This window comes from Chryseobacterium sp. UNC8MFCol, from assembly GCF_000482305.1.
Lineage (GTDB): Bacteria > Bacteroidota > Bacteroidia > Flavobacteriales > Weeksellaceae > Chryseobacterium > Chryseobacterium indologenes.
The window spans coordinates 671,249-728,919 of sequence record NZ_KI535290.1; the positions used below are offsets into that span (position 1 = coordinate 671,249).

The 57,671-nt window shown below is 37.3% G+C and carries 58 protein-coding genes (1 of these 58 cut by a window edge); 17 read left to right on the forward strand and 41 right to left on the reverse strand.

Going from position 1 to position 57,671, the window contains the following annotated elements:
- Positions 1 to 325, reverse strand: partial view of a hypothetical protein gene (locus M030_RS0117420; protein ID WP_027374673.1) — the 5' portion only. 44 nt of this gene lie to the left of the window's left edge; the window shows 325 of its 369 coding nt (coding positions 1-325); its start codon is at positions 323 to 325; its stop codon lies beyond the left edge, outside the window.
- Positions 325 to 459: a hypothetical protein gene (locus tag M030_RS25990; protein ID WP_262483298.1), complete on the reverse strand. Its 135-nt coding sequence runs from the start codon at positions 457 to 459 to the stop codon at positions 325 to 327. The genes M030_RS0117420 and M030_RS25990 overlap by 1 nt, the downstream gene beginning before the upstream one ends.
- Positions 460 to 560: 101 nt before the next feature.
- Between M030_RS25990 and M030_RS0117430 the strand changes: the two genes are divergently transcribed.
- The 3 genes from M030_RS0117430 to M030_RS0117440 are packed head-to-tail and all read left to right on the forward strand — an operon-like array spanning position 561 to position 2,490.
- A complete protein-coding gene (locus M030_RS0117430) occupies positions 561 to 1,202 on the forward strand; it encodes a TetR/AcrR family transcriptional regulator (protein ID WP_027374674.1) in 642 nt (213 codons plus the stop codon).
- Complete coding sequence (locus M030_RS0117435) at positions 1,199 to 1,660, forward strand: GNAT family N-acetyltransferase (protein WP_027374675.1); 462 nt, start codon at positions 1,199 to 1,201, stop codon at positions 1,658 to 1,660. Before M030_RS0117430 ends, M030_RS0117435 begins: the two co-directional genes overlap by 4 nt.
- 5 nt (positions 1,661 to 1,665) lie before the next feature.
- The gene (locus M030_RS0117440; protein ID WP_027374676.1) at positions 1,666 to 2,490 is read left to right on the forward strand and encodes a helix-turn-helix domain-containing protein; all 825 of its coding nucleotides are present in this window, start codon (positions 1,666 to 1,668) and stop codon (positions 2,488 to 2,490) included.
- 266 nt (positions 2,491 to 2,756) lie between these two features.
- Here M030_RS0117440 and M030_RS0117445 read toward each other — a convergent pair whose 3' ends face one another.
- A complete protein-coding gene (locus M030_RS0117445) occupies positions 2,757 to 5,747 on the reverse strand; it encodes a reprolysin-like metallopeptidase (protein WP_027374677.1) in 2,991 nt (996 codons plus the stop codon).
- A gap of 333 nt (positions 5,748 to 6,080) precedes the next feature.
- Here M030_RS0117445 and M030_RS0117450 point away from each other — a divergent pair, with 333 nt between their 5' ends.
- The 3 genes from M030_RS0117450 (at position 6,081) to M030_RS0117460 (ending at position 9,021) form a co-directional block, all read left to right on the forward strand.
- Positions 6,081 to 6,674, forward strand: coding sequence for an NAD(P)H-dependent oxidoreductase (locus M030_RS0117450; protein ID WP_027374678.1), 594 nt, complete (start codon positions 6,081 to 6,083; stop codon positions 6,672 to 6,674).
- A 442-nt stretch (positions 6,675 to 7,116) separates the two neighbouring features.
- Complete coding sequence (gene tyrS, locus M030_RS0117455; RefSeq protein WP_027374679.1) at positions 7,117 to 8,316, forward strand: tyrosine--tRNA ligase; 1,200 nt, start codon at positions 7,117 to 7,119, stop codon at positions 8,314 to 8,316.
- Positions 8,317 to 8,580: 264 nt separating this feature from the next.
- Positions 8,581 to 9,021 (forward strand): GNAT family N-acetyltransferase, encoded by a 441-nt coding sequence (locus tag M030_RS0117460; protein WP_027374680.1) that lies wholly within the window; start codon positions 8,581 to 8,583, stop codon positions 9,019 to 9,021.
- A gap of 70 nt (positions 9,022 to 9,091) precedes the next feature.
- On the opposite strand, the gene M030_RS0117465 is transcribed toward M030_RS0117460, so the two are convergent.
- The 8 genes from M030_RS0117465 to panD all read right to left on the reverse strand — a co-directional run bounded on the left by M030_RS0117465 (position 9,092) and on the right by panD (position 16,504).
- Positions 9,092 to 10,612, reverse strand: a complete 1,521-nt coding sequence (locus M030_RS0117465; RefSeq protein ID WP_027374681.1) for a helix-hairpin-helix domain-containing protein — start codon at positions 10,610 to 10,612, stop codon at positions 9,092 to 9,094.
- Between the two features lie 4 nt (positions 10,613 to 10,616).
- Positions 10,617 to 11,843, reverse strand: coding sequence for a PP2C family serine/threonine-protein phosphatase (locus tag M030_RS24410; RefSeq protein WP_165446391.1), 1,227 nt, complete (start codon positions 11,841 to 11,843; stop codon positions 10,617 to 10,619).
- Between the two features lie 47 nt (positions 11,844 to 11,890).
- A complete protein-coding gene (locus M030_RS0117475) occupies positions 11,891 to 12,934 on the reverse strand; it encodes a TerY-C metal binding domain-containing protein (RefSeq protein WP_027374682.1) in 1,044 nt (347 codons plus the stop codon).
- A gap of 18 nt (positions 12,935 to 12,952) precedes the next feature.
- A complete protein-coding gene (locus M030_RS0117480; protein WP_027374683.1) occupies positions 12,953 to 13,591 on the reverse strand; it encodes a vWA domain-containing protein in 639 nt (212 codons plus the stop codon).
- Positions 13,592 to 13,677: 86 nt separating this feature from the next.
- Positions 13,678 to 14,355: a TerD family protein gene (locus M030_RS0117485; RefSeq protein ID WP_027374684.1), complete on the reverse strand. Its 678-nt coding sequence runs from the start codon at positions 14,353 to 14,355 to the stop codon at positions 13,678 to 13,680.
- A 27-nt stretch (positions 14,356 to 14,382) separates the two neighbouring features.
- Complete coding sequence (locus M030_RS0117490) at positions 14,383 to 14,958, reverse strand: TerD family protein (RefSeq protein WP_027374685.1); 576 nt, start codon at positions 14,956 to 14,958, stop codon at positions 14,383 to 14,385.
- A 169-nt stretch (positions 14,959 to 15,127) separates the two neighbouring features.
- Complete coding sequence (locus M030_RS0117495) at positions 15,128 to 16,150, reverse strand: lysylphosphatidylglycerol synthase transmembrane domain-containing protein (RefSeq protein WP_027374686.1); 1,023 nt, start codon at positions 16,148 to 16,150, stop codon at positions 15,128 to 15,130.
- 3 nt (positions 16,151 to 16,153) lie between these two features.
- Complete coding sequence (gene panD / locus M030_RS0117500; protein ID WP_002976902.1) at positions 16,154 to 16,504, reverse strand: aspartate 1-decarboxylase; 351 nt, start codon at positions 16,502 to 16,504, stop codon at positions 16,154 to 16,156.
- A gap of 399 nt (positions 16,505 to 16,903) precedes the next feature.
- Here panD and M030_RS0117505 point away from each other — a divergent pair, with 399 nt between their 5' ends.
- Positions 16,904 to 17,194, forward strand: a complete 291-nt coding sequence (locus M030_RS0117505; protein WP_002976900.1) for an HU family DNA-binding protein — start codon at positions 16,904 to 16,906, stop codon at positions 17,192 to 17,194.
- Between the two features lie 242 nt (positions 17,195 to 17,436).
- On the opposite strand, the gene pdxH is transcribed toward M030_RS0117505, so the two are convergent.
- A complete protein-coding gene (gene pdxH, locus M030_RS0117510; protein ID WP_027374687.1) occupies positions 17,437 to 18,078 on the reverse strand; it encodes a pyridoxamine 5'-phosphate oxidase in 642 nt (213 codons plus the stop codon).
- A 24-nt stretch (positions 18,079 to 18,102) separates the two neighbouring features.
- Between pdxH and M030_RS0117515 the strand changes: the two genes are divergently transcribed.
- Together M030_RS0117515 and M030_RS0117520 are read left to right on the forward strand one after the other, a co-directional pair.
- On the forward strand, positions 18,103 to 18,654 hold the full coding sequence (locus M030_RS0117515; RefSeq protein ID WP_027374688.1) for a YqgE/AlgH family protein: 552 nt from the start codon (positions 18,103 to 18,105) through the stop codon (positions 18,652 to 18,654).
- A 105-nt stretch (positions 18,655 to 18,759) separates the two neighbouring features.
- On the forward strand, positions 18,760 to 19,338 hold the full coding sequence (locus M030_RS0117520) for an N-acetylmuramoyl-L-alanine amidase (RefSeq protein ID WP_027374689.1): 579 nt from the start codon (positions 18,760 to 18,762) through the stop codon (positions 19,336 to 19,338).
- A 78-nt stretch (positions 19,339 to 19,416) separates the two neighbouring features.
- Here M030_RS0117520 and M030_RS0117525 read toward each other — a convergent pair whose 3' ends face one another.
- The 9 genes from M030_RS0117525 to M030_RS0117565 form a co-directional block, all read right to left on the reverse strand.
- Complete coding sequence (locus M030_RS0117525) at positions 19,417 to 20,232, reverse strand: aminotransferase class IV (RefSeq protein WP_027374690.1); 816 nt, start codon at positions 20,230 to 20,232, stop codon at positions 19,417 to 19,419.
- A gap of 79 nt (positions 20,233 to 20,311) precedes the next feature.
- Positions 20,312 to 20,698, reverse strand: a complete 387-nt coding sequence (locus tag M030_RS0117530; protein ID WP_027374691.1) for an START-like domain-containing protein — start codon at positions 20,696 to 20,698, stop codon at positions 20,312 to 20,314.
- Positions 20,699 to 20,887: 189 nt separating this feature from the next.
- Positions 20,888 to 22,063, reverse strand: a complete 1,176-nt coding sequence (locus M030_RS0117535) for an aspartate aminotransferase family protein (protein ID WP_027374692.1) — start codon at positions 22,061 to 22,063, stop codon at positions 20,888 to 20,890.
- 239 nt (positions 22,064 to 22,302) lie between these two features.
- A complete protein-coding gene (locus M030_RS0117540; RefSeq protein ID WP_027374693.1) occupies positions 22,303 to 24,045 on the reverse strand; it encodes an OstA-like protein in 1,743 nt (580 codons plus the stop codon).
- 3 nt (positions 24,046 to 24,048) lie between these two features.
- Positions 24,049 to 24,522 (reverse strand): Fur family transcriptional regulator, encoded by a 474-nt coding sequence (locus tag M030_RS0117545; protein ID WP_027374694.1) that lies wholly within the window; start codon positions 24,520 to 24,522, stop codon positions 24,049 to 24,051.
- A 67-nt stretch (positions 24,523 to 24,589) separates the two neighbouring features.
- Positions 24,590 to 26,584: a KUP/HAK/KT family potassium transporter gene (locus tag M030_RS0117550; RefSeq protein WP_027374695.1), complete on the reverse strand. Its 1,995-nt coding sequence runs from the start codon at positions 26,582 to 26,584 to the stop codon at positions 24,590 to 24,592.
- A gap of 117 nt (positions 26,585 to 26,701) precedes the next feature.
- Positions 26,702 to 27,682, reverse strand: a complete 981-nt coding sequence (locus M030_RS0117555) for a pyruvate dehydrogenase complex E1 component subunit beta (protein ID WP_027374696.1) — start codon at positions 27,680 to 27,682, stop codon at positions 26,702 to 26,704.
- A gap of 273 nt (positions 27,683 to 27,955) precedes the next feature.
- Positions 27,956 to 28,375: a DUF2147 domain-containing protein gene (locus M030_RS0117560; RefSeq protein ID WP_027374697.1), complete on the reverse strand. Its 420-nt coding sequence runs from the start codon at positions 28,373 to 28,375 to the stop codon at positions 27,956 to 27,958.
- A 154-nt stretch (positions 28,376 to 28,529) separates the two neighbouring features.
- Complete coding sequence (locus tag M030_RS0117565; RefSeq protein WP_027374698.1) at positions 28,530 to 30,458, reverse strand: LTA synthase family protein; 1,929 nt, start codon at positions 30,456 to 30,458, stop codon at positions 28,530 to 28,532.
- A gap of 89 nt (positions 30,459 to 30,547) precedes the next feature.
- On the opposite strand from M030_RS0117565, the gene M030_RS0117570 reads away from it, so the two are divergent.
- The 5 genes from M030_RS0117570 to M030_RS0117590 all read left to right on the forward strand — a co-directional run bounded on the left by M030_RS0117570 (position 30,548) and on the right by M030_RS0117590 (position 33,676).
- Positions 30,548 to 31,261 (forward strand): CDP-alcohol phosphatidyltransferase family protein, encoded by a 714-nt coding sequence (locus M030_RS0117570; RefSeq protein ID WP_027374699.1) that lies wholly within the window; start codon positions 30,548 to 30,550, stop codon positions 31,259 to 31,261.
- A gap of 61 nt (positions 31,262 to 31,322) precedes the next feature.
- Positions 31,323 to 32,087, forward strand: a complete 765-nt coding sequence (locus M030_RS0117575; protein WP_027374700.1) for a 3'-5' exonuclease — start codon at positions 31,323 to 31,325, stop codon at positions 32,085 to 32,087.
- A gap of 3 nt (positions 32,088 to 32,090) precedes the next feature.
- Positions 32,091 to 32,492 (forward strand): putative signal transducing protein, encoded by a 402-nt coding sequence (locus tag M030_RS0117580; protein ID WP_027374701.1) that lies wholly within the window; start codon positions 32,091 to 32,093, stop codon positions 32,490 to 32,492.
- An 81-nt stretch (positions 32,493 to 32,573) separates the two neighbouring features.
- Positions 32,574 to 33,179, forward strand: a complete 606-nt coding sequence (locus M030_RS0117585) for a fumarylacetoacetate hydrolase family protein (RefSeq protein WP_027374702.1) — start codon at positions 32,574 to 32,576, stop codon at positions 33,177 to 33,179.
- Between the two features lie 59 nt (positions 33,180 to 33,238).
- Positions 33,239 to 33,676: a universal stress protein gene (locus tag M030_RS0117590; protein WP_027374703.1), complete on the forward strand. Its 438-nt coding sequence runs from the start codon at positions 33,239 to 33,241 to the stop codon at positions 33,674 to 33,676.
- Between the two features lie 82 nt (positions 33,677 to 33,758).
- Here the strand turns inward: M030_RS0117590 and M030_RS0117595 are convergent, their stop codons facing one another.
- Positions 33,759 to 33,992: a DUF6341 family protein gene (locus tag M030_RS0117595; protein ID WP_002976854.1), complete on the reverse strand. Its 234-nt coding sequence runs from the start codon at positions 33,990 to 33,992 to the stop codon at positions 33,759 to 33,761.
- Between the two features lie 42 nt (positions 33,993 to 34,034).
- On the opposite strand from M030_RS0117595, the gene M030_RS0117600 reads away from it, so the two are divergent.
- Both M030_RS0117600 and M030_RS0117605 read left to right on the forward strand, forming a co-directional pair.
- Entirely contained in the window at positions 34,035 to 34,940 is a 906-nt protein-coding gene (locus M030_RS0117600) for a DUF6427 family protein (RefSeq protein WP_027374704.1), read from the forward strand.
- Positions 34,941 to 34,946: 6 nt separating this feature from the next.
- Positions 34,947 to 35,531: a DUF3109 family protein gene (locus M030_RS0117605; RefSeq protein WP_027374705.1), complete on the forward strand. Its 585-nt coding sequence runs from the start codon at positions 34,947 to 34,949 to the stop codon at positions 35,529 to 35,531.
- A gap of 76 nt (positions 35,532 to 35,607) precedes the next feature.
- Here M030_RS0117605 and M030_RS0117610 read toward each other — a convergent pair whose 3' ends face one another.
- The 17 genes from M030_RS0117610 to M030_RS0117690 form a co-directional block, all read right to left on the reverse strand.
- On the reverse strand, positions 35,608 to 38,466 hold the full coding sequence (locus M030_RS0117610) for a M16 family metallopeptidase (protein WP_027374706.1): 2,859 nt from the start codon (positions 38,464 to 38,466) through the stop codon (positions 35,608 to 35,610).
- Between the two features lie 133 nt (positions 38,467 to 38,599).
- Positions 38,600 to 39,286 (reverse strand): hypothetical protein, encoded by a 687-nt coding sequence (locus M030_RS0117615; protein WP_027374707.1) that lies wholly within the window; start codon positions 39,284 to 39,286, stop codon positions 38,600 to 38,602.
- Between the two features lie 168 nt (positions 39,287 to 39,454).
- The gene (locus M030_RS0117620; protein WP_027374708.1) at positions 39,455 to 40,789 is read right to left on the reverse strand and encodes a trigger factor; all 1,335 of its coding nucleotides are present in this window, start codon (positions 40,787 to 40,789) and stop codon (positions 39,455 to 39,457) included.
- 344 nt (positions 40,790 to 41,133) lie between these two features.
- On the reverse strand, positions 41,134 to 41,706 hold the full coding sequence (locus M030_RS0117625) for a hypothetical protein (RefSeq protein ID WP_027374709.1): 573 nt from the start codon (positions 41,704 to 41,706) through the stop codon (positions 41,134 to 41,136).
- Between the two features lie 50 nt (positions 41,707 to 41,756).
- The gene (locus M030_RS0117630; RefSeq protein ID WP_027374710.1) at positions 41,757 to 44,141 is read right to left on the reverse strand and encodes a TonB-dependent receptor; all 2,385 of its coding nucleotides are present in this window, start codon (positions 44,139 to 44,141) and stop codon (positions 41,757 to 41,759) included.
- Positions 44,142 to 44,385: 244 nt separating this feature from the next.
- Positions 44,386 to 44,742, reverse strand: coding sequence for a hypothetical protein (locus M030_RS0117635; RefSeq protein WP_034722759.1), 357 nt, complete (start codon positions 44,740 to 44,742; stop codon positions 44,386 to 44,388).
- A 146-nt stretch (positions 44,743 to 44,888) separates the two neighbouring features.
- The gene (locus tag M030_RS0117640; RefSeq protein ID WP_027374712.1) at positions 44,889 to 46,820 is read right to left on the reverse strand and encodes an ABC-F family ATP-binding cassette domain-containing protein; all 1,932 of its coding nucleotides are present in this window, start codon (positions 46,818 to 46,820) and stop codon (positions 44,889 to 44,891) included.
- Positions 46,821 to 46,958: 138 nt separating this feature from the next.
- On the reverse strand, positions 46,959 to 47,207 hold the full coding sequence (locus M030_RS0117645) for a hypothetical protein (protein ID WP_027374713.1): 249 nt from the start codon (positions 47,205 to 47,207) through the stop codon (positions 46,959 to 46,961).
- Positions 47,208 to 47,279: 72 nt separating this feature from the next.
- Entirely contained in the window at positions 47,280 to 48,305 is a 1,026-nt protein-coding gene (locus M030_RS0117650) for a hypothetical protein (RefSeq protein ID WP_027374714.1), read from the reverse strand.
- 6 nt (positions 48,306 to 48,311) lie between these two features.
- Complete coding sequence (locus M030_RS0117655; RefSeq protein ID WP_027374715.1) at positions 48,312 to 48,953, reverse strand: hypothetical protein; 642 nt, start codon at positions 48,951 to 48,953, stop codon at positions 48,312 to 48,314.
- A 44-nt stretch (positions 48,954 to 48,997) separates the two neighbouring features.
- Positions 48,998 to 49,735 (reverse strand): hypothetical protein, encoded by a 738-nt coding sequence (locus M030_RS0117660; protein ID WP_027374716.1) that lies wholly within the window; start codon positions 49,733 to 49,735, stop codon positions 48,998 to 49,000.
- A gap of 249 nt (positions 49,736 to 49,984) precedes the next feature.
- Positions 49,985 to 51,337: a T6SS phospholipase effector Tle1-like catalytic domain-containing protein gene (locus M030_RS0117665; RefSeq protein WP_027374717.1), complete on the reverse strand. Its 1,353-nt coding sequence runs from the start codon at positions 51,335 to 51,337 to the stop codon at positions 49,985 to 49,987.
- Positions 51,338 to 51,485: 148 nt separating this feature from the next.
- Positions 51,486 to 52,163 (reverse strand): response regulator transcription factor, encoded by a 678-nt coding sequence (locus tag M030_RS0117670; protein ID WP_027374718.1) that lies wholly within the window; start codon positions 52,161 to 52,163, stop codon positions 51,486 to 51,488.
- Positions 52,132 to 52,851 (reverse strand): sensor histidine kinase, encoded by a 720-nt coding sequence (locus M030_RS0117675; RefSeq protein WP_027374719.1) that lies wholly within the window; start codon positions 52,849 to 52,851, stop codon positions 52,132 to 52,134. The genes M030_RS0117670 and M030_RS0117675 overlap by 32 nt, the downstream gene beginning before the upstream one ends.
- Before the next feature lie 62 nt (positions 52,852 to 52,913).
- A complete protein-coding gene (locus M030_RS0117680; protein WP_027374720.1) occupies positions 52,914 to 53,537 on the reverse strand; it encodes a hypothetical protein in 624 nt (207 codons plus the stop codon).
- 10 nt (positions 53,538 to 53,547) lie between these two features.
- The gene (locus M030_RS0117685; protein ID WP_227533314.1) at positions 53,548 to 54,315 is read right to left on the reverse strand and encodes a hypothetical protein; all 768 of its coding nucleotides are present in this window, start codon (positions 54,313 to 54,315) and stop codon (positions 53,548 to 53,550) included.
- 65 nt (positions 54,316 to 54,380) lie between these two features.
- A complete protein-coding gene (locus M030_RS0117690) occupies positions 54,381 to 55,001 on the reverse strand; it encodes a DUF5715 family protein (RefSeq protein ID WP_027374722.1) in 621 nt (206 codons plus the stop codon).
- Positions 55,002 to 55,221: 220 nt separating this feature from the next.
- Between M030_RS0117690 and aqpZ the strand changes: the two genes are divergently transcribed.
- Positions 55,222 to 55,938 carry an aquaporin Z gene (aqpZ, locus tag M030_RS0117695; protein WP_027374723.1) on the forward strand — a complete coding sequence of 239 codons (717 nt, stop codon included), beginning with the start codon at positions 55,222 to 55,224 and terminating at the stop codon, positions 55,936 to 55,938.
- A gap of 49 nt (positions 55,939 to 55,987) precedes the next feature.
- Here aqpZ and M030_RS0117700 read toward each other — a convergent pair whose 3' ends face one another.
- Together M030_RS0117700 and M030_RS0117705 are read right to left on the reverse strand one after the other, a co-directional pair.
- The gene (locus M030_RS0117700; protein ID WP_027374724.1) at positions 55,988 to 56,536 is read right to left on the reverse strand and encodes a hypothetical protein; all 549 of its coding nucleotides are present in this window, start codon (positions 56,534 to 56,536) and stop codon (positions 55,988 to 55,990) included.
- Between the two features lie 44 nt (positions 56,537 to 56,580).
- Positions 56,581 to 57,573 carry an acyl transferase gene (locus tag M030_RS0117705; RefSeq protein WP_171032602.1) on the reverse strand — a complete coding sequence of 331 codons (993 nt, stop codon included), beginning with the start codon at positions 57,571 to 57,573 and terminating at the stop codon, positions 56,581 to 56,583.
- Positions 57,574 to 57,671: the final 98 nt, after the last annotated feature.

Sequence of the window (57,671 nt, forward strand, 5' to 3'; positions counted from 1 at the left end):
AAAGATAATATAATATTCCTCCGGAAAAATACGCCATCACATCGAAAAAATCTGCAGTAAAGACATTGGAAAGCCGGGGGCAAAGTACTTCAAACAAAAAAGACAGATAAATGGCTGAAGTGAGCACAAACTTTACATCAGGTTTCCATGTATATCCCAAAAAGTTCATGATCATTTCTATCAGATAGCAATACATCGGAACCGTGATAAGATCCGTAAAATACTCATTGATAACCGGGAGATAAATACTGTTTTTTCTCAATCCTATGATAACAGCCCATAGAATCAGGCCAAGACAAAACCAATATGATATTTTCCCTTTCATCACATATGTAAAACAGCCATAATAATCCCGATGATGACCTGCAGAATTTTGGCTGTAATATCCTGCATTGCAGGTTCATTCTTCTTTTCGTTTTGGGCAGCTGATTCATAATCAAATTTTCTTTTACCTTCCATTGTGACAAGATTTGATAGTGCAAATATAACAAATTAGAACAATTGTTCTAATTATTGAAATATGACTTTTATCCGCTCTTATATTTTTTTATCTTTGATGGATGAACACAAAAGAAAAGATTCTGTCAAAAGCTCTGGAATTATTTAATGAGAAGGGCTACAATACCATTACCACAAGATCTATTGCGGCAGAACTTGGGATCAGTGCAGGAAATCTTCACTATCACTTCAAACATTCTGAAGACATTCTGAAGATTCTTTTTTCTGAAATGACTCAAAAAATGGACGGGCTCATGGACGGGATGAAGAAAATGGAAAACAAAACCCTGGAAGATCTTTATCAGCTTACTCTTTCAAGCTGTGAGGTTTTTTATTCTTACCGTTTTATCTTTATCAATTTTGTAGATATATTACATAAAATCCCTGAAATAGAAGCACAGTACGAAGGTATCAACTTCAGCAGAAAAGAAGAGTTTCAACAGATATTCTCCGGTTTTCAGAAAAATAATATTTTCAAAAAAGATATTCCTGATTTTCTCATGAAGAGCTTTACGGAACAGATTTTTATTATTGCAGATAACTGGCTCACCCACAACAGATTAATTTTAAAACTTGAAAATGAAGCAGCAGTACAACATTATGCATTGCTTCAGATGAACCTGTTTTATCCGCTTTTGAATGAAAAACAGCAGAAAATTTACGAACAAAAATATATTGACGGAAAGAAAACGATATCAAAATGATCATAAGAAAGGGAAATGAAAATGACCTTGCTGAAATGAAACAGCTTTTTGCAGAAACGATCACCAGTATCTGCAAAGATGATTACACTGAAGAACAACTTGAAGCATGGAGATCAGGCGCTGAAAATAATGAACGTTGGCTCAAAGTCATCCACGAACAGTTTGTCTTGGTAGCCATATCAGAACATACAATCGTTGGTTTTGCTACACTTGATCAAGGAAATTACCTGGATCTTTTCTTTGTTCACAAAAATTATCAGCATCAGGGTATTGCCTCCCAGCTTTACGAGCAGATTGAAAATGCTGCCAGAAAACAGACTGAAAGATATATACGTTCGGACGTAAGTAAAACCGCGAAATCATTTTTTGAAAAGCTGGGATTTTACGTTCTTAAAGAGCAAATTGTACCTATAAAAGGAATTGCTCTTACCAATTTTAAAATGCAGAAAAATCTTTAATGAGTATGCAGAATGTAAAACAGGAATATCGTGAACACAGAATTCCCGCAACGCAGGAATTTGAAAATGTGTTTACCCATTTTTACTTCGCCGAAAACGGTTCTGAACATCCTGTGACCAAAACCCTGCTTCCTACTTATCAGACGATTCTCTTGTTCTGTTTCGGAGAAAAGGTTTCTATGTCTACCCATGAAAAAACAATAATCACAGTAGACGAATGTATGGTTTTCGGACCTGTGAGACAGTCTTTTGACTATACCCTGCCTTCAAAAACATCTATTCTGGTGGCCAATTTTAAAGACGACGCTTTCTATCGTTTTTTTGGCAAAGGGGCAATTGAATCCCATGTTGTACAACATCCTGATGATTTACTGAAAGAAAATTGTTTCGCCAACCTCTGGTATCAGCTTACTACCCTACAATCACCTGAAGAACAGGTTAACTTTATTTTGAATTTCTGCAGGCCTTACTTACGTGCTCGGGACCAGACAAGCCTGTTACTGAGTAATTTTGAACAGGACCACCTTAATCCTGTGAAAACGATTGCTGAACAAACCCAGCAGACAGAAAGGAATATTCAGCACAAGCAGAAAAAACAGTTCGGATATTCTTTGAAAGAAATCAATCGCTACCTCAGGTTTCTGAAAGCTATCCGACTGATAGAAGAGGAAAGTGCCGGACCAACCAAAATAAGCTGGTTCAATATTATAGACCAGTGTGGATACTATGACCAGAGCCAGCTCATCCACGATTTTAAGCACTTTTTACACATCTCGCCGGCCCAGTATCTGAAGTTCCAACAGGATATATGCAACCCGAAATCTGAATAACCCATTTCGATTTTTACTATTTTCAAACATTCCTGATGCTGTACATTTGTTTTATCCACTTAAAAGCAGCACAGTGAGACATGTAATGATCTCTCCGGGTTTTTGCAAAATCACGTTCATAATTCCTCTAAAACCATTCCCTGGATTTCCCATGAGTTAGGAAAAAACAAAAACAGTAGAAATATTAAAATTTCTACTGTCTTATTATAAAATTGTATTTGTTTTACTGTCGGAAGTATTTATCGAAATCTTTCCAAAGCCTCATTTTATTTCTTGATGAATTTAGATTTAAATACATCTTTTCCTTTGTCATCAATTGTAATTACATATCCCCCTTTTATCAAAGAAGAAATATTAATTTTTCCGTCATTGATACTTCCGGTATTCAGTAGCTGACCAGCTGCACTATAAATCTTATAGGTTGCTTTATCAGAAACTTTCGTAATATTTAATACATCACTTGCCGGGTTAGGATATAATTGGATAGTATTATTTTTAACCAAGTCTGATGTTCCTAAATTAGATGAAGCGGCCACAACACTATAGTCTTCCACCTCCCCATAGCTAACTGTTCCACAAGCATTTATCAGCGAACCACCTACATTAGACTGCCCTCCATACGTTAACTTAATTCTCATTCTCAAAGGCAGACCGGTCACAGCGGATTGAGGAACAGTAAATGAGCCGGTAACAGGGCCTGTTATCGCGCCAACTGGAAAGTTAAGAATTTTTTCAGAGTCATCAAATATACCGTTTCTATTAAAATCGATCCAGGCAGCCACTGCATCAAGATCCGGATTTCCTACGGTTACTGAAATTGGATATGTTGTACCTCTTACTACATTAATCTGAAGAGCAGGATTGTTTGTATAATTAGTATAAGCACTTCCGGTAGAGGTATTATTGATATTTGCAACTGTAACGTTAGCAATATACTCATCATTTATATTATTTGCCTGAGATGTACAATAAGTTAAAGTTAGTGTTGTAAAGTTTGCAGATGGAGAATAAGTTCCGGTTGTTCCACTACATACCGTAGCGACCTGTACTTCATACGTAGCACCGTCCTCTAAAGTATTTAATGTGGCATTAGGTGAAGTTAAACTTATTTCAGTCCAGGTAACATCGCTAGCTTTTTTGTAACGAAGTTTATATGTTGCTCCTGTAACCGGCTGCCAGGTAACATCAGCTGAATGCGTTGTAATATTTGTCACAACCAAATTGGTAGGTGCATTCCCGTCACAAGGAGCAAGCGTAGTAACCATTACTGATTTAACTGCGTAAAATATATTTCCTATTGCAGAAATTCTTAGTTTAATGGTCTGTCCGTTCAAAGAAGATGGAAAAGTATAGTTTTCAGAACCGTCATTTGGTGTGGAATCTGATAATACAGTCCATGTTGTTCCGTTATCTGTTGTATAATCTATCTTTACATTGGCTACATTATACGGAGCTGCTGCAGTATTGGCTACATCCCATTCTATTGCAGTAGGAACACTGTTATTAGCATATAAAGTATTGATTTTAAATGGTCCGTCACTTCCGACAATAACTGTTTGCTCTGCAAACTGAGTCTGCTGCTGATCGGGTGCGGGATTATTATCTCGTACTGTTACAGAGAATTTTGTGGTTCTCGGTACCATAGAAACGGACTCCCATTGGTTATTTGAATTATTTAAAACTCCGGACATTACTGATGACAACTTCGGGAAATATCTGGTTGGGCTGGCAGAAGGGGCAACAGATCTAAACGAACCTCCTGTAGAAGTTGTCCCTATATTACCACTGTTAATCCTTGTACCCGCATTATCTATCTCCTCCCAGGTATATGTTAACGGATCATTCTCCGCATCAGTAGCAGAAGCTGTTAATACAAATGCAGTTCCTAAAGGAATATTATAGGTTGGTAATGCAGCTATAACAGGTGGATTATTTGTTATTGCAGTTTCTACATCACAATTTTTTGCAATTAAGTTGGCCTGAACCTGCTTAATACTTGCAATATGGAAATAAGGATCCGAATGAAGCTGTACATCTGTTGTGGTACCTGCAGGAGCACTTTGGTTTGTAATACCTGCATATCCCATAATTGTAGATCCGGAACCGGGCTCCATGTTAACACTATAACCTTCTAAATTATGTGAAAAAGTATGGTTTGCCCCTAACTGATGCCCCATTTCATGGGCTACATAATCGATATCAAAAGTATCTCCTGAAGGAGGGAATGTAGAAGAGGAATTTACTGTTCCTGTAGCAGGAGAAGTAATTCCAGCCCCTTTTCCGATATCATTAGGTCCCAAATTTGGATTGCCGGGTTCTAAACATACACACCCGATACATCCTGCATTTCCTCCTCCTCCGGAAGCTCCAAACAGGTGACCTATATCATAATTATCATTTCCTACGTTCGCTGTAAGCTGGCTTTGTAGTGATGTATTCCATGAACCAGGAGGAGACAGGGGATTAGTAACCGTTGCATACGGATCCGTAGCAGGATTATCAAAAATAAGAGCAGGATAGCTCAAAACATTTAAATGGAGTGCAAAATCTTTTTCAAAAACAGCATTTACTCTGGTTATTGTTGCATTAATTTGTGCAATAGCATTAGCAACTCCTCCAAAATACTGCGTATATTCTCCCGTAACAGACATTGCCAGTCTCATGGTTCTGTATTTTTTATCAGACGACCTGGAAAACGAATTTGACTGGTTAGCAAATGATTGTCCGTCTTTCAACAATTCTTTAATCTGGCTTTGTGATATTGCATTCTCTTCTGTTGAGCATAAAAATCCGTTTTCATTCTTTTTTGTTTTGGGATGCAGTCCATACACTGTTTTATCAGCATTTACCGGATCAATAAATTCATACTTCCCATCCTGAATAATCATCGATTGAAAATCATTAGGAGCAACAGAAAATCTCAAATATTTGGTAGGATCGTCCAAACTAGCTCCGACATAAGATCCTAACTGATATTGATCAGCAAATTCTTTTGTCATAACTGGAAAACTGTACACTGCAAACCTTTCTATCTTTCCGCCCATAGTTGGGAGCAAAATTTCCACAGGTTTTGCATTCGGACCCATTTCCTGGGCATTTTTCAACTGTGATTTTATTTTATCCAAATCCAGTTTGTAATAATTTCGGATATTATTCGATCCTAATTTGTCTCCTCTTCTATAATCAGTAGGAGTCCACTGTGAAAAAACAGTGATTCCTAGTAAACTACAGAATAAGACAGTAAATAATTTTTTCATTTTTTGTAAAATTTAATAGAACAAATGTAAACAATATACCCCAACAAAGTGAAAAAAATTTATTATGTTAAACGCTGCAAACCAATACAATATACATGTAAGTTATTTAATTTTAATTAATCATCCTTTACTATTATGCGTTTATTTTATTATAAAAAAAGAAAATACAAGTAAAATATTCACATTTGTTTTTATAATATCTTTTTAAGATTTTCCGGAAAGCCGGCTGTTGCATATACGATAGTTACATCCTGATGTTGAGATTTCGTTTTCTTACAATTTTTGAAACATCAGCTGCTCTAAATTTGTCTCATAATGTAAAACAACAGAGCAATGAAACACTTAATCATCTACGTACACCCGAATGAAAACAGCCTAAATCACAGTTTATTAAGCCATGTCAAAGAAATCCTCGATTCAGGAAATAATGAGGTAAAGATCAGGGATTTGTATGCCCTTCATTTTGACCCTGTTCTTTCTCTGCAGGATATGCAGGGCTGGCATGCAAGAGAAGTTTCGGAGGATGTACAACTGGAACAGGAACATATTTTATGGGCAGATCAGATTACATTTATTTACCCTATCTGGTGGACGGGTTTACCGGCTGTGATGAAGGGCTATTTTGACCGTGTCTTCAGTTATGGTTTTGCCTATCGGTACGACCAGGGAATACAAAAAGGACTTTTAAAAGGGAAAAAAGCGGTTATTATCAATACTCACGGGAAATCCCATGAGGAATATCAGCAATCAGGTATGGATAATGCTTTGGCACTGACTTCAGATCTTGGAATTTTTAAATATTCGGGGCTGGAAATCATCCGTCACTTCTTTTTCGACAAAGCAGATAAAGCATCATCTGAAAATATCAAACATTGGAAAATGCAGATTTCAAATGCTTATTATCCCTCTTTACTGAACGCTGAATAAATTGATTACCATAAGAGCACTTTAAAAATATTATCCTTATAGTGCCCTCACCCAAACATCAGATACCTGGGTTTATATCATGTTTTTTATTTTATTATGGCATGGTATTAGCTTCAAAGGATGTAAGTAAAATTGTTTTGAACCATTATTTTAAACCATTAAGATTCGAAAATGGTTAAGTTTTAAACTAATCTTGTTATAACCTTTCACTTATATCTTAATGGTTTAAATATTGGAATTTTCAAAAAAACTTTATATTTGTCATATAGTTCATGAAACATTTAAACAGCATATTGCGTCTTCCGTTTTTCAGTGAGTATTACATCCCGTTCTATCGTTCGGGAAGACTTTCTATAGCTGTAATTCAATAAAAATAACCTAAAATTATATACAGAGCCCGGACAGAATTTGTCCGGGCTTTTTCATTTTAAAACCATTCAATATGATCAACACATTACAGGAAAACGTGGCCATTATCCTGCCTGAAAACGGCTTGGAAGAAAAATTACTGCAGGCCCAGTCAGAAAACAGAAAATTATCTATCAAACTTGGCTTTGACCCGACTGCCCCTGATTTGCACCTCGGGCACGCAGTCGTACTCAAAAAGCTAAAACAGTTCCAGGACCTGGGACATCAGATCATTATCGTCGTAGGAAGCTTTACCGCCAGAATTGGTGATCCTACAGGAAAAAATAAAGCCAGAAAACCCTTAAGCCCCGAAGATGTACAGCATAATGCCCAAACTTATATCAACCAGCTTTCCAAGGTTATAGACGTAGAAAAAACAAAAATTGTATTTAACTCTGAATGGCTGGATGCTCTTGATTTTTCGGAAGTTATCCAGCTTTTATCGAAAGTAACGGTGGCACAGCTGATGCACCGTAATGATTTTAATAAAAGATTTACCGAAAACACTCCTATCGGAATGCACGAACTTGTTTATCCTATCCTGCAGGGCTTTGACTCTGTAAAAATTGAATGTGATATTGAGATGGGAGGCACCGATCAGTTATTTAACTGTACCATGGGAAGACAACTGCAGGAAGTTCACCGCATGCCCGCTCAGATCGTTATGTGCATGCCCCTGTTGCGAGGTCTTGACGGAAAGGAAAAAATGAGTAAATCACTTAATAATATCATCGGACTGACTGATGAACCCAATAAAATGTTTGGAAAAACAATGTCTATTCCCGATGCATTAATTGATGAATTCATTGATCTTACCACCGACTTTCCCTTGGAAGAAAAAGCAGCATTGAAGTCAAAAATAGAAAATGGGGAAAACCCGATGGCTATCAAAAAACTCATTGCTAAAAATATTGTCCGACAATACCACGACGAAACTTCAGCAGAAGATGCAGAGGCATTTTTCATGAATCAGTTTCAGAATAAAAATTTTGAAAATAAGGCTTATGAAGCTATTTCAATCCACAATTTATCCCATGTCGGAAATAAAATGATTGCTGTCGACCTTTGTCATCAATTAAAAAGTGACCTCAGCAAATCTGCCGTTAGACGACTCATCGAAAGTGGAGGAATTCAGATCAATACTATAAAAATAACAGATCCGAATGAAGAAATAGAGCTTTTTCCCCACATGAAAATAAAAATCGGGAAAAGAGCGTTTTTTGAACTTGTATAAAAAGGATGAAAGCAGGAAGTTGGAAGCGAGAAGTGTGGTTGACTTATTTCCGGCTTATTTGCATGTGTCAACATTGATAAGGTAATTCTTCCAACTTCTTAGTCCTGGCCGCTGGGTTGTCATTTTTTTATGCCTGAACCATCATAATTCAATATCTTCGTTCCATTAAACTGATACCAGTGAGCTATATCATAGCTGATATTAAACCGGATGGACTGATTCCCGGAGATTTTTGTATGGTATAAAATTAGATTTTGAAAAAATATGGATATTGAACTTACTTACAAAAAAGCAACAGAAAACGATATTGATTATCTTTTTGATCTGAGAACAAAAACGATGGTTCCGCATTATGAAGAATCTAATCTTCCGACTGACCGTGAAACTACCCTTCAGAGAATTCTTTATGAGTTTGATAAAGCATACATTATCTTCATGGATCATCATCGTGTCGGATTATTAAAAGTCAATGAAACTGCTGAAAAGACAGAAGTTCTGCAGCTTCAGATAGGTCCGGAATTTCAGGGCCGTGGATTGGGTGGAAAAATACTAAAAAATATCCTTGATGATGCTGCCCAAAAAGGCAAGATCGTATGGCTGAGTGTTTTAAAAACAAACAAAGCACAACATCTTTATACCAGCCTTGGCTTTAAGGTCGTAGGTGAAGATGAGCACTCTTTTTTTATGGAAGCTAAAAAGCGTTGATCTTAAGGTGAAAACGGAAAAGTGAAAATGAAGAAACGACGGTCAACTTAATAATCTTCATTTCGCGATGCTATCCATTCATTCCGTTTACCATCGTCACATACATCAGCCTTCCTCCTTCTTCAGCGGAAAGTAATATTTTTTTACCATCGGTGAGCTCTACCATGGAACCCGGAAGGATTTCCTTCTGTTCTGTGATATCTTTCATTCCCTGTAAGCTTTGATTAACGAGTACCCATTTTCCCTGATGGAATGTGAAATATCCCACCGGCATTTTATCCTGCATGGTCAGGTTCTCATTGCGGATTATTTTCCTGGAAACATGCCACTTGAATACATATTGATTGTGATACACCATCAGCCTGTGATTTTCCGGTTTCCATACCTCATCATCAAATTTAAAATAGAGATCCAGCACCGGAAGTGTTCCCTGATGAGGAGTACCACAGAAAGGGCACTTAGGATGAGCCGTATTATCGAAGACATACCATTTTTCCGTACAAGCGGGATTCCTGCAAGGCTGTATGAGATCTACGGTTTTCAGCAAGGCGGTCTCCCATTCATTAGCCGTGGGGCGTCGGATCGGATCATGTAAACCGTCTACAAATGCTTTCCTGAATAAATCGGAAATATAAGGACCTGTAACCGAATGGGGAATCTTTTCAGGATCTCCCCAGAAAGCATCCCATTTCCTCAAATGATCAGCTTTTACCTGATTGGTGGTATTTTCCGGATCTTCTACAAACTGGGCTTTTTCGCCCATAGAGAGAAGTTCGTCTTTTTCCGGATCAAGATCCCATATTTTACCGCCACGCAAAGGATGTCGTCTCAGCAGATACATGTAAATCAGCACTGCAAGGGCGTGCAGGTCTGTTTTTTGGTTGGGATGAAACCGTTGAGGGTCCTGTAATCCCAGGTGTTTTGTTTTTAAAACTTCAGGAGCGATAAAATCAGCTGTCCCGATGACTTCGGGAGGAAATAATTTTGGAACAACGAGGCCGTCAATATCAATGATACATGCAGATTTGGTAACCGGATCCACCAAAATATTATTGTATGACAAATCGGAATGGGCCAATCCCATCTGATGGAGTTTTTTAACGCCGCGACTGATGTTGATGGAAATCTGAAAATAGCTGAGCCAGTCCCCCAGCTCAGAAGGATCAAGCCTCAACGGATATTGCTGATTTCTGAACATTGGAGCCGTAAACCACTTTCCTACTTTATCTTCTCCCCGGATATTATCTGAACCGATGTATCCTTTGGCAAAGAAAAATTTCTGAGGATAAATAGGAACGACAATTCCCGTGAGCTTATTTTTTTCCACAATATCATAAGGCCATCTGAAAATTTCATTGAGAAAATAGCCTGAAGCGTTGCCGTTTTGAATGCTTTGCAGGTAAGTGGAAACAATTCTTCTGATCCGCTCCTTCTGGCCTTCCTCCAGAGGATTCCGGTAAAAAGCGACTACATAATCTCTTTCCGGAGAAAAATAGACATCCTTCACACCTCCCTGAATGGGCTTTTCATCTACATACTCATAGGATTGGGTTGCATCCAGGATAGAGACAACTCGTATGGTCTTTTTCATGTTATTAATAAATTATTGCCAGGGTACGGTCATCATGATTTCCTCTGCTCCAGAAATCCCCCCAATGGAGAAGTTCCTGAGCTATTTCTTTATCGTTGGTAAAGTCGACTTTCCGGCGGTCATCATTATTTCCGTTCAGATCATTGAAAAATGCCTTCCAGCTTTCCGGATCTTCGAGTTTATTTTCTGTGGCAAATTTAGGATCGTAAATACCGTCTGTCATGAGTACAAGATAGGCAAAATCATCAACACGGGTCATTTCGAAACGGGAAACAATCTGATCATTAAAAATTTCTTTCATGGTAATAAAGCGGGTTCCACCACTGAATTCCCCTACATCCATGGGGTTCAGAAGTTTTACATCGGAAAAATCAGAATCAATAAGATTAACCGGGCAGTCTCCTACTCCAAAGCTCATAATCACATATCCAAAGCTGAATTTTTTAACCAAAGCAAAAATAAGGGTAGTATTCAGATCACTTAAAGAAAAATCATGCTCTGAGCTCCATGTTTCTAAGGTATTGTGGGTATTTAAAACACCTTCATACAAAATTCTGATAATATTCTGATGAGCTTCATGCTGTACTTGCGGAGAATAATCTGTGGAATAATGAAGCCGGATATTTTCCTCAATCTTATGCAAAATTGTCGTTGAGTCAAAAAACCGGTTTATTGATTCCGTAGCTATTTCTGAGCCTTTTCTTGCCAGTTTTGCGGATCCGGCACCGTCTGCAATAGAAATAATATTCCAGTCCGCAGGAAGGTTCCTGACAGCAAAATCATCTTCCCGGAAATTGCCCTCATGGGCATGGGAACGGCCTCTTTTTGAAACCACTACAATTCTCTTATCTGAAAACTTCCCTTTGTAAGAATCTTCATCCGGCTTGTAGAATTCATCATGGATATCAGAAGGAATATTTTTCCACAAATCTTTAGGATTGGCATTAATGAGCAACTGTACTTTTTTTATTTCAACAGTATGAGGGTCTGCAGTATGAAAAAATTGAATGTCAAGATGATGGACATTGGCAGCAGCCGGAACCCCGGACAGTCTATCATTTTCAAAAAGAAGTCCCGTTTCTTTGAGGTTATCTATATTTTTAATCCTGATATCCGGAAAGTCCTCCATGTCGAAAATGAACTCATAAAATTGATCTGAATTCGCATTTTTCAAGACCCAATATACTTCTTTAAACTCTTCTTTCTTCCTATCAATAACAGATTTCTCCATAGGCTTTGATTGAATTTTAGAAATCAGCTGCTGAAACTTTCCCATGGTTATCCCAATGTTCTGTTAATGTCAAATCCCTCACTGGAAAAGCCATAATAGTCTGAAGTACCACACCATGGACACTTATTGTATCCTTCGCCCTTTAAACAATGGATGCCTCCACACGAACAGGTAGCCAATGCCACAGGATTGGCACAATGCGGGCACGAAGTTCCTCCCTGCAGTTCTTCTATGGAAATTTTTAAATGCGTCCTTTGGGAAGAAGAAAGCCTGTAATATGATTTTTCATCAATTTTATAAGCCCCGTCTAACCGGTAATACCTTGTAGACATGCCCGGAATTCCGGATGCTGCAAAAGTTTTTTTAAACTTCATCAGGTAGAGCTTTTCCGTTTCTGAACATTTACCGTTCAATACCACAAAGTTATTGTCCGGAAACCTCTGTTCCATATCAGGATCTACTTTTTCAAGAATCACAGTATCTATTTTTGACAAATTGATTCCTTCTTTCTTTGCTTCAGTAACGCTCTGGCTTGTCGTCTTAATAGAATCTGTTACCCATTTGAAAAATTCTTTGTATGAATTTTCATCAGAGTTATTAAACAATAAAACATGTTCAGCCAGGGAACCCAGCAGTTTATAATTGGTATTTTCGCCAATAGATACCGCAATGGTACTTGACTTACCATTGTATTTATTATTCCACCTTTCAATAGCTTTGGTGGCATCGTCGGTCGGAACTCCGTCTGTAAACAGAAAAACTATAGGTTTCCAATCGCCCTTTCTTTCATACGTTGTTTTTACAATGTCCCTGTCTATGCAATCCATAATCTTAATCAGTCCCTGAGACAATGAAGTCCCGCTTCCGATTGGAATTTTCGGAGGATAAAAACTGATAATATCCTGTAACGGAGTAATTACTTCAGCTTCTCCGGCAAAACCGACAATGGAGATATAAACCGTCTCCAAGGAATAGGGATCTTTTTTCAAATCCCTGATAATATCGGCAATACCTTCCTGTACCTGCTCAATAGGTTCTCCTACCATAGATTCGGAGATATCCACTAAAAAATAAATAGGCAGTCTTCTCATACCTGTAAAGAGATATTTTTAAATGATAATATTAAGTTCAGATGGCGGCGGCGGTAATGTTATGCTTTCTCCCGTACTTTGTGACTGGCCTCCCTGAGTAATGGAAGAGCTCACCCATCTGAAAAAAGAAGAAAGGGTAATAGCATCCGTAGTATCCAGTTTTACGACATGATCTGTCAATTCTTTTAAAAACTGTTCGTCTGCTTTCGGCCCTGCTGCACAACCGACAATCGCTCCGAAATCAAGATCTCTGAGTACGGGAATCATGTGTCTGTACTTCTGAATATCCGAAGGTTTTCCATCCGTAAATATAAAAAGTAACGGCTGCCAGTCGCCCTTCTCTTCAGAAGAACCTTTTACATGCTCTTTCTTAACGAGTTCTGCCACCATCTCCAAAGCAGCTCCTGTATGCGTGGGCCCGCTATCCGGACATGTAATCTCCATCGGATAGAAACTGGCAAGATCAATCAGAGGAACAATATTTTTAACATCCCTGTCAAAAGTAGTGACACTCAGATGAAGGCTGTCCATCGCCTGCGGATCTGCACGAAGCATGCTGACAAGTCCGTTGAACCCGTTGTTTAGTGCCTGGATCGGCTCCCCGTTCATAGAACCTGAAGTATCCAATAAAAAATATGCTAATAATCTTCTGGTCATGGTAAGACAAGTATTAGTTCTGAAGCCGGCGGGGAAAGTCGAAGACTTTCAAGCCGGCTTTGATATGTTAAATAGAAATCTAAGACTTAGTTTGAATAGGCGTATTGCTGTCTTAAAATATCAATAAAGTTATCTGTATGGTGCGGTTCACCTACAGCGCGGAACTTCCAGTCTCCATTGTGGCGGTAGGCTTCCGCAAAGACCATGGCACACATTCCGTTCATACTTGAATCCCCGGAAAGGCTGTATCTGGTAATTTCTTTTCCTTTAGCATCCACGGCACGGATAAAAGCATTTTCAATCAGTCCGAAATGCTGGTTATTGGTTCTTCCCTGGTAAATGGTAACAAGGAAAACAATTTTCTGATAACTCTGGTCCAACTGATCCAGTTTAACGATGATCTGCTCGTCATCACCATCTCCGGCTCCGGTTCTGTTATCTCCTGTTAGCCATACATTTCCACTCGGGTGTTGCATAGAATTGAAGAAAACCACATCTCCCTGATAAAGTCCCATCTGTCTTCCGTCATTCGTCTGAACGGTTCTTCCCAGATTAGCGACCTTGCCGTTTCCATCCAAAAGAAATGCGACTGCATCAAGATCGTATTCAGCTTCTTTATTAAATAATTTCCCAAAGAAACCACCTCCCTGCTTTCTGACATCCCATCCTAAACCGATCGTTACTTTTGAAAGGTCATAAACACTTTCTCCGCGGTCATTTTTTCTTAAATCAATCGTCTGACCTTTCTGTAAATTAATTGCCATAGTTATCGTTTTGTGTATTTGTTTATATTATTTGATAATTTGTCCTTTATAATACTTTTCCAGGAAAAAGCCTAAATCTGCTCTGTATCCGATTCCTGACGCTTCAAATTTCCAGCTACCGTTTCTCTTATACAATCTTCCGAATTCAACACCGGTTTCAATGGAAAAATCCTCATCAAGTTCATATTTTGCAATTTCCTGGTTGGAATGGTTATCCACAACCCTGATGTATGAATTTCTGACCTGACCGAAGTTTTGCTTTCTTCTTTCAAAGTCTTCTATGGTTACCACAAAAAGGATTTCCTCAACCCTTGAATCTACTTTATCAAGATCAATAATGATTGCTTCATCATCATCTCCGTCACTGTTTTTCCCACTCGGATCATCTCCTGTATGAGAGAGGGCTCCATCCGGGGAATTCAGGTTATTATAAAAAACAAAATATTCTTCGCTTACCAATTTTCTGTCCGAATCAATCATGATCGCTGAAGCATCAAGATCGAAGTCATAGCCCGTTCCTTCATTAGGATCCCAACCGAGTCCGATCGTCATTTTAGTCAATCCTATCTCGATTTTCTGTCCTTTCTGTAGATTAATTGCCATAGTATTTTAAATTATGAATTATTTTTTGCATTAAGATAAATGTGATTTATGAATTAACCAAATATATTGATGAAAATAATATTCGCACTACACCTTTGGGTAGTAGAAATCCACAAAAAAAGTCCAATTTTTCAATTGGACTTTATCTATAGATTATAAAATTAATTTTTTATAAATTCTGATCTGAAACGGCGGCATTTCTTGCCTTTGCCAGCATCGGGATAGAAATAAGCCCCATGACAAGCATAATCACAATCTGAAGCGGTAACGAAATAAAGGAATAGGTAAGCCCCATCTCCCCTCCAAGTTCGGCACTTTTCCCCATTGAAATAAATAAAGCCATAAATCCGAACTTCATCGCCAGATTATACGCCCCGATTCCTCCACTGGCAGGGATAATCATTCCTAACGTTCCTACAACGATAATGAAAAATCCGTCCGCAGGGCTGAATCCCGAAGTTTCCGGAAGGGCAAAACATACAAGATATGCGGCAAAATAGTAGCAGATCCAGATTCCCAGGGTATAAAGAATGAATTTTCCTTTTTCTTTTAATTTGAAAATAGTCGTCAATCCCTGGAAAATCCCGTCGATAAAATTTACAATTTTACCTAGAAAAGGAACTCCGGAAAGTCTCTTTTTAAATACAAAGAATAAAACAGTACCGGCAATCAGTATAAGAAGGACCAGCAGTATCTTATCAGGATTAAGCTGTACCCCGGAATTTTTATAGAATGACAAAATTGCTTCGTACTTAAATAGCAATGTCAATCCAAGAAATCCCATCATACATAATAAATCTACCACTCTCTCCAGAATAATGGTACCAAAAGATTTGTCTACGGGAACTTTTTCCACACCATACAATGCTGTAGCTCTTGCCAGTTCTCCACTTCTCGGAATGGTAAGATTCATTAAGTATCCAAAAGAAATTGACCAGAGCGAGTTTGAATTTGAGATACTGTGCCCCATTGGCTCCAGCATAAGATTCCATCTGATCGCCCTGAACCAGTAAGCGAGTAAACCAAATACCGAAGCAAATACTACCCAAAGATAGTTGGCTTTGGCCAATGACTGCTGAATCACTTTAAAATCAAGCCCTTTTAAGGCAAGCCATAAAAAAAAGCCTGCAAAAGCAAGCGATATTACTATTGTGAGAACCGACTTTAAGGGATTTTTTGATGTTTTCTCCATGAATCAGGTAAGAAGGTTTGTTTTTTCGTCGGGGAAAACAATTTTCGGCTGAAAGTCTTTCGCTTCCTCCGGGGTCATCTGTGCATAGGCAATGATAATAATGATATCATCTTTCTGTACTTTTCTTGCAGCAGGACCATTCAGGCACACTTCTCCTGATTTTCTTTTTCCTTTGATAACGTAGGTATCAAAACGCTCTCCGTTATTGACATTGACGATATAGACCCTCTCTCCCACTACCAATCCGGCAGCTTCAATAAGATCTTCATCTATCGTTATACTTCCTATATAATTAAGGTCAGAGGCTGTTACTCTCACCCTGTGGATCTTAGACTTAAAAACTTCTATTAACATACTGCAAATTTATTAATAAAAATTAATAAAACAGACCTTCTTAATCATTTTAAAACTCCCACTAACACAGGTATTTAATTTTACAAAATACAATAAATACAAACTTTGATTATAAAATCAATAAGCATATGCTTAAAAACTTTAATACTTTATACGTAATTTAGAATTTAATAAATACAGAAAATAATATTAACTTTTTGCTAAAGTCAATACACATAAGCATTTGGCATGATTTTAGTAACCCGTAACGTAGATTTTTCGTGAAAAACCGAATTATCATATTTTAACTATTTTCCCTGAAAAGTAAAAAAATTGTATAAGTTTTAATAAAAAAATTGCACAATTAGAAAATAGTATTATATTTGCTATAATTACGAACTAACTTTAATATTAAAAATTATGAACAAGTCTGAATTAATCGACGCAATCGCAAAAGATGCAGGTATCACTAAAGTTGCAGCTAAAGCTGCTTTAGAATCTTTCATTGGTAACGTAACTACTACTTTAAAGAAAAAAGACGGAAAAGTTTCTTTAGTAGGTTTCGGTACTTTCTCAGTAGCTGAGAGAGCAGCTAGACAAGGTATTAACCCTGCAACTAAAAAACCGATCAAAATCGCTGCTAAAAAGGTAGCTAAATTTAAAGCTGGAGCTGATTTATCAAATGCAGTTTCTGGTGCTAAGAAAAAATAATCATTCAGATTACAAAAATTCAAGGGCTGTTTCTTAGAAGCAGCCTTTTTTCATGTGTTTATGTGAGCGATTTCAGATACTATCCTGGAGAGGTAGCTCTTGAAGATAATATAAAACTCGAAAAATGACATTTTGCCTCTCATCTTATCAAGCACCAAAAAAATAAGCGGACTCATGCCCGCCAGTGTAATTATCGAGGATAAATCTCTCTAAAATAATTTTCAACTCTGAACTTTCACCTCTTAAGGTGCTAATCTTGAAATCTTCCAATCCAAATCTTCGAGTTGATAGATAATTCTGTCATGAAGACGATTGGGTCTTCCCTGCCAGAATTCAATTTCATACGGTTTCGCAATATATCCTCCCCAGTTTTCAGGCCTTGGGACTTCACTGTTTTCGTATTTCTTTTCCAGGTCCTTCAGTCTTTCCTCCAGGAACTCTTTATTGGGAATCACCTGACTCTGCGGAGAGGCCACTGCTCCCAGCTGGCTTCCTTTCGGTCTGGAATGAAAATATCCGTCACTTAAGTTTTCAGCTACTTTTTCCAGGTTTGCTTTGATAATAATCTGTCTCTCCAGATTGGGCCAGAAGAAATGAAGACACGCCTTATGGTTGCTTGCTATCGCCTTTCCTTTTCTGCTGTCATAATTGGTATAAAAAATAAATCCTTCATGAGTATAAGCCTTAAGCAACACCATTCTTGTTCTCGGACAACCATCTTCTTCCATTGTGGAAACAGCCATAGCATTTGCTTCAGAGATCACGGCACTCTCACTTGCCTCCAAAAACCAATCCCTGAACTGCTCTATGGGATTTTGTTTTATCTCACTTTCAATAAGTTGGGATTTCTCATACACTTTTCTTTTGTCATGCAGGTTTTCCATAAATATTTTTTATTAAATTTGAGTATGAATCACTCATACAAAGGTAAAATATTAATCTCGACCCCTGACATTTCCGGCGATCTTTTTTCAAGATCTGTAGTGTTGGTTATTGAACATAATGAAAGTGGTGCATTTGGTTTGATATTAAATAAAAAGAACAGCCAGATGAGTACTAAATTCAACGATTTTTTTGATTTTAAGATCGAAGTATATGATGGCGGGCCTGTAGAGAATGATAAAGTATTTTTTATTGTAAAAAGCAATAAAAAAGTTACTGAAATTTATACTGATATTACTGATGAGTATTATCTTACAGAAGATATTGAACGGATCATCAGTGCTGTTTTAAATAACGAACTGGATATCCACAACGTTAAAATCTTTTCGGGATATTCGGGATGGTCTCCCAACCAGCTCGATACCGAAGTACAAAGAAAAATGTGGACGGTAGTGGATGTTTATAATCTTGACTACACGCTTCCGAATGATCAGACTTTATGGAAATCTATCATGCAGAATCTTGGAGGTGAATTTTTACTATGGGCCAATTCCCCGGAAGATATATCATTGAATTAATAAAAGATCGGTAAACCTTTTGAAAATAATTAACAAATTTTAAGATTACGTTAACCAATTTTTAAAAAACTTTTCACGTTATTTGAAAAACCAAAATCAATAAAAATGAAAGGGATTAATTTACTTGCTATATCAATCTTTTCTACTTTGTTTTTATCGTTTACCCCTGTCAGCAAAAAGTACATTGTCATAGATGCCGGCCATGGCGGAAGTGACAGCGGAGCCGTATATGGTAACTTTTCTGAAAAAGATATTTCACTGAGTATTGCCAAAGAAATACAGAAACTTAACACCAGCGATACATATGAGGTGATTTTAACCCGAGATTCCGACAGCTATCCAAGCCTTTCTGACAGAACAAAGCAAATCAATACACTTAATCCCGAAATGGTTATTTCACTTCACATCAATTCTTCATCCATGGAAGAAACTCCCAAACACGGACTTGAAGTATTTGTTCAAAATGCAGAAGAATCAAAGAAACTGGCGGGAAAAATCTATAAAAAATTTAATGTCCGTAAAATTGAAGAAACCAATCTGCACATGCTTCGAGAAACTAAAGCGCCTGCGGTATTGGTAGAACTTGGATTTATTAATAACTCGGCAGACAGAGCTTACATGACGAGTGAAAAGGGACAAAAAGAAATCGCGCAAAAATTCGTTGAGATCATCAACGGAAATTAATAAAAAAACAATTTCTGATGTTATCAGAATAAAACCCGGTAAAGGACTTTATAATGTTGTTTACCGGGTTTGTCAATTTTATGAGGTAAAACTCTCTTTCCAGCTTTCTACGAGTTTCAGGAAACGAGAGGTTTCAAAAGTTTTATTTCTGATTTTACCTACAGAGAAGATCCCTTTCTCATCAGAAATCATTAAAATTTCTTCAGCTTTCTGAGATTCAAAAGCAATGATCTCATGCTCCTGAATGTCTGCCAGTTTATTTTTATGTAAGAAGGTAACAAAATTTTCCATTAAAGGAGAAATGTAAGCGCCTTCAGTCTGTTTAGGCACCTTAATGACATCCCCTTCTAAAAAGAGAAGATTCCCTGAAGTGGTGCGTGCAATTCTTTTGTTGGGATTTAAAAGAATAACATCATCCAAATCATTTTCCTGAGCATAGATTCCGCCATAAATATTTTCCGGGCAATGGACTCTGATATTGCTCAGCAGGTTATTGTTGACATTAATTTCTTTAATCAGATCCAGCTCCAGCGGTCTTTGATGTACATCCAGAAAGTCGTTCATTTGCTGTACTTCATAAAAGTAAGAAACTGAAGATTTTGATAATGTTGTTCCATCATTATTTCTGAAGACCTGAAAATTGATAATTCCATTCTGGATTCCGGCATCTTCTATTATTTCTTTTTGAAAAAGAGACTGGAAATACTCCAGGGTGTAGGTTAAGGGAATATTCATTCTCATCTTTCTCATGGAAGCCATCAGGAAGAAATAGCATTCTTCATCCATGACCAATTCACCGTTTCTCACAAAGAAAGAAACCTTCACAGCATCACCTAACATAAATGCTCTGTTCTTTACATGTAATGCTTCTGATGTAAAATATAGATTTTCCAATTTTTGATGTGATTTATTTACAAAAAAATAATGAACGATAAATCGTTCATCAGTTTTATCATTTTAATACAGCCCGACATTATGCTGCACCTAATTTTATTCTAAGGTTTTCAATAAGATTTTCCCAATACATTGCGTTTTCCTCTTCATCACCTTCTTCACAGAAATCTGTAATATTCAGTGCTAAATCTTCTGTAATATCATCTATTACGATAGTCATTTCAAAGAAATTCTTAGTTCCTTCGTCTTCTTCCCATCTGAAACGCACGAAACCTTCAGGCTTATATCTGATCAAAGTGGCCTTTTCTGCGGGTCCTCCGCCCCAGCTAAAAAAGAAGTCATCGCCTTTCTCTGTTACCTCATCCGCAAACCATTCAGACAATCCCTCTGCAGTTGCCAGATATTCGTATAAAATCTCTGATAAACAGTGCATTGGAAATTCGTAATGGACTTTATGTTTCGCCATATAATCTTTGTTTTTATCGTCCCGCAATATATAAATTAATTTTTTTATTACACAAAAAAGGAATTACTTTTTTAAAGAATCTTCATGATATTTATCAGAGATTTTAAATCTGTATTATGTTAAATAAGAACAATTTAAACTATGATGTAAAGCATAAAAAAATCTCTCCGTTTTGGAGAGACATGATATTTAATTTTCATTCAGAATGTCTAGTATAATCTGACAACCTTCCCTGATTTCTTGAGTGGAGATTGTCAGTGGCGGGGAAATTCTCAGATATTCGTTTCTGTATAGCTGCCAGAACACAATAAGACCTTTCTCCATACATTTTTTGGCGACATCCAATGTATATTCCGGAGTCCCCAGATTGATAGCAAGCATGAGTCCCTTGCCATTGATATTTTTAATTTTAGGATGCACCAACAGTTCTCTGAATAATTTCTCTTTTTCTGAAACTTCTTTCATCAGACCACTTTCTAAAACTTCTTTTAACGTAGCATGACTGGCTGCTGCAATCAGAGGGTTTCCTCCAAAGGTGGTAATATGTCCGAGTTTGGGAGAATGGGATAATGTTTCCATGATCGCTTTAGAACTCATGAAGGCTCCTACAGGAACTCCTCCACCCATTCCTTTTCCCATAACAAGGATGTCGGGAACGATTCCGAAATGTTCAAAAGAAAATAGCTTTCCGGTTCTTCCGAAGCCGGGTTGAATTTCATCAAGGATCAACAGTGCTCCAACTTCTTCACACCTTCTCTTCAGTTTGATCAGGTAATCATGATGGGGAACTAAAAAACCTGCTGCCCCTTGGATAGTTTCCAAAATGACACAAGCTGTTTTCTCGGTGATTTTATCGAAATCATTTTCATTATTAAAGTCTATAAAAGATACCATTGGCAGCAGCGGGCGAAATTCTCTTTTATGGGTTTCGTTTCCGGAAACACTTAAAGCCCCATGAGTATTTCCATGGTAAGAATCTTTGAAGGAGACAATTTCTTCCCTTCCGGTATATCGTTTTGCCAGTTTTAAGCTTCCATCAATTGCTTCAGCTCCGCTGTTGACCAGATAAGTAACTTCCAAAGGATCGGGAGTGGCTTCTGCGAGTAATTTACATAACGCGATGGGTTTATCCTGTGCATATTCACCATACACCATTACATGAAGGTATTTATCGGCTTGTTCTTTGATTGCATTGACTACTTTAGGATGTGAATGTCCTAAGGTATTGGCAGAAACACCTGCTACAAAATCCAGATATTTTCTACCATCGGTACCGTAGATATAACTTCCTTCCGCTTTTTCAACTTCAAAACCGGCGGCAAACTTTGTTGTTTGTGCCTGATATATAAAAAAATCTTTTTGCATTTCCATGATCACGAAAAATTTCAGCAAAGCTATAAAAGATTCATCAAACGCCGAAATTTTTAGTTACAATAAAAATCACTCTTACCATAGGGATAAGAGTGATTCGTTTAATAACAAACTTACTTTATAGCACCTTTTCTACAGTCATATAATTATCATTGGTAATCGTATAACCAATAGTTTCACTTACTCCGGAAACTGCATAAAAAAACCGCCTTTCCGGCGGTTTTTTATCTATATTATTTTCTGGTTCTTTTTGGTTTTTTGGCTTCCTCTTTAGCCTTTTCGTCATCTATCGCTTTCTGCGCCTTATCGAATAATTCGTTATCAGAGATATACTGTATTTCTTCATTGTTGGGGCTGTCAACCAGAATATCCTGCCATTTCCTGATCCGATCTTTGGTATTCCAGTTAAAATCCGGAAACTTCCTTTTTGATGGTTCTATTTTACTCATCGGATAGGTATCTGAGTTGGCACCAATACTACAGGAGATAATCTGTAAGGCTTTTTCTTCAAATAGTGCTCCGATAATACCGCAGGTTGACAAGGTAATTCCAATTCTTTCCGGTTTTTTAGTCTCCTGATCCGTATCATCTACGTAAACGATAGATTGGGCATTGCCTATAACTTTTGCTTCTTTAATGTCATTCTTTTCATAGTAGACTGTCATTAATTTTCCTTTCACCTGATTGAATTCATCTTTCAGGTTAAGAGAATCAACTTTACTGATGGCAAAGGCATTTCCAATTACCCTCAGAGAGTCTATATTTTCGTTTTCAGTATTAAAATAAGCTTCTACTTTATCACCGGTCACCTGTTTCTCTCCACTCCATAAAATCGGCTTTGTATACATATGCATAATACCGTCCGTTTCGTTAAAGGTGATGGAATCTGCTCTACCCTGGGCATTTGATTTGTAGACCCTGGCTTTTTTATAAGCCCGTAAAAAGCTTTTCTTTATTTTAATGTCAAGTGAATCCGGTTTTTGATAAGAGATTATTTTTTCTGCGGCAAAATACACGGAATCTTTCTCCATTGCTTTTACCGCATAGGGATTTTTGGTCATCATCGCAGAATCTTTCTTCTCAAAAATCTCACCGTATCCTCCTTTTATATATCTTCTTTCCTTAGGATCATCCAATGTTACATTACCCGTAGCTTTTCCGAATCCTGTAAGCTGATTAAAATACATATCATCACCGGTAAGGATCTTATCGTTATAAAAGATCTTGGAATTCTTATTAAGGAAAGCTTCCTTCGTTTCCATTCGATAAGTACCTCTTTCAGTGTACACTCTGTTTTTGGGATTGGCTCTGTTGGTAATGGTAGTGGGCCCGAAAAATTCAGCCACTTTGGTATTCTGGTTCTGTTTGATATTTACGCCCTCAATAATGTATTGAGCATTATCGATCTTTACATTTCCTACAAAGTCGATCATCTTTGTATCCAGAAAATACGTTGCAGACTTTGTATACATCACATTTCCCTGGCTGTCAGAGATTGTTCCGCCGGTATTGAAGTAGGCCTGATTGGCAAGCCTGTCGTAGTACAGAATATCTGTTTTTATGGTTTGTTTGGGATCGGTAAGGACAACGTTTTTCCGGGCTACACCTTTTTGGGTGTTTCCGTCGTATTCCATTTCTCCTGCGGTAATTACCGAGCCGTCAGCGTTCTGAAGCCTTGTATTCCCCATGGCCTTTACAAAGTTCTCTTCGTTGTACAAGACCACCTCATCAGCTGTAAGAACAGATCCCTGATGTTCTATCTGAACATTTCCTGTAAAGTATTGATTACCCTCATATTTTGCAGGGTCTTTTATGATTTTATCCGCATGGATGATCTTTATTTTATCCTCAGGTTTTTGCGGTTGCGGTTTTGCCGGAGAAGGAGCCCGCAAATAAGGATCTCTCTTCACTGGAGTTTTATCCTGCGCAACACTGAGCGTAGAAATAAAGATAAACAGAAAAAGGATTATTCTCATTAATTAGTCATTCTTAGTGCCATAGAAATATAGCGAATGAGAATCAATTTTTACGCCAAAAGCTTCTTCGATGGCTTCTTTGATTCCTTGGATTCTTGGGTCACAGAATTCAATAATTTCTTCAATTTCTTTATCAGAATCTTTTTTGTAGATCACCAAATGGTCATGCTGTTTATCAAAATAAGACTTCTCATAAGATGAAGAGGTTAATGTCTTTTCTCCGAACTGATGTTTACGGATTAGTCCTGCGTCAAGGAAAATCTCAATAGTGTTATAAATCGTAGCTTTGGAAACGTGATATTTTTTCTGCATCATCAGAAGATACAGATCATCCACATTAAAGTGATGATCCATATTATAAATTTCTTCCAATATTGTGTATCTCTCAGGTGTGTTTCTGAACCCTTTTTCTAAAAGGTAGTTCCTTAAAACATCCTTGATCAAAGCTATATTTTTTTCTTTTTGTACTGTATCCATTAAAAAAATTATCTACAAATTTATCGATTTTTATTTAAATAGATAGTATTGTTTAAAGCCTTGTGACTTAAGAATTGTGACGGAAGTATCCGGATTGTTCAATCTTATTGTCGTAAACCGTCAATTCTGTGATGGGTGCAGATTCTACCTCAACGTTGTGTGAAGACACTCCCCATGCCTTAAAGTCGTCACTTCCGATATACTTCACAAAGTTGTAAATATTAAGGGTAATCTTCTGTTTAACAGTTAAAAGTATATCGTTGATATAGGTGTTATCTATGATCACATATTTAAGATCCGGCGGTATGTTATGGGCTCTCAAAGACGGGTGACTGCTTCTTGAAGGAATGGTTTCGTCTGCCATTAGATCCTTCAGAACCATATTGAAATAATCGTTGATTCTTCTGTCTACTTTGAACCCTAATAGGAAGTTAATTTTATATACTGTTCCGGGAAGTATTTCATCCACAGTGTATTTAAAAGTATAGGGATCTTCCTGATTGACTATGCTCAGGATGAAATAATGATCTGCTCTTTTTGGCTGCTTTTTGATGATAGAGTAAATAATTTTTGATTCTACTTCATCATTTCTTTTAGCACGGCTTAGGTAGGCTAAGTTGGTGGCATATTTTGGAATAGACTCATCCAGTTTCATATCTTTAAGAATAGATACGTATTTTTCTATTTTCACAAACTGGATAAATCTGGTTTTGATCAGTCTTCCGTTGTACCATGCATACATGGAAACTCCGATAGAACCAGCTAATACAACTGTAATCCATCCACCTTCCATGAATTTGATAATGTTGGCACTGAAGAAGCCTAATTCGATAGCCATATAAACCATTGCAAAAACCAGAATCAATACTTTGCTTACTCTGTGTTTCAGTAGCCAGAAAACCAACAGGACCGTCGTCATCAGCATTGTTACTGTGATGGAAAGTCCGTAGGCAGCTTCCATTTTCCCTGATTCCCTGAAATGAAGAACCACAATGATACACAGGATAAGAAGTCCCCAGTTGATTCTTGGGATATACATCTGCCCTTTTACTCCCGAAGGGTAATCAATTTTTTGATTTGGCCAAAGGTTAAGAGACATGGCTTCTGAGAATATGGTGAATGAACCTGTAATCAATGCCTGGCTGGCAATAATTGCAGCAGCTGTTGCCAAAATTACTCCCGGGATGATCATCCATTCTTCCATGATTCCAAAGAACGGGTTTACTACAGAGAATCCAGGCTTGTCATAATTGGTCAGAAGCCATGCTCCCTGCCCAAGATAGTTAAGAATAAGCATAATCTTAACGAATGCCCAGCTTACCCTGATATTTTTGGCTCCGCAGTGTCCCAGATCCGAATATAGTGCTTCTGCTCCGGTTGTACAAAGGAAAACAGCTCCAAGGATTACAATTGCACTTGGAGAGTTGACAATGAGTTTATAAGCGTAGTAAGGATTGAAAGATCTTAAAATCTCAAAATTTTCGCTTAAATGCATTACTCCCAGACCTCCTAATACAAGAAACCAAACTACCATTACAGGACCAAAAAACTTCCCGATAAAGCTGGTTCCGAATTGCTGTACCACAAAAATGGCAATCAGGATCCCGATAGTAATAGGTACAACAGGAGTATGTGGATTATAAATTTCAAGACCTTCAATAGCTGACATAACGGTAAGCGATGGCGTAATGACACCGTCTGCAATAAGGGCTGCAGCACCAATGATTGCTATAAGGTACAACCAGCCTTTTTTAAGATTTCTTACCAAAGAAAATAAGGCAAGAATACCTCCTTCCCCTTTGTTATCTGCTCTTAAAGCAATAATCACATATTTGATTGTAGTCTGCAGGGTAAGGGTCCAAATAATACAAGAAAGGGCTCCCTCAATGTATTCGTTGAATGGCATATTGCTCCCTTGGGATCTTGCATTCACAATTGCTTTCATTACGTAAAGCGGAGAGGTACCAATATCTCCAAAAACAATTCCTAGAGACACTAAAACTCCAATAAAGGAAAGTTTCTTGATGTCGAAGTGGTAGCCATCTTCTGTAACTTCTGCCATATCAGCTTAATTTATTTTAAAGGCGCAAATTTATATTAATTTTATGACGTCAAGAACTTTTCTTCATGAATATAATAAATGAAAAAACTTCCTTTCGGAAGTTTTTCTCTATGATGGTTACTTAACGTACATTGCTTTTTTAATTTCCTCTTTTACTTTTTCAAGCTTCGGGAACCATTCTGCGAATAATGCAGCTGAATATGGAGCAGGTGCATCAGGAGTAGTAATTCTCTTGATCGGAGCATCTAAATAATCGAATGCTTTTTGCTGTACCATATACGTAATTTCTGAAGATATTGAACCAAATGGCCATGCTTCTTCTAAAATAACCAATCTATTTGTTTTCTTTACAGATGCTAAAATTGTATCGAAATCTAAAGGACGAACTGTTCTAAGGTCAATTACCTCCACAGATATTCCTTCTTTTTCCATATCTTCGGCAGCTTGCAATGCCAATTTCATGATTTTACCAAAAGAAACCAGGGTAACATCTTTACCTTCTCTCTTGATATCAGCTTTGCCTATTGGTAGGTAGTATTCTTCCTCAGGAATTTCCATTTTATCTCCATACATCTGCTCAGATTCCATAAAGATCACAGGATCGTTATCCTGAATTGCAGTTTTCAGCAATCCTTTTGCATCATATGGGTTAGAAGGCACTACCACTTTAAGTCCCGGGCAGTTGGCAAACCAACCTTCAAAAGCCTGAGAGTGGGTAGCTCCTAACTGTCCTGCAGAAGCCGTAGGCCCACGGAAAACGATCGGGCAGTTCCACTGTCCACCACTCATCTGACGGATCTTTGCCGCATTATTGATAATCTGATCAATTCCTACCAAAGAGAAATTGAATGTCATAAATTCTACGATAGGTCTGTTCCCATTCATTGCAGCTCCTACAGAGATTCCTGTAAATCCAAGTTCTGCAATCGGTGTATCGATCACTCTTTTTGGACCAAATTCATCCAGCATTCCTTTTGAAGCTTTATATGCACCATTATATTCTGCAACTTCCTCCCCCATCAGATAGATGGATTCGTCTTTACGCATTTCCTCGCTCATTGCCTGTGCAATTACCTCACGAAAAGTATATTCTGCCATATTTTCTTGAAAAATTTAGACTACAAAAATAGTGTTTTTTTATTATACATATCATAAAAAAGGCATCTCATTTGAATGAAGGGCTTCAATAACCATAATAATTCAGGAAAGAATATTTTATAAAATAAGGAAGTTACCGACGGACGAGGCCTATTAAAAATAAATTTTACTGCTTACCTCCTAATCATAAGAGATTGAATTTTCATAACAGGCATTAAAAAAAACAACATTTCATTTCTGAAATGTTGTCTTAAAATTCTATTTAAACTTATATTAATTAGCTTTTTCCCAAACCTGGGTTCTTCCAAGTAAAGATAATCCAAGGTAACCTCTTACGTTCAGCTTATCTCCGCTTTTTGTAATGGTACATTTATAGGTTTTCCCTGTTTTAGGATCTGTAATGCTTCCACCTGTAAACTCATCACCATCCTTTTTGAGTCCTCTGATGATTTCCAGGCCCAGAATAGGTTTTCCTTTTCTGTCGTCTTTACAGGCTGTACAGTTTGGATCGGCAGGTTTTATCAATAACTGGGAAACTTTACCGTAATATTTTCCATCTGATTTTTTAAATATCTCTACAATAGATTTAGCCTGTTTTGTTTCGTCATCTATCGTTTTCCACTTACCTTCTATCTGTGCAAATGTAAGCACACCAAACATCGAAAGCGCGAATGTTAACAACATTTTTTTCATATTTCTTATAGTTTTAATTTTAATTCAATATTCTTATCTACGTATTGATAAAAATATAAATTAATTTTCAACAAACAAAAACTTTTATTATACGAAGCATAAAGTGGTGAAAATAACAAACATAATCGCCGGCTTGGGGTACATCAAAGAGTTTTTAATTCAATTTTCTGTTAATTACCCTGCTCATATAATCCTGATACCAGGCTTTTGCGGTTTGCTTCCCTTTTTCCACTTCAGGGGTTTTAAGTTGGCTGATCAGATTCTTTTCAAGTCCGAGGTCTGATTTTTCATAGACTCCTATAATATCTTTTCCGTCAAAACGATAGATATAATTTCCGATGATAAATTGTTCGGTACTCCCGTCGGAGTTAACCACGATGGAAGTGTAGTTTTTGTCACTTACCAGGCTTTTCCCCCAGCTTCTTATAGGTTTATTGTATCCGATAAGGTCTGCCAAGGTAGGATAAATATCTGTCTGCTGTGCAGTTTGCTCATTCACTCCTTTAAGCTGATATTCAGGATTCGGGGAATAGAATATTAACGGAACGGCAAACCTGTTCATTGCCTTTTCATATTCAGAATAATAAATCTGATTGGTGTGGTCTCCTGTAAATACAAAGATAGTATTGTGGAACCAAGGCTGTTTTTTAGCCGTTTCAAAATACTTTTTAATGGCATAATCGGTATACTGTATCGGCTCATGCATTTCTATCTTTCCTTTTTTAAATTTACCGTTATATTTTTCAGGAATTTTAAAAGGGTGATGGGATGAAGCCGTAAATACTGTGGTCATAAAAGGCTGGGACTTTCCTACATTTCTGGCAAAATACTGAAGGAAAGGCTCATCCCATATGGCCCACATCCCGTCAAAATCTTCATCATGATTGTATTCTGTCTTCCCGAAATAATGTTTAAATCCTAGAATATTACCAAATCCTAGAAATCCCATAGATCCATTTGGGGCCCCATGATAAAAAGATGTATCATAGCCCAGGTCGTTACAAACTGAAACGATAGATTGTATTTTCTGATTAGAATAAGGTGAACCTGTGAAAGCATCTGTAAGGCTCGGAATTCCTGCCAGTACACTGCTCATCCCGTGAATAGACTGTCTCCCGTTGGCAAATGCATTGGGAAAAATAAGGCTTTGCCCCGCCAGACTGTCCATAAAAGGCGTGTAGGAAACATAGTCTTTTATATTTTTATCTTTATTAAAGGCTCCGGAATATTCTCTTCCGAAAGATTCTACAATAAAAATAACGATGTTGGGACGGTTTTCTACTTTTCTTTCATACAGTTTGTAAGGCTGCACATTATCTTCAATATATTTTTCGTCTACAAAATGTACCTCTTTAAAATTATTAGTATTTAAGGTTCTGAAAAACGAAAAAGTGCTGTTGAGAACAATATTCCCCTGAAGCGGATTCGTTACAAAACGGGTGGCATCCACCATGTTGATAGGCCTTGTGCTATGTTTGAAATCTCCTCTGATTCCGCCTACCACCAAAACTACGGCAAGGCATAGAACAAGTATGGAGGAAAGGAAATAATGAACCATTTTTACGGGTTCTTTCTCCTGAACTTTGACTCTTTTATATAGAAAAACCCACAGAATCATTAAAACAATATACCCAATAAATACAAATGGGTGCTGTCCTATAGAAATGAGGAGTGTTTTAGAAACATTGGATTCATGCTCTGCTACCTGAAATACTGCTGAAGTAAGCCTTGACTGTGAGAATTTATAATAAATAAAATCTCCGAAATTCATAGCATAGGCAATCCCGTTGGTTAAAAAATAAGTCCAGAAAAGAACTTTTTGAAAGCCTTTCCTGGTATTGATCATCAAAGGTAAAAGACTAAGCAGGATAAATAGGGAATTGACATATAAAATTGCGGTCGTATCGAAAGCGATACCATGATAGGCAAGCTTTATATATTCTGATATCGAATCAACTTTTATGAGATCTTTATTAAAGTACCAGAATAAAAGTCTTGCGATCTGATAAAAAAAGTATGCTAAAAAAATTCTATACAGTAATGCCAGAATTTCCTGTTTTCTCAATCCTTTTAAAAATTTCATGGGGCAAATTTACATCAAAATCACTTTCATGCCATTTTTAGTTCATATTATTTTGAGTCAGAACTTTTAAAAACTGTAATTTTGTGCTTATGAATTTTATAAAAAATAATCTGGCCAATGCCTTAACCCTGGCTAATTTATTTGCAGGTTGTATAGGAGCAATACATCTTATTTCCGGAGACTATCAGACTACGGCAATTTGCCTTATTCTCTCCGCCGTTTTCGATTTTTTTGACGGTTTTGTAGCCAGAGCTTTACGATCAAATTCAAATCTGGGACTTCAGCTTGATTCTCTTGCCGATATGGTAAGTTTCGGACTGATCCCGGGACTCACGATGTATAAAGCTCTTGACCCGTTTGGAGCAGAACTGATGGGACTTCATTTACCATTTGAGGTAAAATACCTTGGTTTAATTGCTACCAGCTTCTCGTGCTTGCGACTTGCTATTTTTAATCTTGATGAAGAACAGAGATACTATTTCAAAGGTTTAAATACGCCAACAAATACGGTTTTACTGTTTGGTTTGTATTATGCTTTTAAAGAAACCGGAAGTTTCAGTTTCCTTTTTGAAAGTGAAATCCTGTTACTTTTACTTACCCTTATCACTTCCTTTATGCTGATCAGTCCTGTTAAAATGATTGCCATGAAGTTTAAATCCAAAGCATTAAAAGACAATTACCCTAAAATAGCATTATTACTGGGTGGTATTGCAATTCTGGCAATATTTAAACTGGTTGGGATTCCTTTGCTCGTTATTTATTATATCCTGATTTCCCTTGTTTTTCAGAAACAATTAAAATAAAGTAGAAAACCAGGTTTATCCTTTATAATATTATTAATACTTTCAAATTACTACTATAAAAATGAACTTAAAACTCCATAAACCTCTTTGCGTATTTGACCTTGAAACCACAGGAACCAATATCGGAAAAGACAGAATCGTTGAAATCTGCATTTTAAAAGTAAATCCTGATGCTTCCAGAGAGAGCAAAACATGGCGTGTAAATCCTGAAATGCCGATCCCGAAAGAAAGCAGTGACATCCACGGAATCTATGATCAAGATGTAAAAGATGCTCCAACTTTCAGAGATATCGCTCCTAAAATTATGGAAATGCTTGCAGGCACTGATCTGGGAGGATTCAATTCGAACAGGTTTGATGTTCCCCTTTTGGCTGAAGAGCTTTTAAGGGTAGGTATGGATTTTGATCTGAGTAAATTCAGATTGGTGGATGCGCAAACTATTTTTCATAAAAAAGAGCCCAGAAACTTAGGAGCTGCTTATCAGTTTTATTGTGGAAAAACATTGGAAAATGCACACTCTGCTGAAGCTGATGTCATGGCTACTTTTGAAGTTCTGGATGCCCAGGTGGGTAAATATGATGACATCCCGAATGAAATTGCACCGTTAAGTGAATTTACCTTTCATAATAAGCATGCTGATCTTGCCGGGTTTATCGGATATAACGAAAAACTTGAAGAGGTGTTCAACTTCGGAAAGTACAAAGGACAGTGTGTAAAAGTAATATTTCAGAAAGATCTGGGGTATTTCGGATGGCTGCAGAATGCTGATTTCCCTCTATACACCAAAAAGATTTTTACAAAGATTCAATTATCAAGTAAATTTTAAAAAATGTCAGACCTGATTCGTTTTAAGTTTTATGAAACGGCCCTTGAAGCTAACAGGGACAAACAGATATTGGCTGAAAACGGCATCAACAGCTTCATTGCAAATGAACAGCTTATTCAATCTGATTGGTTGCTGTCGCAAGCTGTAGGCGGCATTCAGCTGCAGGTATTTGAGAATGATGTGGAAAAGGCAAAAGAAGTTCTTCAGGACTATAATGATAATGAGAAATTCACTCTTGAAGTAGAACATACGATTTCAGATCCTGAATTTGATTTTGTATGCCCGAAATGCGGCTCTAACCATATCTACAGAGATGACAGTGCAACAAGCTTTTTTGGTATATCTTTTTTGACGAGCCATAAATTCAAATGCTACTATTGTGGAAATGACTTTAGTCACGAATAAATAGAAAATAAAATATTCAGAGTAATAAAAAGATTGCTTCGTTCCCGGCAATGATGCAGTTTGAAAAATAAATAACGAACTATGAAAATAATCTGCATAGGAAGAAACTACAGCGAACACGCGAAAGAATTAGGAAACGAAATTCCTGAAAATCCTGTTATTTTTATGAAGCCCGATACGGCTGTTTTAAAAGGGAATGATTTTTATATCCCGGAATTCTCAAATGACATCCATTATGAACTGGAAGTCGTGGTAAAAATTTCAAAAGGCGGGAAATACATTCAGAAAGAATCTGCTCATAAACATTATGAGGAAATAAGCCTGGGAATTGATTTTACAGCAAGGGATCTTCAGTCTGAACTAAAAGGAAAAGGGCTTCCCTGGGAACTTGCCAAAGGTTTCGACGGCTCAGCTGTAGTGGGAAATTTCTTTAAAAAAGAAAATTATAATCTTGAAAATCTGTCTTTCTCACTGCTGAAGAACAAGGAAAAAGTACAGGATGGAAACACAAAGGATATGATATTCAATATTGATGATATTATTGCTTTTGCTTCCCAGTATTTTACATTAAGGGTAGGTGATCTTATTTTCACAGGAACCCCAAAAGGAGTTGGAAAAGTTGAGGAGAATGATATTCTTGAAGCTGACCTTGAAGGAGAAAAAATCCTGGACATCCGAATATTATAAGTATTTAACACCAAAGTCTGGTAAATTTTTCCTATCTTTAGGTAACAAAATGAAAGGTTATGATAAATATTGTATTACCCGTAGATTTTGGGGACAAGACAGACCAATTGGTGGAAGGTGCCATAAAATTTGCAAAACAGCTTAACGGCAGAATTTACCTCATTCATGTAGCACCATCAGATATAGGATTTGCTATTGGTGATATGGGATTTCAATATTTTCCGGAAGTGGAAGCCAATGAAATCAGAGAGGAACTGATTCAGCTCAACAAAATTGAACAAAGAATCATTGCTCATGATATCGATTGTGAACATCTGTTAAAGCAGGGACTTGCCAAAGACATTATTCTGGAACATGCCAGGGATAAAAATGCAGATTATATTGTAATGGGTTCTCATGGCAGAAGCGGAATCTATGATGTATTTGTGGGCAGCCTTACCAAAGGGCTTACCAAGAGTTCCCCGGTTCCGGTTTTGGTACTTCCTATCCACGACTAAGAAAAGAAAATTTTAATCGTTAGTAATAAAAAAACCGATCAAATAAATTATTTGATCGGTTTTTTACTATATAACCAATTAATTAACCTTCTTTTTTATAGATATTCGGATCGTAGTAAGGATGCTTACCTTCCGTTGGAGAATAATAGTCTTTATCTTTATCACCACCTAATGTTACAACCAATACGTAGCACCAGTAAGTGAATAATACACAGCAAACTATAAATAGAATCCAGTTTAAAACATTTCCAAAAGCATCAAAGAATCCGAAACTCCATTTGAAAACTTTGCTTAAGAATAGAAAGAAAGACGTCATTATTTTCCTTTTTTAAATTAACTTTGTACAAATTTATAAAAAATGTTTAAATTACTTTCAAAAGAAAGCAATATTTTTTCAATTCCTGTGTATATTGGTTTTCTTCTTTTAGTAGTAATAATATTTAACATACTGAATTTCAATACTTACGAAGCAATAATTGCCGGAATTACTTTTCTGGGAATTGCTTTGGGATATTTTTGTTTTCACAGTGTTGCACTTAATTATCAAACTCACCTTCCTCTATTTTTATATACTTGTTTTGCCTTCGGGTTGTATCCCGGAAATTTAGATATAGGAATTGCGGTTTCTCTGCTTACCAATTCGTTTCTTATCCTTCTTCTGACCAGTGCGGATGAGGATATCAGAAAAAAATCTTATGTTTTGGTAGGGGCCATTGTAGCATTAAATTTTATATTTCTTCCTACCACCTGGCCCATGGCTGTATTTGTTATCATCCATGTTATTGCAACCTCGGCGAAAATAGGATTAAACCTTTTCAGGTTTTTACTGGGGATTGTGCTGATTGCATTCAGTTATTTTTCTGTCATGTATTTCGTACATTTTACTTCATGGAATATCGATTATTTTCCTTTTGGCAAGATGAGACCTATGGCTGATTATACGGAATTACTTCCTTTGATTCCGGTAGTCATGATGTTAATTTATGCAGTATATGACCATTTTCAAAACTATAATAAGAAAAGCCCCATAAGCAGGTATAAATACACTTTCCTGCTGGTCTTTTCTCTGGCACAGCTTGTTACCATTATCATGTATATGAATACCAACTATGAGTATCTGCTCCTCTTAGCATTTCCTTCAAGTATTATTCTGAGCAGGATGATGAGATTTTTACCAAAATATTGGATGCAGGAGGCCAGCTTATGGCTTATTATTATCAGCCTGCTTACCTTTAAGGCAGGTACAGTTTTTGACTTATTTTAAAAAATTATGATTCAGATAGACGATAAATTGATTTCTGAGGAAATTTTTTCCGAAGAATTTGTTTGCAACCTTACCAAGTGTAAGGGTGCATGTTGTGTGGAAGGAGATGTGGGAGCTCCGTTGGATAAAGACGAGCTTGAAATATTGGACAGTATTTTTGACAAAATAAAACCTTATCTCACTCAGGAAGGCATCAAAGCCCTTGAAGAACAGGGAACATGGACTACTGATCCGCACGACGGAATGTATGTTACTCCTATGGTGGAGGATCGCGAATGTGCCTATGTAACTTTTGATGAAAAAGGCATTACGAAATGCGGTATTGAAAAAGCCTACGAAGACGGTGCTGTAGACTGGCAGAAACCTATTTCCTGCCATCTTTACCCGATTCGTATTACAGAATATTCTTCATTCACTGCTTTGAATTATCATGAATGGAATGTGTGCAGCGACGCCTGTACTCTGGGAAAAGAGCTTCAGGTTCCTGTCTATAAATTCTTAAAAACTCCATTGACAAGAAAATACGGAGAAGATTTTTATAACGTACTCAGCGAAGCAGCCGAGGAATGGAAAAAAGAATACGGCTCATAATCTTATCAGGATTTGATTCAAATAAAAACCGCAGAAAATTAGTTTTCTGCGGTTTTTATTTGAAAGAGCAGCAATTTTATTGTTTTGCTCCTTTATGCTCTTTACTGTCTGTCAATACTTCAGTTTTATCCGTCTTTTCCCAGCCATCTTCCGGCATTAATACGGCGACATTACGACCTTTGGAAAGGTATTTTTTAGCCACATCCTGCAGGTCTTTTACGGTAAGTGCCTTTACTTTATCCTGGTAGTTCAGAATATCATATGGATCGCTTCCGTCTACCTGACTCTGAGCAATACCCTGCAACCAGAATCCGTTGTCTTTTAGACTTGTTTTGTATTCGTTGTATTCACCTTCTTTATATTTGTCGAGATCTTTTTGCTCAGGACCTTTATCAATAAGTTTTTGAAGTTCAGCCGTTGAACTTTTGATTAATTTTTCAACATTTTCGGGCCCACAAGGGAAATTAATACTAAAACTATAGGTGCCATACGGAACTTTGCTCAAGCCGCCACTTGCTCCGCCGCCATAAATGCTACTTTCATCTTCTCTCAATTTTTCGAGAATTTTAATGGTAGCCACTTCTCCCAGTGCCGAAAGGGCCAATGCTTCTTTTTCGTTATATGGTGTTTCTCCGCTGTAAGAGATGTTTACCAGGCTTTTAGGTTCTTTGCCTTTTTTGTAAACCTTTGTATAATTTCCTTCTACCGGTCTGTACCCTGTATCTCTAAAAGTAGAAGGCTGCCCTGAAACAGGAAGATTGGCAAGATAATGAAGGGCTTCATTTTGAAGCTGCCCTTCGTCTATATTTCCAACAAAATAAAAATGGAAGTTCGATGCATTGGCAAATTTCTGTCTGTAGATCTCATAGGCTTTTTTATAGTCTGTGTTCTTCCAGTCTTTTTCAGTAGGTTCAAGACCGATAAACCGGGGGTTCTTTTGATTGACAAACTTTGCATATTCACTGGAAAAATAATATTCAGGATCAGCAGCCAGATGAGTCAGCATCGCAGATTTCTTTGTCTTATATGCATTGAATGATTCCGGATTATAATTTAATTCCGTAAAACAAGCATAGATAAGCTCCATAGCTGTTTTTAAGTCTTTCTTGGAACTTGTTCCCGACACCCCTTCTGTCAATCCGCTAATGTAGGAACTCGCGCTCACCTGCTTACCTGCAAGATAATGAGTGAGATCCGTTTTTGAAAGGCCACCAATTCCTGCTTCTAATAAAGCATCAAAGGCAAACTGTGTTTTATTGTAATCCGCATCCGGAATAATGGAGCTTCCACCTAAGCTTACTGCTGCAAATAGAATCTCATCGTCTTTAAAGTCTGTTTTTTTGAAAGTAACTTTTATGCCGTTGTTTAACGTCCAGGTTGTTGTTCCCAGTTTAGCATCTGTTTCTGTCTTTGTGATTTTTCCTTTAGATTCAAAGGGTTTTATTAAGGTTTCAGCTTTTACCTTTTCTACGTATGGTTTGAGATCTGCCACTTTCAGATTTTCAAAAGTATTCAGAACCATAGATTCTGTCGGCATTTTTATATCATCTTTTGCAGGGCCGGTAATGACTACTACTCTGCTGTCGTCTTTCACAAGCTTGCCAATAATTGCGTTCGTTTGCGTCAGTGTTATCGTGGGTAAAAATTTTTTAATCTGGTCATATTCCCAGCTGATTCCGGGAATGGGTTCCTGTCTCAAAAAGTTGTCGACATACCCACCGATCAGGGCACCACTTTCATTTTTATCTCTGTTATTATAGGCCCATTCATAAGAGGAAAGAACCTGAGATTTCGCCCGATCCAACTCAGAAGGGGTAAATCCGAATCTTTTTGCTCTTTCAACCTCTTCCAAAAGGATCTTCAGTGCATTAAGCTGATCACCATCTTTGGTTACGGCCGATCCCTGAAATGCTTCCTTTGTTCTTGCATAGGTTCCACCGTGATATACAGCGCCATAGGTAAAAGGTGGATTCGTTGAATTGATCAGTTCTCCTAACCTGCTGTTCAGCATGATATTCACAAGTCCTTCTACAACTCTTTGCTGATATTGCTCAACAGTACTATCCGGTTTGTAGGCTTCCTCGTCTTTGATCATAAACTGTACCCCGGAGCTTGTGGCATCAGGATCTGTTTCTATGGCTACAAGTGTTTGTTTGTGGTTGGGAAGATCAAAACTTTTTCTTTCTTTGCGATTTACCGCTTTTTTATACTTCCCGAAATTATCCCGGATTTTCTTTTCAACCTCTTCTACATTGATATCTCCTACAACGATAATGGCCATCAGGTCAGGCCTGTACCAATCCTGATGAAATTTTCTGATCAGATCAGGGGTAAAGCTTTCCAGCACTTTCTTATCACCAATGGGAAGTCTCTCTGCATACAGAGATTTATACAGCTGTTTGGGAAGATATTTATCCTGCATTCTTTTATCAGGACCAAGCCCCAATCTCAGCTCTTCCAGTACGACTCCTCTTTCTTTATTGATCTGTTCGTCAGAAAGGGTAGCATTAAATGCCCAGTCTTCCATTACCTTCAATCCTGTATCCAGATTCCCGGGTTTGTCCAGCGGAACCGGGAGCATGTAAACCGTTTCATCAAAACCTGTGTATGCATTAAGATGCTGCCCGAACTTTACTCCAATCGACTGCAGGAAATCTACTAATTTATTATCCGGAAAGTTTTTGGTCCCGTTAAAGTTCATATGTTCCATAAAATGGGCAAGCCCTCTTTGATTTTCATCTTCAAGAATGGAACCGGCATTGATTGCCAGGCGGAAATCGACCTTCTTTTCAGGAAGCGCATTTTTCTTAATATAATACTTCATCCCGTTGGGAAGGGTACCGATTTTTACAGAAGGGTCTACCGGGATATTTTGTCCGAAAAAACTTGTGGAAATCAAGCTGACAAACATCAATGAAACTAATCTTTTCTTCATATGCTTTCTTTTTCACTACAAAAGTATACATTATTTGTAGACTATGTCCTTAAACTATGGTTAAACCTTGATAAAAGGTCATAAAAAAACCGGAAATCATCCGGTTTTCATTTTATTAGAGTTATATGACTGCTTATTTGAAATCAGCATCCGTAACTCCTGAATTGATTACAATTTTAGTAGTTTTAATATTCACTTTCTGTCCTGCACCTTCAGCCTCTATTTCAGCAGGGAACTGCAATCCGTCTACAGTCATATAGCTTTTCATCGTTACATTTCCTTCCCCTGCAATAGATTTGTATAAAAGCCCCGTTGAAGCGTCAAAGTAGAATTTTCCTTTATCTGAAGTAAGCACATTATAATCTTTCCCATCCAGTTTTTCTACAGTCACATTCTGAAAAGTGGCCGCCTCAAAAGCCAATGCATCTACAGGTCTTCCTTTTTTAAATTCAGCAATTTTATCAGCAGGAATATCAGTCTTTGTTCCCATCTGATCAAAATATCCTTTTTCACCGTCAAATAACTGAACCATCTGTTGCCCCATCAATGATTGTACGGATTTGAATTTATTACCTAACTTTTTTGTTGTCATGGTAATTTCCATCCCCTGAGCGCTGATAACGTTGTCTGTAATAACAGATTTTACAGCATCTAATTTATCTTTTCCTCCTAAAACTTTAAAATAATTATCAATTACCTGTTTAGGTGTCAAGTTTGATTTTGCGGCCTCCGTTTTCACAGAAGCGGCATCTTTCTTCTGAGCTACAGCCGGAACAGAAAATAGTACGGCACAGAAAAATGGAATGATGATCTTTTTCATATTATATTAATAAGTTTAAAGGGTAAATATATGAATATTGACGGACATGTAAATAACCGGTCATTAATAATTGACAAACGGGTCTTTAAGATCAGTTAGTTTCAGAAAAATGAAAATAAAAAAACCGCCAGCAAACTGACGGTTTCAAATATTTATATCGGTGTATAATTATTTTTTAAGTTCTTCTAAAAATTCGTCGTGAGAAATTTTAGTTTCTTTTTTGCTAGCTTTTTCAAGAATTACATCTTTTAATTTTGCCATAGCAACTTCAGAAGAGATTTGTCTTACCTGCTCCTGATCTTTCAGCATTTCAACAGCATATTTCTGGATTTCCTCATCACCTAGGTGGTGGATTCCGTAGATAGCCAATTGGTTTTTCACTAATTGCTCAGCTTGTGCCAATACATCAGCGTAGTCAAGGTTGATTTCGTTATCAGTCATCAATTTACCTTCAATGATCTGGTATCTTAGCTGGCTTTTCTCTGCTTCAAGAATTTCTTTAGCCTGATCTTCAGACTGAACATTCTGGTTAGAGAATAGTAACCACTTTACAAGGAAAGTTTCCGGAAGTTTTACTTCTTCCTTCTCCGTTACTTGCTCTAATACTTTATTCACAAAGTGAACATCAGCATTTTGCTGGAAATATTCATCCAATTCAGTCTTTACTTTGTCTTTCAACTCGTCTTCAGACTTGATGTTTCCTTCTCCGTATACTTTGTCGAAAAGATCCTGGTTAAGTTCAGCCAAATCTAATGAATAGAAGTCTTTTACTTTTACTTCTACTTCGTTGTGGTGTAGGTGCTCAACTTCTTCTTTGCTGAATCCTAATTCTTTAGCCAGTTCTTCGTCACCTGCAAGAGTTTCTTTCGTCACTTTTACAGATCCATCCATTTTTAACCCTTTTACTAATTTGAAAGCTTCTTTGTTTTCAGCTGTTATAGTAACATTTTTTGGGTGGTGGTGGTGCTCTCCTTCAGCATCTTCTTCTACAACCTGAGAAACTTCTAAAGCGATATAAGAATCTTTGGTGATTTTATCTTGAGGAACCTGCTCAGCGAAACGCTTTTGCATGTTTTCAATGCTCTTGCTGATTTCTTTTTCAGAAGCTTCTACTTTATAGTGAGGAGCTTCATATTTAGCTAAATCTATCGTGAATTCAGGCTCATATCCTACTTCGAAAGCAACTTCCAACTGATCAGCGTTGTAATCTAATTCGTTTACTGGCTGAGGAATTGGCTGACCAACTAATCTTAATTTGTTTTCATTAACATAGTTGTTCAAAGCATCAGAAACCTGTCTGTTGATTTCTTCAAATGCAATACCTGCTTCATATTGTTTTTTAACCATACTCAAAGGCACTTTCCCTTTTCTGAACCCAGGAACTTGCGCATTTTTAGCATAATTAATCAATTGCTTTTCTACTTTTTCTTTGTAGTCAGATTTCTCCAATGTTACAGTAAGTAATGCACTTACATCATCATGGTTTTGTGCGGTAACCTTCATTATTGATTAAAATTTTAGGTTGCAAAAATATGAATTTTTTATGAAAATCACTCATCTAAAGTCAACTTATAACGTCAAATATTGTTAAAAGAGAGATTATGTAATTTTCAACCATCTCTATAGCGGGAAAGATATGTAAACAAAGAGGGTTCAAAATGTCTGACTCTTCTCATCATAAATAAATTATATTACTGAAAACCAAATATTTAAATATCACTAAGCGTATTCCAAAACATCCACATTATTCCTGTAAAACCTCTTTTGAGTTTCTATATTTTTTTATACCCAGCCATAAAAAAGCCACCGGAGTTTTCCGGTGGCACAAACAAGATTAATGATCCTAATTAATTACTTAGGTTGTATTTTGCTTCAGCGTCTGTTTCTCCGCCTACTACGCTTCCCCATGCTGTTCCTGATTTGGCATCATTTACACTTTGCGGAGAATGGATAAGGGTTAATTTTAAGAATGGAGCTGTTCCGTCAACCGCTTTTACCACTGTCCACTTCGTTCTTAGCCCTACTCTTTTCCCGTCATTTCTTAAGTCACCTCCATCTGTTCTTTCTACAGTAATATTAGATTTTGGAAAATCAAAAATCAAAAAGTGCTCATTTTTAGCATCAATGATCTCCTGGGTAGCATCTTCATTTCCGTTTCTGAATTTGGCCTGAACAGTGTAGGATTTCCCGTCTTTAAGAGGGATAGTAGGCGTTCCTCCTGCACCTATACTGTAATCATACGAAATTGTATTTGTAGTTCCGTCTTCTGTTACCAGAAGAACAATATTGGTAAGCTCTTCCTGCGGAAGATCATCTTCTTCTGCAGAACCGTTTCTCTGACAAGAGGTAACCACGGTAACCGTAATTAATAAAGCAGCTAATAATCTGAAGATATTTTTAGTATTGAATAGTTTGTTCATTGTTAAGAATTTTAAAAATTGTAATTTTTTAACTTGTTGGTTTTGAATCTTTAGAATTTGTATCTAAAGTTTAAAATAAAATTTCTTCCGGGCTCATCTGCAAAGAATCTCAGACGGTTCAGATACTCCCTGTAAGAAGTATTGAAGAGATTGTTCACAATAAGACCTGCAGAAAGGTTTTTGCTGATGTTGATTCCGGTTTGGATATTCCATAATGAATAGCCGCCGGGCGGAGTACTGAAATCGATTTCTTTATCCACCAATTCACCGTTGACGTAAAGTTCCAAGGGTGCATTTCTGACCGGGAATCGGGTTTGCTTTACAAACGTCTGATTTTCCACGGTGAAATAGAAGTTACGCCATTCCTGCTTTTTGAATTGGAGAGCATTGGAAAAGTTAGGCGGCATCATTAAAATCAACGGTTCATGGTGCGTGTCGTCCTGCCCATACACATAGCTTCCTTTTCCTACATATGTAAGGTTATCTGTAAGCCTCCAGCTGACATCCAGATCTACCCCATACATTTTGGCATCAATCTGTTGGTATACCCATTCCGGGAATACTCCCCTGATAGTCCCCTTGATACCAACCGGAATTTCATTAATGAAATTTTTGGTGATAAAGAAGTATGGGTTTACAGAAATATTTAACCCTTTAAGCACATTGAATTTTGAATCTATATTCAGATTAAACTGATGTCCCTGTTCGTTTTTCAATCCCATGTATCCGGTTTCGATAATTCCGGCCGAATGATGAAGCCCGTCTGAAAATAATTCCGCTACATTAGGAGATCTTCCTACTTTAGCATAATTAAATTTCAGGTCAAAATTGGCATTTGGACGGTATTCCAAACCTGCATTGAAAGAAACATTATTATAATTAAGCTGTGGCCGTGTCAGCACTCTGTTCTGATCTGTTTTCACATAAAACTGTGGATACTGATCTGCATACAGTTTCACCCAGTCGCTCTTGTCATACCATTTGGTCACATCGTACCGGGTAAAATCATATCTTACCCCAGCTTCAAAATTAAATTCCGGCGAAATTTTATATTTGAAAACCGAATAAGCGCCCGCAGAATATTTATCATAATTCGGGATAAGGCGTCTTGCCTTTGTTGCCGGATCTGAATAGTTGTTTTGAAATACTGCATCAATTCCGGTTTCCAAAGACCATTTTTCCCTTTCCAGTAAATCATTAATATTAAACTGGTGCGTCATCAGCTCCAGATCCAGAGACGGAGTATCCTTAAGATCTCCCCTTCGGATGTCATATTCCTGTCTGTGGTTGTACTGATAACTGTAGGTAGCAGACAGTTTTCCGATATTTTCAAACCTTTTGAAAGCGGAAACTTTGGCAATATGATGCTCAATAACCTGTCTCGGGTTATCAATATCATAACTGAATTTACCTGAATAAATGGGTGGATTGGCATTCATTGCCCGGTCATAATCCTCGGAAGTAGAAACGTGAGAGTCTCTTAAAATCCCAATAGTCTGATTAGTCAGGTAATAATCAAAGGAGATTCCTCTTTCGTAGGTATTATTCTGTACCGTAAAATTGAAAGAAGAAAAATCCATTCCCGTATTTTTAAGGTTGTAGTCGGGAGCGCTCTGATCACCAAGCTTTTTAATGCTTCCTCCTGACTTTACGGCCCATCCGTTTTTCCATACTTTGGCAACGTCTACATCGAGCCCGAGACCTCTTCCGTTGGAAATTCCCGTAAGCCCTACTGAACCTTTGATGGTATCCTTTTTAGGAAAGATTTCAGGTTCCATAACGATCACTCCTCCAATGGCATCACTACCATATTTCAGAGCAGATGCCCCTTTGATAACATCGATATGCTGAAAGTTATTAATATCAACATTCGGAGCATGTTCTACCCCCCATTCCTGTTCTGCAAGACGTACTCCATTGTTCAAAATGCTGATACGGCTACCATACAGGCCATGAATGACCGGTTTTGAAATATTATTTCCGGTTTTCAGGGCTGTCACTCCCGAAATTTTAGAAAGGAAATTTCCCAGATTATCTGTAGAGTTTTTCTCTATGTCAGATTTACTGAGTGTTTTAACCACAAGTGATCCGTTGTTTTTATGATTTCCGTGTATGGTTACGGTTTCGATATCATTGCTGTGATGTTCAAGGGTAATTGCCAGATGAACATCCTGATCAACTCCTATATTTTCAGTATAATCATTGCAATCAGGATGTTGGGCAATGAGTGTATACTTCCCTGCAGGAATTTTATCAAAGGAAAACTTTCCTTTTTTATCTGTTTTTGCTGTAAAGTTTCCGATTTTCACAACCGCATTTTCCAGCATGGTTTTATCATGAAAATCATGAACGGTTCCCTGTACGGTATACGTTTTTTGTGCACTTGTAAATACTGATCCGCAAAAGATCAGCAGCAGGCAATATATCAATTTCATTGTAAATAGATTGATTGCATACCCTTCAACAGGGTATATTTTTCGTTAAAATTTATTGAATGGGTACAGGTTCTGAATTTTTAAGACCAAGAATTAAAGCCAGGAAATTCCAGATCAGTGATTGGTTATTTTAACATTACATGACCAATCGTGCGCTACCTTTTTTCCAAAGGAATTAAATATTGAAAATAAAAAAACTGAACTTAAAAGTATAAAAACTTTAAACCCTTTGAGAATCTATCGATTAAGAAATTGCGGGAGGTCCCCGAAGTTGGAAAGTGAATTTGGTCTGAGACCAGATTTTCTCCTGAATCGTGATGATTTGCTTTACTTCCTGGGTATAATGCTCAAGAGTTAAGCTGAAATCTTCAGGAGCGAGGGTGTGTCCGGTTACCAAAAAGTGGCAGGCCAGACAGTCGCCAGCTTTCTCTTTAGTAGCAGCTTTCGTCATTGTATTTTCTGTTTTTTTAAGATTGAAGGCCTTAAAATAGTCTACAGAATCGTGATGGTGAAAGCTTTGAGAAAGCAGCGCGAGGAAGTACACTCCAAACAACAGCTTGGAGATAAAACTCTTTAGGTTTCTGCTTTCTTTAAAAATCATGGTTCAAAATTATGAAAATAATTTAATTGTTTCCTTAAACTTTCATTAAATTACTTTATGATTATTGATAATATGTAGGAATGAAGAAGATTCCGTTACAAAAAATGCTTCATAATTTTTAGTTTATGAAGCATTTATATTGTCATTTAATCAAGTTGAGTTCCCAGATATTCCCATTCCTGGAGGGCGTTATCCAGCTCTTCTTTGGCTTTGTTATATTTTTCCAAAGTTTCGTCCGAAGGGTTTTCCCTGGTGAAAGAAGCTTCCATTGCCTCTATATTGGTTTCCAGTTCGGAAATTTTCTCTTCAACTTTTTTAATTTTATTCTGAATATTTTTTTGCTCTTTGCTCACAATAACGGATGCCTGACCAGCACTGACAGCAGGTTTTTCTTCTGCTTTCTTAGGTTCAGGTTTTACGTCTTCATTGTGAAGCTTGGCTTTCTCTGCCGAGATTTCCCTGATCGTCTCCTTTTGTCTGTATTCCAGATACTCATTGATGTCTCCGAGGAATTCTTTCATTTTTCCGTCACGGAATTCGTAGATTTTATCACAAAGTCCCTGAAGGAATTCTCTGTCGTGAGAAATCACAATCAGCGTCCCTTCAAAATTCTGTAAAGCCAGCTTGATAATTTCTTTAGACTGAATATCAAGGTGGTTGGTAGGTTCGTCCATGATCAGGGTATTGAAAGGACGAAGCAATAGTTTACAAAGCGCCAGACGGTTTCTCTCTCCTCCGGAAAGTACTTTTGTTTTTTTAGAAACAGCATCTCCCTGGAATAAGAAAGATCCTAACAAATCTCTTACTCTAGGTCTGGTTTCTTCTGTAGCAGCATCTTCTGCTTCTTCAAGAACTGTTTTATTAGGGGTCAGTACTTCCTCCTGGTTCTGGGCAAAGTACCCGATGTTTACGTTGTGTCCAAGATTCCAGCTTCCTGAATAATCTTTAATATCTCCGGCCAGAATTTTAGCCAGCGTTGTTTTTCCTTGTCCGTTCTGACCTAGAAGGGCAATTCTGTCTCCTCTCTGAACGATGAAATCCACATCATCAAAGATTTGTTTTGAACCGTAGGCTTTACCTAAATTCTCCGCTTCAAAAATTACTTTTCCGGGAACCATAGACTGTACGAAACGGATATTGAATTTGGAAACATCTTCATTATCGACTTCAATACGTTCTATTTTGTCCAGTTTCTTGATCAGTGACTGAGCAAAAGATGCTTTTGTAGCGCTGGCACGGAACTTATTAATATTATCTTCCATTTGTTTGATCTCCGCATCCTGATTCTTTTTAGCCTGAATCAGTTTTTCACGGCGATCTTCTCTCATGACAAGATATTTTGTATAATTGGCTTTATAATCATCAACTTTTTTATTGTTGATATCAAACGTCCTGTTGCAAACGGCTGTCATAAACTGCTTATCGTGGCTTACGAGAACGATCGCACCCGGGTAATCTTTCAGGAAGTTTTCCAGCCAGATGATAGACTCCATATCAAGGTGGTTGGTAGGCTCATCGAGAAGCATGATATCATTCTTTTGAAGAAGTAATTTTGCCAGCTCAATTCTCATTCTCCATCCTCCGGAAAATTCATCAGTAATTTTCTGAAAATCATCCGCTTTAAAACCTAAACCAAATAAGACCTTTTCCATATCGCCTTCAAGATTGTAGGCATCATGATTCATCAAAAGGTCATTCAGTTCGGTCATTTTATTAATTAAATCCGTATAGGAATCACTTTCGTAATCTGTCCTGGTGGCCATTTGGTGATTGACTTCTTCAAGCTCATTTTTCCAGGCATTGATTTGCTCAAAAGCCTGCATGGTTTCATTCCAGACGGTTCTTCCTTTCACAAAATCAAGATCCTGTTTCAGGAAACCAATGGTAACGCTTCCCTCTGTTATCACTTCTCCTTCGTAGAAATTAATTTCCCCGGAAAGCATTTTCAATAAAGTGGATTTTCCAGCTCCATTTTTACCTACAAGACCTACTTTATCATCCTTTTTAATGGTGAAATTGACATTTTGAAACAAATAATTTCCAGAATGATGTAATCCTAAACTTTGAACAGAAAGCATTTTAATTAATAATTAGTAATGAATAATGAATTTTCGGCTGCAAAAATACGGAAAAAGAAATGAATAGGCCAGAAATAAAAAAAGCTGCCCGAAAATAGGCAGCCGTTTGTTTATTGCTAATGAATTTTTGTTAAGCGTTTATCCCTGGATAAGCGGAGGCGTTTTTTGGCCTGCTTCTACCATTGCAATCATTTCTACAAGGCTTTCTGCAGCCTCTTTGTACTTTACCTGTCTGATCCCGTGATGAGATCCTATATCGTTTTGCAGTTCATTCAAAGTAGTTGCCTGAGCCATTGTAATCGGTTTGCTACCATTTTTAATACTGATCTCATAGTTACAGGTATCTAAAAGTTTGTTTGCTTTTTTAAGCCATGCTGAAACTAACATAATATTTTGTTTTTGGGATTAATAAATAATTGTACACCAGATGTTTTGAGCTCAAAAATTCTACACTCATCATTATGCCCACTTTATGGTATATAATTCTGCAATATTTTTGGGCCTCGTTTCAAGGCCATCGGCTTCAACATCTGTTCTTGAGCTGCTTTTTGTGTCGATAATACTCATCGGAGTGGGTCCGTTTCCGGGAGGAATCATCGCTGTTGTGGAAAATTTCAATCCATGATCATGCTTTTTAAAAATATCATTCTCAAAGGTACTGACATGGTCTCCTGTAATCGTTCCCGTTCCCGGAGCTTTTCTTTCTGTAGCATTCATATCTACTCCGGCCTGGTTATTCCAGGCACGGCTAAAGTATCCACGCATATCCAGCAACATTGAAAATCCGTTCGGTCCCTTTCCAAACCTATAGTTAAGAATTGAATTCAGCCTTGTATAGTTAGCATCCAATTCTATAGGTGCCATACATAGAGAAAACTCTCCTTCAGGCGCAAACTCGGTAGCAATGTATTGTCTTCGCTCGCCGATGACTCCCTGAATGATACACGGGAGATTCCTGAGTGCCACCCAACCTAAATTGGTGCAGCATTGGGAAATTCTTATTTCTGCATTGGGAACTTTTGAAGAAATGCCAAGAATAAGCTTTGTAGCTGACGGATTTATGGTATGCCGCAGGTTCAATTCATAGTCTCCGGTTTGAGATACGGTCACCGAGCTGGAATCCATTCCGTCAGATAACTGCATTGTTACTTCCCCGCTCACTTTTAAGCTTAAAACAATCTGAGCGGAAGCTGTCTTTCCCGGAAGCATCTGTTTCCATCTGGGAAATTCGTGCAAGGCCTGCTTAAAGGTCATTTCATCTGAAGTCTGACTTTTAAGAATAACCAACTGACCGGAATTTGAATCAAACGAAATCTTTCCGTTTGCTCCGTTATCATTGTATAACCAACCATCGGGAATGCCATAAATAAGCGCGCCGTTTTTTGATGTCTGATTACTGAAGTAACGGAAATCATCATTATACACCAGATTATTTTGTCCTAATGCGTACAGATAATCTTCGGTAGTAATATTTGTATTTTCCATGACCTTTTATTTTTTTGTGGGAAGTTTTCCTATTCTGAATACATTGCTCAGTGAATCAAAATAAACATCCATATCCTCCTGAAAAATGACAGAAAGGTATTTGCTTATGGTGAAACCCCTATTCTGCATATTAGAGGGAACAAAAAGAGATGAGGCAATGGCCATATTGGAAAAAATACCACTAGCGGTAAAAAGCCAGAGCTCGTCACTGTAATCAAAATAATTAATAGTGTTGACAGATGCTGTGTCTACGTTGCAAACTCCAAAGACACCGTTTATTTTCTGAGCAATACCAGGATACAAAACAGAAGTAGATGCATTTTCTATTCCTAACAAATCGGGAGGACAAATTCCGGGGGTACCATAAAAACCAATATTGGAGACGGTATATCTCTGCCCGTACTGAGCATCCGTGGAAACATTTTCTTTGTATGTTTCCATACTCTGGGGCTGATTTCTACTCGCCAGCGCTTTCCAGCAGTCTGAAAATGTACACGGATTATTATTAATAAATGGAGCAAATGCCAGACATATATATCTGAGATCTGCAGCTCCGGGATAAGCCCTTATGATACCTACCATCTGATTGGTAGTATTCAGATAATTGACTCCGTTTTTATCAAAATATATGTTTAATGTAGTATCCATAATAAAATCCCGAAGGAAAAATATCCTTCGGGAATGTGTATTTTTTAGAAAATGTTTAATAACTGTGTCAATGACTCTCCTGATGATACCGGGTTTACTGGTGCTGTTCCAGGTACACTTTCGATACCATAGGTTCCTGCAATCATTTGCAACTCATATGCTACATTCTGAGCACTGAATATAAAATTACATCCCGGAGCTGTAGCATTACCTGTTACAGATCCTGACGTCATATTGGTTTGAGCAGCAAATAAAACCACTTTCTCGTTTGGCTCCATGCTTACTGAACCTAGTGGTGTACATGTAAATGCGCAGAATGGCAGATATTGACCGTTTACTTTTGCAGCTAATCCTATTGTAATATTCGGGGTACCTGCTCCTCTTTCATTTTTCACGGTAATTACTCCTGCCGGAGCTGATCCGTTGGTGGAGAAAGAACCGTCCTGATGAAAAACGACAGCTGTTCCTAAAGGCACTTCATCAGATAATGCCTGCATTTGTATAGTAGTATTGGTCCCAATAGTTGACTTATTGAAAACATAAACCTTATATTTCGGTTCGTAATCAATTTCTACCGCTCCAAACATATCACTGTAGTTAATGGCAAACCAAGCCGGTACTCCTGTAGAAACCTGATTAGGTCCGGAAGCACCTTTGTACCCCATTAGCTTGTAATTGTTTTGTTGTAAGTACTGAAGAATCGCTTTTTGCTCACTTGATGTAAAATCAAAATTAATTGAAAATATTGTAGTAGCTGCTGTTTTGATAAGTGTCTTTTCCATGTTTTTAGTCTTTGGTATTCTTACTCTTTTTATGATTAGGCTTTTCAGAATCCGCCCTGTTCATATTTTATTTTGAAGCTTCAAATGAACAATTCAAAGTAACGGGAATAAAAAAACAAAAACTACAGTATAAAATACCAAATTCACCATTCAGTACTTATACTCAATGATTTAGAGCACTCAAAAATAAAGGGAGCATCGTTTGAGATGCTCCCTAACCTAAATTTAAAACTGAAAAAAGTGCCCGCACTAATTATTGATTGGGTTTATGCTTACCACTGAAGGGCTCTTTACAATCGACCTGATCCAGATGTCATTATTTGGTACACTGGTTCCGTATAAAAAGTCTGCGACAAAACTGTCTTCGGGAAGATGAAGCTCTACCGAAAGTCTCCTGTCACACGTCTGATCTACAGAAGTACTGCTGGAAACGTTCAGTCCGTTATTGATAAGTTCAATATTAATTTCGTATTGTGATCTCCTGAGCAGCTGATCAGTGCAGAGTCCAAAATTGGCTGAAATATGGATATAGTCTGCCAGCTTTTTGAAATCATACACCGGTTTTTTACCGGCAGAAAGGTCCTGTACATATTCCCGCAGGATCTTATAAAAACGTTTTAGAAATTCATGTTTATTATAATCGGTACCAAAATAGATATCAGAATCTGTGTTAAAAACTGTAGCAACTGAATTGGTCTCGTCCATCATCAGTTTTCCATACATTTTTGACAGGTCATTATAGACCTTATCCCGGCATAAGTAAGCCTGGAAGAAAATTTTCCCGTTATCAATTTCATATCCGGAAAGCAGGTCATCCCATATTTTATTTCCGGCAGCATCTGTTTTGGCATTCCTTATATCGGAAATATAATCCTGTAAATCATTATCATTCACAAAATCTGTAGAAATATAAACAGATTGTGGTCCTTCCAGATAGCCTCCTCCTATATCGGCATGCGCACCGGGGACAAAAATCTCTTTCCATACTGCTGACAGACTTTCGGATTGCTGGTCCTGCATTGCTTTAGAATTTTCAAAAAATCCGGTCAAAGGGAAAAAGAATCTGCACTCATTGACTGCACAAATATGCAATGCATGCTCCACCTGATCAGGTAAACTAAGATTATAGGTATTAAAAGGTTTTGATTCTACCGTATCGAAGACACCGAGAAATCTGATCTTGCAGTGCTGCAAAGGATAATATGATAAAAGCTGATTACAGAAAGTTCTTGCCAACATGCCCCCTCTTCCGAATCCATAAATATAAAAGTGATATTCTTTTGTCGTATCGCGGATTATCTTTTGAACGAAGTCGTCTGCTTTCCTGAGTTTATCATCTGAAGAATATCCGGTTCCGTAGGGTGGATTGGCACATGTTGCCATCGCAAAATTATTATCTTCATTACCCGTTAAAGTTCCGATTCCTTCGATGTATACTTTTTCGTCTCCGTTAAATAAGCTGTATAATTTATAGATATTGGTGAAGGTGCCATAATAGCTTTCATTATTGTTCAGCGGTTTATCCGGTGAAAGAATATTTACCCCATTATTTCCTGTACCATCAAAGAAAATCCCGATGGAAATCACTCTGCTGCCATTCATGCTTTTATTTAATTTTTATTACAAATCCTGTCTGTGTTTTATTTTTTTATAATCTCTGAGAGAGACATTTCAAAATAACAGAAGAAAGGAAAGCTAAACTAGAGTGGAAAGTACCAAATAAAAAATTCCGTATTTCTACGGAATCTGGTTATATTTTTTCAAGTGAGTAAATATTGTTGACAATGGCATATATGACAATTCCCACAGTATTCTTGGCTCCGATCTTCTCCAGTATTCTTTGCCTGTGACTCTCAACTGTTCTGGGGCTTATAAAAAGTTTTTCGCCTATTTCATTGTTGGTAAACTCCTGACAGATAAGCTTTACAACATCCTTTTCGCGTTCAGACAGCTCATCCTCTGTTTCAAAGAGAGAATTTTTCTTGGCTGTGCTGTTCATATAGGTAAATAACATCTGGTGGTCTTCTGCAGTAAAGAAGACGCCATTTTTATCAACCATGGTAATGGCATCAATGAATGTTTTCTTATTTGAGTTTTTAGGGAGGAATGCAGATACTCCCAACTTGACCATATATCCGAGAATAGAAGTCTTGTAATGGGAAGAGAGAATAATAATTTTAAGGTCGGGATACTTTTCTTTGAGAATTTCTACCAGCTCAAAACCATTCATCGGTTTCATCTGAACATCCACCAGTGCAATATCAGGAAAGTCTTCTTCTGAAAGCAATTCCAGTTGGTCAATAAAATCGGGGCCGTTATCAGAGGTGAGGCGAACCGATATATTTTTTTCATTCGACAGCAGCATTTTTACCCCTTCCAGGATCAGCTGTTCATCATCAATCAGGGCTAATTTGATTTGGGAACTCATTGTGTGTTGGTATTTTAATGATTAAACGACTTCCTTTATGTAAAAAAGTTTTTTTCCATTTGTGGGTAGCATTCATTGATTTTATACGGGATTCAATATTCTTGATACCCATGCCTTTTTTCACCTTTTCATATTCAAACCCCTGCCCATTATCTGAAATGACGACTGCCATATATTGGGAATAATCTTTTAGATAAATCCAGAGATCAGTTGCGGTAGAATGCCTGATGACATTGGTGGTAAACTCCTGAATAATCCTGTACAGCTGAACTTCCACAAAAAGATCTTTTTTTTCATACCCTGGCATTACCCGAAGAGAAATATTAATTTTATGGGAAAGGTTTGTGATAAGCTCTTCTACATATAAGACTAACCCCACAGATTCAAGGTTTACAGGATATAATGAATGGGAAATCCCTCTTGCAGCATCGATAAGGGCAGACATCTGATCATGGATATTTTTCTTAATCAATTCATCTCCCTGTGTATCAAGATTATTGAGCCATAAGGAAAGAATATTGAGTCTGTTCCCAAGGTCATCATGAATCATTACCGCAATTTTTTTTCTTTCTTCCTCCTGAGCCTTGATGCTTTCCAGTGCCAGTTTTTTCTGATGAAGAACTTCAGCCTCATGCTGTACATTTTTCTCTTTAATGATCCTGCTGATGAAAGCTCTGTAGGCAAGCAAAATAAAGGATACGATAACTGCTATGGTAACAATTATAAGGATTAACAGGTTTATATTTAAAGTTACTTCTTTAATTTGATGAAAATATATAGTAATGAGCAGTACAGAATACTCGAGAGAATATTATTGGCACTGAGAATTGTATAAAAATCACCTTCGGACAGGTTTGCAATCTGATGCTGAATGATAAAGACAAACACTGAAACCGAGTAATAGAAAAAGATACTTGCATCTACCCATAGAAAACGGTTCTGTACAGAAGTATCTTTAATTTCTTTTATCAGGGTAAATCCTGAAAGGCATATGATTATAATATTAGAAACTACTTTTGCAATATCGGCATTTGCAGGGTAATTGAAACCATATTTTGAGATCATAAAACCTGTAGCCAGAATTCCGGTACATGCGAGAAAATATCCGTGCCAGTCGAGCTTCCGTATAAATAGACCGGTCAATAGAAAAAACTCGCCTGCAATATATAAAGGATAGAGAAATGAAGTATCGTTAAATTTGAAAATATAAGGCAGAATAAGATTTAAAAGTTCAATAAAAAAAAGAAAAGCAATACAATAAAAATACTGCCTTTCTTTATTATTCAGTATATTATATTTGGCTACTCCCCACAAAATAACAGATAGAAGCAGCGCATAATTCAGGAATAAAATTGCCTTATAAATTTCAGCCATCCTTTTTATATTAAAAGCCGTCCATAGGTATTCTGCACACCGGCGGACACGGTTTTGCCCAATCGTATGTATTGGCCTCTGTAAGGGCACTACTACCGGTATTTTCAAGATTTTCAAGGAAGGAAATAAAAATAAGGGTCACCAGCATTCTTCCGTATATATCATTATATTTCAACCCAAAAGAACATACAATTCTTTTTAGCCCAACGTTTTCAAGACATAAATCAGCAGTAGGAACATAAAATTTTGTAAATATTCTGGCGCCTTTATAATCTGTACATTCCTGATAAAACCATTCCATCCCTTCATTTCTCCATTTTTCAATAGCTTCCAGTGCCTTATCCTGTTCAAGAACCGGTTTGTTTGAAATCGGAAAAGACATGTCAGCATTCTTATCAATATCTTGAAGATCTTTAGAGAGAAGGGCATTTTTGACAACAGTATACTGCTGTATTTCCTGGAGTCTGAGATCGTACTGAAGAGGAGAAAGTAAAGTGCACGGATATTCATCCATATCTTTCCTGTATCCTTTCTCATCCATAGGATACAAAATAAGGATCACCTGTGCATCATACACACCCATTGCAGCACAAAACTCTTCATATTTACTATTCTTCCTCATCCAGTCGAGATGACCGGCGTTAATTTCAAAAATGTAATTGGTAGGAAGTAATTGTTTAAGTTCAGGAAAATGAGCAAGATGTAAACTCCACTGATCCATTGCTGCCTGACACTCTTCTTTTCGCAGCATGAAATCTTCACTGTTTAATGTTATCATAGTCATGATTTTTTAGTTCTATAAAAATATAGAAACTACACATCTTATGCAAGAAAGAATTTTAATTAATAATTTCTCACAGTAATATGATAACAACTCTGCTGCTTTTCTTTGATGTAATAAATTCTACCAGTATCTACATAATGCTTTAAAACTTTCTCCATCGCTATTTCCATTCTGGGATTGTATTTGTGAACATCATTGAATCTGACATAGGAGATATCAAAAGAATTCCCGTAATTGTGAGAACTTATTCCTAATGATGCATTAGAATTGACTCTTCTCAGCCTGCACTGATCTTCCAGCGTTCTGGTCATTGAAGAAACGGTAAATGTTCCGCCTTTTGTATCCTTACTGAATTTGGAAGCTATTTTTTCCAGTGTGGTTTTCGCTTTAGATACCATGTACGCCCTGCTGTAATCAAGCTTTTGAATGCGGTACCCTTTGCCGCTTTTTTTTATTTTATGAAATTTCCCGTTGTTGATATATTTCTGTACAGTTTTGGAATCTTTGAGTAACTGTACTCCAAAACTCTTTGAAGCATCGAGATGCGGTTTGTAAAGCGCTGTCGGCTCTACCTTCAGAACAGAAGTCAGATCATAGCAGGGAAAAGCTTTTCTGGCTGCCTGTGCATGATGTAAGGTATAAACAAAAGGTACGAAGACCACACAAAGAAACTTTCTCATTAACCACCCTTTTAAATTACTAATGAAAGATAAAACGTTTATGTTATCTCTTTCAACTTTGATAATAATACACTTTACCCAAATCCCAAACAAACATTAAACCAAATTATCAATTTAACATTTTTTGTTCTCTTGTTTTTGAAATATTTTTTCAGTTTTAACTTTTTAATCTAAGATATAAATTCTACATTTGAGATACATTTTAAAAATAAACAATATGATAAAAAAACTTTTTGCTGAATTTTTCGGCACATTTTGGCTTGTTTTCGGAGGTTGCGGAAGTGCTGTTTTCGCGGCTGGTGTTCCTGACATCGGGATCGGACTTTTAGGGGTTGCCCTGGCTTTTGGTCTTACTGTTCTCACGATGGCTTACGCGGTAGGTCATATTTCCGGGGGCCACTTCAATCCCGCTGTTTCTTTCGGGCTTTTGGCAGGAGGAAGATTTCCTGCAAAAGATCTTATCCCTTACGTTGTAGCACAGTGTCTGGGTGCGCTTGTTGCTGCAGGATGTTTATATACCATCCTCAACGGAGCCGGAGTTGTTGATTTTTCAAAACCGGGAGCTTTTGCCACCAACTTTTACGGGGAAGCTGTATATAACGGAAAAGCATTCAGTATGGGAGCTGCGTTCCTTGCAGAGTTTTTATTGACTGCCTTTTTCCTTATTGTGATTATGGGAGCTACTGATAAATGGGCCAACGGTAAGTTTGCCGGGATCGCCATCGGTCTTGCACTCACTTTGATTCATTTAATCTCTATTCCGATCACGAATACTTCTGTAAACCCTGCAAGATCCCTTTCGCAGGCCGTTTTCACAGGTGGGCTTGCCATGTCACAACTTTGGTTGTTCTGGGCTGCTCCTATTCTGGGAGGCATTGTAGGTGGTTTAATCTACAAATTCTTACTTCAGAGAGATACTGCAGAAATCACAGATTAATTTACGAACAATAATTAACGATAAAATCCTGTCATGCGACAGGATTTTTTTATTTTGACTTTTTAATAATATCAAACGGATTTTTAAAAATAAGCTCTTCGTGTTTCCCTTTGATCTCCATCTTACGCTGCAGCAGATTCAGAGCCATCTTCCGGATGAAAAGATCCTTGTCGTTCAGATTCCAGTATGAGTCCTGATGAAGGTTTTTAGGTGGCCGGATCAGGAAGAATTCAGTATCCCAGGTATCTTCATTATGATAAAACTCTATAATGCCGCAATGTTCAGGAATAATGCCGGCATCTACCATACCCATCGGAAGTAAAAAGCTGAATGCATTACAAACATAATCTCCACAGGAGATTTTATCGTGCTTCAGAAATTTTTCTCCTGTATCTTTATTGAGATATGACTTTTTGAAATCATTTTTAAAATCACTTTTCGAAAGCTTGATTTCGATTTCATGACTCATTCCTTCTCCGTCAATGATCAGTATATCTGCTTCCCAGTCAGCCTGAAAATAGTTCGTCAGCACGAGTTCTTTTTCAAAATCGCAGTGGGTATGAATGTATGCATGAACAAGTTCTTCTATTTTAATCATTTTGACAGAAGGGAATTATATTTTTATATCTTTGATTTCAGCGATCAGCTTACCAGAAGACTGCAGCCACGGATATCAGAATGATCTATCCGTCCCAGCACCTGAAATTGATCACCCATTATTTTACCCAGATCCTGGGTAGCAATAAACGAGCACGAATGCATGTTGGCAAGGTCTATAATATTAATTGCCCCGGTTCTGCCTTCTTTTTCGTACGAGAAAGGATCTTCAGCATTTCTCACCATGATCCTCATCCAATTGGGGCATTTATATTCATTATTCCCTAAAGAATAGGCTTGTGACAGCAATTCTGTCATCGAATATTCGGAATAGATTTTATCTGTTTTAAGACCGTCCTGCAAGATTTTTAAAAGCTCATCTTTGGTCATTTCCTCCTTCCGGCCTTTCATCCCTCCTGTTTCTATGACGATCATATTTTCAAGAACATGCAGAGATTCCTTATTCAATCCGGAATGACAGTAATCTAAGAAATCCAGCAGGGCAAAGGAAACCCCGAAAAGAATAACTTTTTGATTTCCCAGCTGATTTAATAACTGAAGCAGCTCGGAATGGTTATAAAGAAAATATCCGTTTTCAGGTTTTCCTGATTTTTTCATCAGATAATCTACCATATAGATCAATGATGAGTTCTGTTTTTCCAGGTAACTTGGCAGCAGTCCTAAGAAAATAAAATCCTCAGGTTTCCCGATAAACTGTTCAAAGCTTTTATAAATACTCTCTTCATACAAAGCGGGATCGGCAATATGATGTTTCGAAAGATTCATCTGCGTGGTTCCGGAACTTTGGAAAAAGAGATCAGCTCTGACATTTTTATCAAGAATATGATGATTTTTAAACATTTCTATGGGAAGAAAAGGTATTTCGGCCAAGGTATTCACCTCATCGGGGTTAACTTTTAAAAAGTCAACGAACTTCCTATATATTTCAACATTTTCATACTGATAGCGAAATGTTTTTAAGGATGCATCCAGGAAGTCCTGTTCAGTTTGTATGTTGAATATATTTTTCACTTCCATATTTTTTAATCTTCATTATTACTTCATTATAAAGCAATTAACAGAAAAAACATTTTTATTTAATAATTTTTTAATAGAACGAATATACTTTGGTAAAA

Bases quoted from the DNA above. Each gene is read 5' to 3' on its own strand.
- M030_RS0117605 (WP_027374705.1), top strand. From the start codon at position 34,947: ATGATTCAGATAGACGATAAATTGATTTCTGAGGAAATTTTTTCCGAA.
- M030_RS0117430 (WP_027374674.1), top strand. From the start codon at position 561: ATGAACACAAAAGAAAAGATTCTGTCAAAAGCTCTGGAATTATTTAAT.
- M030_RS0117700 (WP_027374724.1), bottom strand. From the start codon at position 56,536: ATGATTAAAATAGAAGAACTTGTTCATGCATACATTCATACCCACTGC.
- M030_RS0117435 (WP_027374675.1), top strand. From the start codon at position 1,199: ATGATCATAAGAAAGGGAAATGAAAATGACCTTGCTGAAATGAAACAG.
- M030_RS0117655 (WP_027374715.1), bottom strand. From the start codon at position 48,953: ATGGATACTACATTAAACATATATTTTGATAAAAACGGAGTCAATTAT.
- M030_RS0117590 (WP_027374703.1), top strand. From the start codon at position 33,239: ATGATAAATATTGTATTACCCGTAGATTTTGGGGACAAGACAGACCAA.
- M030_RS0117490 (WP_027374685.1), bottom strand. From the start codon at position 14,958: ATGGCAATTAATCTACAGAAAGGACAGAAAATCGAGATAGGATTGACT.
- M030_RS0117485 (WP_027374684.1), bottom strand. From the start codon at position 14,355: ATGGCAATTAATTTACAGAAAGGTCAGACGATTGATTTAAGAAAAAAT.
- M030_RS0117505 (WP_002976900.1), top strand. From the start codon at position 16,904: ATGAACAAGTCTGAATTAATCGACGCAATCGCAAAAGATGCAGGTATC.
- M030_RS0117530 (WP_027374691.1), bottom strand. From the start codon at position 20,698: ATGGCGAAACATAAAGTCCATTACGAATTTCCAATGCACTGTTTATCA.
- M030_RS0117665 (WP_027374717.1), bottom strand. From the start codon at position 51,337: ATGAATGGCAGCAGAGTGATTTCCATCGGGATTTTCTTTGATGGTACA.
- M030_RS0117545 (WP_027374694.1), bottom strand. From the start codon at position 24,522: ATGGATACAGTACAAAAAGAAAAAAATATAGCTTTGATCAAGGATGTT.
- M030_RS0117550 (WP_027374695.1), bottom strand. From the start codon at position 26,584: ATGGCAGAAGTTACAGAAGATGGCTACCACTTCGACATCAAGAAACTT.
- M030_RS0117640 (WP_027374712.1), bottom strand. From the start codon at position 46,820: ATGCTTTCTGTTCAAAGTTTAGGATTACATCATTCTGGAAATTATTTG.
- M030_RS0117495 (WP_027374686.1), bottom strand. From the start codon at position 16,150: ATGGAGAAAACATCAAAAAATCCCTTAAAGTCGGTTCTCACAATAGTA.
- M030_RS0117445 (WP_027374677.1), bottom strand. From the start codon at position 5,747: ATGAAAAAATTATTTACTGTCTTATTCTGTAGTTTACTAGGAATCACT.
- M030_RS0117685 (WP_227533314.1), bottom strand. From the start codon at position 54,315: ATGATAACATTAAACAGTGAAGATTTCATGCTGCGAAAAGAAGAGTGT.
- M030_RS0117460 (WP_027374680.1), top strand. From the start codon at position 8,581: ATGGATATTGAACTTACTTACAAAAAAGCAACAGAAAACGATATTGAT.
- M030_RS0117555 (WP_027374696.1), bottom strand. From the start codon at position 27,682: ATGGCAGAATATACTTTTCGTGAGGTAATTGCACAGGCAATGAGCGAG.
- M030_RS0117615 (WP_027374707.1), bottom strand. From the start codon at position 39,286: ATGAAAAAGATCATCATTCCATTTTTCTGTGCCGTACTATTTTCTGTT.
- M030_RS0117690 (WP_027374722.1), bottom strand. From the start codon at position 55,001: ATGAGAAAGTTTCTTTGTGTGGTCTTCGTACCTTTTGTTTATACCTTA.
- M030_RS0117620 (WP_027374708.1), bottom strand. From the start codon at position 40,789: ATGAAGGTTACCGCACAAAACCATGATGATGTAAGTGCATTACTTACT.
- M030_RS0117560 (WP_027374697.1), bottom strand. From the start codon at position 28,375: ATGAAAAAAATGTTGTTAACATTCGCGCTTTCGATGTTTGGTGTGCTT.
- M030_RS0117660 (WP_027374716.1), bottom strand. From the start codon at position 49,735: ATGGAAAAGACACTTATCAAAACAGCAGCTACTACAATATTTTCAATT.
- M030_RS0117645 (WP_027374713.1), bottom strand. From the start codon at position 47,207: ATGTTAGTTTCAGCATGGCTTAAAAAAGCAAACAAACTTTTAGATACC.
- M030_RS0117450 (WP_027374678.1), top strand. From the start codon at position 6,081: ATGAAACACTTAATCATCTACGTACACCCGAATGAAAACAGCCTAAAT.
- M030_RS0117595 (WP_002976854.1), bottom strand. From the start codon at position 33,992: ATGACGTCTTTCTTTCTATTCTTAAGCAAAGTTTTCAAATGGAGTTTC.
- M030_RS0117600 (WP_027374704.1), top strand. From the start codon at position 34,035: ATGTTTAAATTACTTTCAAAAGAAAGCAATATTTTTTCAATTCCTGTG.
- M030_RS0117565 (WP_027374698.1), bottom strand. From the start codon at position 30,458: ATGAAATTTTTAAAAGGATTGAGAAAACAGGAAATTCTGGCATTACTG.
- panD (WP_002976902.1), bottom strand. From the start codon at position 16,504: ATGTTAATAGAAGTTTTTAAGTCTAAGATCCACAGGGTGAGAGTAACA.
- pdxH (WP_027374687.1), bottom strand. From the start codon at position 18,078: ATGGAAAACCTGCATGACAAAAGAAAAGTGTATGAGAAATCCCAACTT.
- M030_RS0117630 (WP_027374710.1), bottom strand. From the start codon at position 44,141: ATGAAATTGATATATTGCCTGCTGCTGATCTTTTGCGGATCAGTATTT.
- M030_RS0117540 (WP_027374693.1), bottom strand. From the start codon at position 24,045: ATGAGAATAATCCTTTTTCTGTTTATCTTTATTTCTACGCTCAGTGTT.
- M030_RS0117625 (WP_027374709.1), bottom strand. From the start codon at position 41,706: ATGAACAAACTATTCAATACTAAAAATATCTTCAGATTATTAGCTGCT.
- M030_RS0117440 (WP_027374676.1), top strand. From the start codon at position 1,666: ATGCAGAATGTAAAACAGGAATATCGTGAACACAGAATTCCCGCAACG.
- M030_RS0117705 (WP_171032602.1), bottom strand. From the start codon at position 57,573: ATGGAAGTGAAAAATATATTCAACATACAAACTGAACAGGACTTCCTG.
- M030_RS0117580 (WP_027374701.1), top strand. From the start codon at position 32,091: ATGTCAGACCTGATTCGTTTTAAGTTTTATGAAACGGCCCTTGAAGCT.
- M030_RS0117570 (WP_027374699.1), top strand. From the start codon at position 30,548: ATGAATTTTATAAAAAATAATCTGGCCAATGCCTTAACCCTGGCTAAT.
- M030_RS0117480 (WP_027374683.1), bottom strand. From the start codon at position 13,591: ATGACCAGAAGATTATTAGCATATTTTTTATTGGATACTTCAGGTTCT.
- M030_RS0117585 (WP_027374702.1), top strand. From the start codon at position 32,574: ATGAAAATAATCTGCATAGGAAGAAACTACAGCGAACACGCGAAAGAA.
- M030_RS0117520 (WP_027374689.1), top strand. From the start codon at position 18,760: ATGAAAGGGATTAATTTACTTGCTATATCAATCTTTTCTACTTTGTTT.
- M030_RS0117475 (WP_027374682.1), bottom strand. From the start codon at position 12,934: ATGAGAAGACTGCCTATTTATTTTTTAGTGGATATCTCCGAATCTATG.
- M030_RS24410 (WP_165446391.1), bottom strand. From the start codon at position 11,843: ATGGAGAAATCTGTTATTGATAGGAAGAAAGAAGAGTTTAAAGAAGTA.
- M030_RS0117465 (WP_027374681.1), bottom strand. From the start codon at position 10,612: ATGAAAAAGACCATACGAGTTGTCTCTATCCTGGATGCAACCCAATCC.
- M030_RS0117680 (WP_027374720.1), bottom strand. From the start codon at position 53,537: ATGGCTGAAATTTATAAGGCAATTTTATTCCTGAATTATGCGCTGCTT.
- M030_RS0117650 (WP_027374714.1), bottom strand. From the start codon at position 48,305: ATGGAAAATACAAATATTACTACCGAAGATTATCTGTACGCATTAGGA.
- M030_RS0117610 (WP_027374706.1), bottom strand. From the start codon at position 38,466: ATGAAGAAAAGATTAGTTTCATTGATGTTTGTCAGCTTGATTTCCACA.
- M030_RS0117575 (WP_027374700.1), top strand. From the start codon at position 31,323: ATGAACTTAAAACTCCATAAACCTCTTTGCGTATTTGACCTTGAAACC.
- M030_RS0117515 (WP_027374688.1), top strand. From the start codon at position 18,103: ATGAATCACTCATACAAAGGTAAAATATTAATCTCGACCCCTGACATT.
- M030_RS0117535 (WP_027374692.1), bottom strand. From the start codon at position 22,063: ATGCAAAAAGATTTTTTTATATATCAGGCACAAACAACAAAGTTTGCC.
- M030_RS0117670 (WP_027374718.1), bottom strand. From the start codon at position 52,163: ATGAGTTCCCAAATCAAATTAGCCCTGATTGATGATGAACAGCTGATC.
- tyrS (WP_027374679.1), top strand. From the start codon at position 7,117: ATGATCAACACATTACAGGAAAACGTGGCCATTATCCTGCCTGAAAAC.
- M030_RS25990 (WP_262483298.1), bottom strand. From the start codon at position 459: ATGGAAGGTAAAAGAAAATTTGATTATGAATCAGCTGCCCAAAACGAA.
- M030_RS0117635 (WP_034722759.1), bottom strand. From the start codon at position 44,742: ATGATTTTTAAAGAAAGCAGAAACCTAAAGAGTTTTATCTCCAAGCTG.